Annotated in this window: 48 protein-coding genes; 22 read left to right on the top strand and 26 right to left on the bottom strand. The window is 63.3% G+C overall.

Annotated elements, in window-relative coordinates; all coding sequences use genetic code 11:
* The 8 genes from NKH98_RS20285 to NKH98_RS20250 form a co-directional block, all read right to left on the bottom strand.
* Positions 1 to 130, bottom strand: a 130-nt coding sequence (locus NKH98_RS20285; RefSeq protein ID WP_352900990.1) for a helix-turn-helix domain-containing protein, incomplete at its 3' end; no start/stop codon positions are given.
* A gap of 117 nt (positions 131 to 247) precedes the next feature.
* On the bottom strand, positions 248 to 2,737 hold the full coding sequence (locus NKH98_RS20280; protein ID WP_352900972.1) for a hypothetical protein: 2,490 nt from the start codon (positions 2,735 to 2,737) through the stop codon (positions 248 to 250).
* A 272-nt stretch (positions 2,738 to 3,009) separates the two neighbouring features.
* Positions 3,010 to 3,330 (bottom strand): Bbp19 family protein, encoded by a 321-nt coding sequence (locus NKH98_RS20275; protein ID WP_352509923.1) that lies wholly within the window; start codon positions 3,328 to 3,330, stop codon positions 3,010 to 3,012.
* Positions 3,327 to 5,078: a portal protein gene (locus NKH98_RS20270; RefSeq protein ID WP_352900970.1), complete on the bottom strand. Its 1,752-nt coding sequence runs from the start codon at positions 5,076 to 5,078 to the stop codon at positions 3,327 to 3,329. The genes NKH98_RS20275 and NKH98_RS20270 overlap by 4 nt, the downstream gene beginning before the upstream one ends.
* A gap of 180 nt (positions 5,079 to 5,258) precedes the next feature.
* Positions 5,259 to 6,422 (bottom strand): acyltransferase family protein, encoded by a 1,164-nt coding sequence (locus NKH98_RS20265; RefSeq protein WP_352900967.1) that lies wholly within the window; start codon positions 6,420 to 6,422, stop codon positions 5,259 to 5,261.
* Positions 6,423 to 6,888: 466 nt separating this feature from the next.
* Positions 6,889 to 7,482 (bottom strand): hypothetical protein, encoded by a 594-nt coding sequence (locus NKH98_RS20260; protein ID WP_352900964.1) that lies wholly within the window; start codon positions 7,480 to 7,482, stop codon positions 6,889 to 6,891.
* Between the two features lie 462 nt (positions 7,483 to 7,944).
* A complete protein-coding gene (locus NKH98_RS20255) occupies positions 7,945 to 8,148 on the bottom strand; it encodes a hypothetical protein (RefSeq protein ID WP_023675723.1) in 204 nt (67 codons plus the stop codon).
* Between the two features lie 70 nt (positions 8,149 to 8,218).
* Entirely contained in the window at positions 8,219 to 8,974 is a 756-nt protein-coding gene (locus NKH98_RS20250; protein ID WP_352900961.1) for a phage terminase large subunit family protein, read from the bottom strand.
* A gap of 166 nt (positions 8,975 to 9,140) precedes the next feature.
* Between NKH98_RS20250 and NKH98_RS20245 the strand changes: the two genes are divergently transcribed.
* A complete protein-coding gene (locus NKH98_RS20245) occupies positions 9,141 to 9,995 on the top strand; it encodes a hypothetical protein (RefSeq protein ID WP_352900958.1) in 855 nt (284 codons plus the stop codon).
* A gap of 51 nt (positions 9,996 to 10,046) precedes the next feature.
* Here the strand turns inward: NKH98_RS20245 and NKH98_RS20240 are convergent, their stop codons facing one another.
* The 3 genes from NKH98_RS20240 to NKH98_RS20230 all read right to left on the bottom strand — a co-directional run bounded on the left by NKH98_RS20240 (position 10,047) and on the right by NKH98_RS20230 (position 11,487).
* Complete coding sequence (locus tag NKH98_RS20240; RefSeq protein ID WP_352900955.1) at positions 10,047 to 10,598, bottom strand: terminase large subunit domain-containing protein; 552 nt, start codon at positions 10,596 to 10,598, stop codon at positions 10,047 to 10,049.
* Between the two features lie 79 nt (positions 10,599 to 10,677).
* Positions 10,678 to 11,076, bottom strand: a complete 399-nt coding sequence (locus tag NKH98_RS20235) for a hypothetical protein (RefSeq protein ID WP_352900952.1) — start codon at positions 11,074 to 11,076, stop codon at positions 10,678 to 10,680.
* A 3-nt stretch (positions 11,077 to 11,079) separates the two neighbouring features.
* Positions 11,080 to 11,487 carry a hypothetical protein gene (locus tag NKH98_RS20230; RefSeq protein WP_352900949.1) on the bottom strand — a complete coding sequence of 136 codons (408 nt, stop codon included), beginning with the start codon at positions 11,485 to 11,487 and terminating at the stop codon, positions 11,080 to 11,082.
* A gap of 684 nt (positions 11,488 to 12,171) precedes the next feature.
* On the opposite strand from NKH98_RS20230, the gene NKH98_RS20225 reads away from it, so the two are divergent.
* The gene (locus NKH98_RS20225) at positions 12,172 to 12,477 is read left to right on the top strand and encodes a hypothetical protein (protein WP_023675713.1); all 306 of its coding nucleotides are present in this window, start codon (positions 12,172 to 12,174) and stop codon (positions 12,475 to 12,477) included.
* 39 nt (positions 12,478 to 12,516) lie between these two features.
* Here the strand turns inward: NKH98_RS20225 and NKH98_RS20220 are convergent, their stop codons facing one another.
* A complete protein-coding gene (locus tag NKH98_RS20220) occupies positions 12,517 to 12,948 on the bottom strand; it encodes a DoxX family protein (protein ID WP_352900946.1) in 432 nt (143 codons plus the stop codon).
* Positions 12,949 to 13,217: 269 nt separating this feature from the next.
* Positions 13,218 to 13,970, bottom strand: coding sequence for a tryptophan 2,3-dioxygenase family protein (locus NKH98_RS20215; RefSeq protein ID WP_254819627.1), 753 nt, complete (start codon positions 13,968 to 13,970; stop codon positions 13,218 to 13,220).
* 156 nt (positions 13,971 to 14,126) lie between these two features.
* Here NKH98_RS20215 and NKH98_RS20210 point away from each other — a divergent pair, with 156 nt between their 5' ends.
* Positions 14,127 to 14,603, top strand: coding sequence for an Lrp/AsnC family transcriptional regulator (locus NKH98_RS20210; RefSeq protein WP_352900942.1), 477 nt, complete (start codon positions 14,127 to 14,129; stop codon positions 14,601 to 14,603).
* Between the two features lie 5 nt (positions 14,604 to 14,608).
* On the opposite strand, the gene NKH98_RS20205 is transcribed toward NKH98_RS20210, so the two are convergent.
* Positions 14,609 to 15,082, bottom strand: coding sequence for an Lrp/AsnC family transcriptional regulator (locus NKH98_RS20205; RefSeq protein ID WP_352900940.1), 474 nt, complete (start codon positions 15,080 to 15,082; stop codon positions 14,609 to 14,611).
* A 111-nt stretch (positions 15,083 to 15,193) separates the two neighbouring features.
* On the opposite strand from NKH98_RS20205, the gene NKH98_RS20200 reads away from it, so the two are divergent.
* On the top strand, positions 15,194 to 15,760 hold the full coding sequence (locus tag NKH98_RS20200) for an RBBP9/YdeN family alpha/beta hydrolase (RefSeq protein ID WP_352900937.1): 567 nt from the start codon (positions 15,194 to 15,196) through the stop codon (positions 15,758 to 15,760).
* Positions 15,761 to 15,820: 60 nt separating this feature from the next.
* On the opposite strand, the gene NKH98_RS20195 is transcribed toward NKH98_RS20200, so the two are convergent.
* Positions 15,821 to 16,780: a prohibitin family protein gene (locus NKH98_RS20195; RefSeq protein WP_352900934.1), complete on the bottom strand. Its 960-nt coding sequence runs from the start codon at positions 16,778 to 16,780 to the stop codon at positions 15,821 to 15,823.
* A gap of 291 nt (positions 16,781 to 17,071) precedes the next feature.
* Between NKH98_RS20195 and NKH98_RS20190 the strand changes: the two genes are divergently transcribed.
* The 5 genes from NKH98_RS20190 (at position 17,072) to NKH98_RS20170 (ending at position 19,000) form a co-directional block, all read left to right on the top strand.
* Positions 17,072 to 17,440, top strand: a complete 369-nt coding sequence (locus NKH98_RS20190; RefSeq protein WP_352900931.1) for a hypothetical protein — start codon at positions 17,072 to 17,074, stop codon at positions 17,438 to 17,440.
* Positions 17,437 to 17,745 carry a hypothetical protein gene (locus tag NKH98_RS20185; protein WP_254819633.1) on the top strand — a complete coding sequence of 103 codons (309 nt, stop codon included), beginning with the start codon at positions 17,437 to 17,439 and terminating at the stop codon, positions 17,743 to 17,745. The genes NKH98_RS20190 and NKH98_RS20185 overlap by 4 nt, the downstream gene beginning before the upstream one ends.
* 11 nt (positions 17,746 to 17,756) lie before the next feature.
* Positions 17,757 to 17,939 carry a DUF3606 domain-containing protein gene (locus NKH98_RS20180; protein WP_023675702.1) on the top strand — a complete coding sequence of 61 codons (183 nt, stop codon included), beginning with the start codon at positions 17,757 to 17,759 and terminating at the stop codon, positions 17,937 to 17,939.
* A 223-nt stretch (positions 17,940 to 18,162) separates the two neighbouring features.
* The gene (locus NKH98_RS20175; RefSeq protein ID WP_245274654.1) at positions 18,163 to 18,345 is read left to right on the top strand and encodes a hypothetical protein; all 183 of its coding nucleotides are present in this window, start codon (positions 18,163 to 18,165) and stop codon (positions 18,343 to 18,345) included.
* Between the two features lie 43 nt (positions 18,346 to 18,388).
* Positions 18,389 to 19,000 (top strand): hypothetical protein, encoded by a 612-nt coding sequence (locus tag NKH98_RS20170; RefSeq protein WP_352475530.1) that lies wholly within the window; start codon positions 18,389 to 18,391, stop codon positions 18,998 to 19,000.
* 15 nt (positions 19,001 to 19,015) lie between these two features.
* Here NKH98_RS20170 and NKH98_RS20165 read toward each other — a convergent pair whose 3' ends face one another.
* Positions 19,016 to 19,921 (bottom strand): S1C family serine protease, encoded by a 906-nt coding sequence (locus NKH98_RS20165; protein WP_254819635.1) that lies wholly within the window; start codon positions 19,919 to 19,921, stop codon positions 19,016 to 19,018.
* Between the two features lie 249 nt (positions 19,922 to 20,170).
* Here NKH98_RS20165 and yghU point away from each other — a divergent pair, with 249 nt between their 5' ends.
* Entirely contained in the window at positions 20,171 to 21,058 is an 888-nt protein-coding gene (gene yghU / locus NKH98_RS20160; protein ID WP_352900927.1) for a glutathione-dependent disulfide-bond oxidoreductase, read from the top strand.
* Positions 21,059 to 21,366: 308 nt separating this feature from the next.
* Here yghU and NKH98_RS20155 read toward each other — a convergent pair whose 3' ends face one another.
* Complete coding sequence (locus tag NKH98_RS20155) at positions 21,367 to 21,618, bottom strand: exopolysaccharide production repressor protein (protein ID WP_352900924.1); 252 nt, start codon at positions 21,616 to 21,618, stop codon at positions 21,367 to 21,369.
* Between the two features lie 153 nt (positions 21,619 to 21,771).
* Complete coding sequence (locus NKH98_RS20150; RefSeq protein ID WP_352900987.1) at positions 21,772 to 22,911, bottom strand: KamA family radical SAM protein; 1,140 nt, start codon at positions 22,909 to 22,911, stop codon at positions 21,772 to 21,774.
* Positions 22,912 to 23,412: 501 nt separating this feature from the next.
* Here NKH98_RS20150 and NKH98_RS20145 point away from each other — a divergent pair.
* Positions 23,413 to 23,844 carry an SAM-dependent methyltransferase gene (locus tag NKH98_RS20145; protein ID WP_352900921.1) on the top strand — a complete coding sequence of 144 codons (432 nt, stop codon included), beginning with the start codon at positions 23,413 to 23,415 and terminating at the stop codon, positions 23,842 to 23,844.
* Between the two features lie 50 nt (positions 23,845 to 23,894).
* Here the strand turns inward: NKH98_RS20145 and NKH98_RS20140 are convergent, their stop codons facing one another.
* Positions 23,895 to 25,517 carry an ABC-F family ATP-binding cassette domain-containing protein gene (locus tag NKH98_RS20140; protein WP_352900918.1) on the bottom strand — a complete coding sequence of 541 codons (1,623 nt, stop codon included), beginning with the start codon at positions 25,515 to 25,517 and terminating at the stop codon, positions 23,895 to 23,897.
* A gap of 313 nt (positions 25,518 to 25,830) precedes the next feature.
* On the opposite strand from NKH98_RS20140, the gene NKH98_RS20135 reads away from it, so the two are divergent.
* Positions 25,831 to 26,382, top strand: a complete 552-nt coding sequence (locus NKH98_RS20135) for a DUF4019 domain-containing protein (RefSeq protein WP_352740069.1) — start codon at positions 25,831 to 25,833, stop codon at positions 26,380 to 26,382.
* Positions 26,383 to 26,798: 416 nt separating this feature from the next.
* On the opposite strand, the gene NKH98_RS20130 is transcribed toward NKH98_RS20135, so the two are convergent.
* Positions 26,799 to 27,704, bottom strand: a complete 906-nt coding sequence (locus tag NKH98_RS20130) for a LysR family transcriptional regulator (protein ID WP_352705293.1) — start codon at positions 27,702 to 27,704, stop codon at positions 26,799 to 26,801.
* A gap of 100 nt (positions 27,705 to 27,804) precedes the next feature.
* On the opposite strand from NKH98_RS20130, the gene NKH98_RS20125 reads away from it, so the two are divergent.
* The 4 genes from NKH98_RS20125 to NKH98_RS20110 all read left to right on the top strand — a co-directional run bounded on the left by NKH98_RS20125 (position 27,805) and on the right by NKH98_RS20110 (position 29,573).
* Entirely contained in the window at positions 27,805 to 28,545 is a 741-nt protein-coding gene (locus NKH98_RS20125; protein WP_352475535.1) for an SDR family oxidoreductase, read from the top strand.
* Positions 28,546 to 28,579: 34 nt separating this feature from the next.
* The gene (locus NKH98_RS20120; RefSeq protein ID WP_254819641.1) at positions 28,580 to 28,780 is read left to right on the top strand and encodes a tautomerase family protein; all 201 of its coding nucleotides are present in this window, start codon (positions 28,580 to 28,582) and stop codon (positions 28,778 to 28,780) included.
* Complete coding sequence (locus tag NKH98_RS20115) at positions 28,728 to 29,012, top strand: hypothetical protein (RefSeq protein WP_352900915.1); 285 nt, start codon at positions 28,728 to 28,730, stop codon at positions 29,010 to 29,012. The genes NKH98_RS20120 and NKH98_RS20115 overlap by 53 nt, the downstream gene beginning before the upstream one ends.
* Before the next feature lie 96 nt (positions 29,013 to 29,108).
* On the top strand, positions 29,109 to 29,573 hold the full coding sequence (locus NKH98_RS20110) for a GFA family protein (protein WP_352900912.1): 465 nt from the start codon (positions 29,109 to 29,111) through the stop codon (positions 29,571 to 29,573).
* Positions 29,574 to 29,610: 37 nt separating this feature from the next.
* Here NKH98_RS20110 and NKH98_RS20105 read toward each other — a convergent pair whose 3' ends face one another.
* The 6 genes from NKH98_RS20105 to NKH98_RS20080 form a co-directional block, all read right to left on the bottom strand.
* Positions 29,611 to 30,381 carry an exodeoxyribonuclease III gene (locus NKH98_RS20105; RefSeq protein ID WP_352900909.1) on the bottom strand — a complete coding sequence of 257 codons (771 nt, stop codon included), beginning with the start codon at positions 30,379 to 30,381 and terminating at the stop codon, positions 29,611 to 29,613.
* A 9-nt stretch (positions 30,382 to 30,390) separates the two neighbouring features.
* Entirely contained in the window at positions 30,391 to 31,035 is a 645-nt protein-coding gene (locus NKH98_RS20100) for an alpha/beta hydrolase family protein (RefSeq protein ID WP_352900906.1), read from the bottom strand.
* A gap of 247 nt (positions 31,036 to 31,282) precedes the next feature.
* The gene (locus NKH98_RS20095) at positions 31,283 to 32,374 is read right to left on the bottom strand and encodes a tetratricopeptide repeat protein (RefSeq protein ID WP_352900903.1); all 1,092 of its coding nucleotides are present in this window, start codon (positions 32,372 to 32,374) and stop codon (positions 31,283 to 31,285) included.
* Positions 32,371 to 33,285, bottom strand: coding sequence for a non-homologous end joining protein Ku (ku, locus tag NKH98_RS20090; protein ID WP_352807142.1), 915 nt, complete (start codon positions 33,283 to 33,285; stop codon positions 32,371 to 32,373). Before ku ends, NKH98_RS20095 begins: the two co-directional genes overlap by 4 nt.
* Before the next feature lie 232 nt (positions 33,286 to 33,517).
* Positions 33,518 to 36,016, bottom strand: coding sequence for a DNA ligase D (gene ligD / locus NKH98_RS20085; RefSeq protein ID WP_352900901.1), 2,499 nt, complete (start codon positions 36,014 to 36,016; stop codon positions 33,518 to 33,520).
* A 154-nt stretch (positions 36,017 to 36,170) separates the two neighbouring features.
* Entirely contained in the window at positions 36,171 to 36,395 is a 225-nt protein-coding gene (locus tag NKH98_RS20080; protein WP_352900898.1) for a hypothetical protein, read from the bottom strand.
* A gap of 395 nt (positions 36,396 to 36,790) precedes the next feature.
* On the opposite strand from NKH98_RS20080, the gene NKH98_RS20075 reads away from it, so the two are divergent.
* The 6 genes from NKH98_RS20075 (at position 36,791) to NKH98_RS20050 (ending at position 42,381) form a co-directional block, all read left to right on the top strand.
* Positions 36,791 to 38,173 (top strand): coiled-coil domain-containing protein, encoded by a 1,383-nt coding sequence (locus NKH98_RS20075; protein WP_352900896.1) that lies wholly within the window; start codon positions 36,791 to 36,793, stop codon positions 38,171 to 38,173.
* Positions 38,170 to 38,706 carry a LytR C-terminal domain-containing protein gene (locus NKH98_RS20070; protein WP_352900893.1) on the top strand — a complete coding sequence of 179 codons (537 nt, stop codon included), beginning with the start codon at positions 38,170 to 38,172 and terminating at the stop codon, positions 38,704 to 38,706. The genes NKH98_RS20075 and NKH98_RS20070 overlap by 4 nt, the downstream gene beginning before the upstream one ends.
* A gap of 163 nt (positions 38,707 to 38,869) precedes the next feature.
* On the top strand, positions 38,870 to 39,190 hold the full coding sequence (locus tag NKH98_RS20065) for an OmpA family protein (protein WP_352900891.1): 321 nt from the start codon (positions 38,870 to 38,872) through the stop codon (positions 39,188 to 39,190).
* Entirely contained in the window at positions 39,147 to 39,941 is a 795-nt protein-coding gene (locus NKH98_RS20060) for a tetratricopeptide repeat protein (protein WP_352900888.1), read from the top strand. The genes NKH98_RS20065 and NKH98_RS20060 overlap by 44 nt, the downstream gene beginning before the upstream one ends.
* Before the next feature lie 252 nt (positions 39,942 to 40,193).
* The gene (locus NKH98_RS20055) at positions 40,194 to 41,201 is read left to right on the top strand and encodes an aldo/keto reductase (RefSeq protein WP_352900885.1); all 1,008 of its coding nucleotides are present in this window, start codon (positions 40,194 to 40,196) and stop codon (positions 41,199 to 41,201) included.
* Positions 41,202 to 41,430: 229 nt separating this feature from the next.
* Positions 41,431 to 42,381: a substrate-binding domain-containing protein gene (locus NKH98_RS20050; RefSeq protein WP_352705295.1), complete on the top strand. Its 951-nt coding sequence runs from the start codon at positions 41,431 to 41,433 to the stop codon at positions 42,379 to 42,381.
* Positions 42,382 to 42,492: the final 111 nt, after the last annotated feature.

Genomic DNA, 42,492 nt, shown 5'->3' with positions numbered 1-42,492 from the left:
CCCCAGCCTCTTCGTACCGGTCGCGGTAACGTCGAAATTGCCGCTCCGACATGCCCAGCAACTCGCCTGCCTCCATCATCGAAAGATCGCCGCCATTCCAGCGCCTCAAAACGTCTCGAAACTTCTGCATTCTCCGGCCCTGTAGCCATGCCGTCCGTCTCATCCCCAGCCTCCCTTTGGCTGGCGGTAAAACCGGACAACTCATGTGCTACCTAATCCGGACAACTCATCTGCTTACGACATTGCATCACTCACCTATTGGAGGATTGAACAGATGTCCGTATTGTTTGTCGATATAAGTCACGTAGTCCAGCACCTGCTGACGCGTTGGCTGGGGGTGCGACGCATAAAATTTATCCCATTCGAATCGGAAAACGATCTTGTGCAAAAGGTTATCTAATCCTTTTGGTATGCCGCGAAGATTTTGAAGAGAGTGCATCTCATCTTCAGCAACAAGGCTTGGATATCTGGTCCAGATCTGTTGCTCTGCAGCGTGATGGACGACAACCTCTCCCTTTAGATTCGGGTTCGCATCAAGAAATGTTTTGCGGTAATTTTTTGAAAGAGCTTTGCCAAACGATGCTCCCGGATGCCTAATCTTAGAGGGGTCTCTGGCGATCGACTTTATTATCGCAAGAAGCTCAGCCTTGTCAGGCTTGACGCCGGTGCTCAAGAGGTAAGCGGCCTCTTTTGCTGCATTTATTGCACGAGACTCAACCTCGGTCGTCTGGCGAACCGCCGCTCCCTCAACGGCGAGTTCTGATGTGGCCCGCGACCCACTGGCCGTAAGCTCCTCTAACGGCTTGGCAAACTTGCCCGTCCCGGCGCGGACAATGGCCAGTCCTTTTGCAACGGCTTGGCCGAGTGACTCGAACGCCAGGCTGCCCTCTGCAGCTAATCCGGAGGCAGAAGTGACCGGCAGTTGACTGAGCGCGTCCAAAGGATCGTCGCGCAGATCCTGAAGAAACAGCCCAATGTCGTGCGGGGCTCGGCCTAGGCCTTCAAAACCTTCGGTGAGGTAGTTGCCGAAGTCCTCCGCGGCGAGTTCCAGTTTCGATTGAGGTTTCCTGCGGTTTGAAGGAGCAGGCGGTTGATTCTGCTTCCCGGCGATCACAGGTGCAACAACGGGCCTAGCCGGTTGGCTTTCGACCGATTGAGGAAGCCCGGCTTGGACGAGCTGTTGGGATAAGGCTGCTCGGACCTCTGGATCGGACGCCCCACCAACGAGGCTGTACAGGATGGTGTGCTTGTCCGCCTGTGGCACGCTCCCGTCTTTGAATGTCGTGGCGATGTTCTTGAGAACAGACCATGGGAAAGGTTGATAGTTCTCGATGCCCAGTTGCTTTTGTGCTGCAACTGAAGCGGCGATTGCTCGGACATAAGTTCCTCGGTCGTAGGTGTCCGGCCCTCCTTCACGATTCCATGACTCGCTGTCGGGAGTGGTGATCTCGCTCCAGGCTGCGTCGACGCTCGGAAAGACCTTGCGAACGTATGCGGCAGGGTCCGTCCGTCTGGCGTCCAGCGTCTGAAGCGCGGCGGCGGCCGTGACGTGATACCGCGCCTGCTCCCCTTGGGAACCTGCAGGACCAGGTTCGGCATCGCGTAGCGCCGCATGGATTGCTTGGTTCGGCATGGTGCGCATGCCGAAGGCCTGACGACCAACATCAATCTTTCTGGCAAAATCCCCGTACTGCTTGCCGCCCTCCTCGACGCCATAGACAGCGATGAAGGCGTCCCGACCAGGCATCTTGCCGGAATAGGCGCCAGTCTGTGCGATGGCGCCCGGCGCGTTCTGCTCGGCGAGACCAATGTTGGTGCGAAACTCAACCTGCTGAGCAATGTTGGCCGCCTGCGCCTGTCGGATCAGCGCTGCCTGTTCCTGTTGCGGAAGGTCGTCCCTGAACGCCTGCGCCAACCTTTCATCCAGGGTCTGCATGCCGACGCGGTCACCCTTCGCTGCCGCCGCATTGGGCACACCAAAGGCGCTGGAGCCGCCAACGACTTCGGTGGTGTCGTCCTTAGTTCGGTTTCCAGCCTGCGCGGCACCCAGCACCTCGGCAGCACGTTTCGGGTCCTGGGCGATCATCGCTTGAACCAGCGCCTTGGCCGTGTTGCCGCGCCAGGCGACTGCCGCCGCTTGCCGGGCAAGCGGGTTGCCGATCTTGGCAATCAGGTCAAAGCCGTTCTGCCGGATCGCGTCGAAGTTCTCGGTGTCCTTCGGGTTGCTTTGCGCGATGGCACTGGTTGAGATGTTGTCGACCTTGGTCCACTCGGCCTGCTCATACTCGTCGCGCCGCTGAAGCTGCCTCGCCGCCATCCGTAGTGAGCCGGCCTCGCGCAATGCCTCCTTCTGCCTGGCGAAATTGGCGCGCTGGCTTTCGGGCATTTTCGGCAGGGCATCGGCGAACAGCGTGTCGAAAAGGCCGGTCTTGATCATCCGGCCGGTGCGCGGATCGACCTGGCCATACATCGTGTCATGCAGGCCGCTGCCGTCGGCCGGCGCATTCGCCACCACCTCGTCTTCCGCCTGCCCGATCTGGCCGTTGAACCGACGGCGCGCGAGGTCGGCGTCGAACGCCTCCTCCTGCTGCTTCTGCTGCTGGTAGCGTTCGGCGACGGCAGAGAGCTCGTCGCCAAAACCCTGCATCGCCCTGCCGACCGGCGATCCTTCGGGATAGGAGAGCACATTGCCGGCATCGAGCCGGCGCTGGGCAAGCTGGAGAGGTATGGTCGCCATCTATTTGTGTCCTGCCATGAGCGCGCCGGGGATCGTGGCGCGGCGCTGCCGCGCGCCGGCCCCGTGCCGCCGCCTTCGTCGGGTCATGAATTTTGGAGAGGTCGCCAATGAGAGTGTCGCCGGCACTGAAGATGCTGGCGGTCTGCGCCGTCGGCTAAATGGCCTCGGCAAAATATTGTCATTCCCTTATGAGTTGGCCGGGCTCGCGGACTCCCGCGAACAATCGGTCGGAGCAGGCCATGACTGTGGCAAGGCCGCCGGTCCTAAGCCCGCTACCCTTCCAACCGCGCCGCCTTCTCCAGCGCCGCCAGCTGCGCTTCGTCCAGCGTCAGGAACCCCATAATGTGCTGCACCACTTCGGCCCGCGCGTTGCTGAGCGCGCTGTGCAGCTCGAAGCCGTTCGGCGTCTTGGTCTTGGCCAGCCATTCACCGTAGGACGGGCGGCGGTAATAGCCGGTCGCAGCCGTCAGGTCGGCCAGCACCATCTCGCCGTCCTGGCCCGAGAATACCCTGAAATAGGCTTTGGCCAGCGCATCCCGCGCCTTGGCCGGGCCGCCGGCCTGGCTGGAATGGGCGAAGCGTTTGCCACTCATGCCCCGCCACCCTGTACGTCGCCACCCTGTACGCCGTTGCCCTGCGGCATCAGCCCGCCGAGCCCATCGAGCAGGCCGCTGTCGCGCGCCTGCACGGCCGCCGGTACGGCATCCCTGGCCAGCTTGCCGGCAGAAACGATCGAAGCCATGCCTGCTTGTGCGGTTTGAGCCTTGGCTCTGGCATCGCGGATGCCCGCCACTTCATCCTGGCGGCGGAAGATGCGTTGTGGGCTGCGGCCGGCGCCCTGCACGATCTTCAGCGCCTCGTCGCCGTCGATATTGTCCATGACGCCGGGGTCGAACTGCGCCATCTGCATGGCGGTGGTGACCACCTGGATGGTGTCGCGCGCTTCGGCCGAGCGGCGCAGCACGTCGAGCGGGCCGGTGAAGGTCGGCCGCAGCGCCTTGCCGGCAAGGCTCGCCGGCGGCAGGAAGCGGCTGTCTTCCTCGTAAAGTCCCTTGTCTTCCAGAATACCCAGCTCGCGGTCGAGATTCGAGGCAAAGCCGGCCTGGATAATCGAGCCGGAGGGGCCGAGCAGAGCACCCTTTTCCTCTTCCCGGATCAAGGCCTCGGTCGCCGTCGTCTGCGGGTTCTGTACCAGCGTCTGGAACAGATTGACGAACATCATGTCGCGGATCTCCTCGGCCCGGCTGTCGGCGTAATTGAAGGCATAGGTCGGGTTCTGGCCGGTGGCGATCGGCGCGATCAGCGGCCGGCCGGCATCGTCGATCAGGCCGGGATAGTTCTCGCCGGGATTGAGCACCGGCACATAATCGAGCCTGGCCTTCGAGGCGGTCGCCGGATCGGTGATCTGCTGAAGTGCGCGCAGGCCGGAGCGCCGCACGGCGTTCTCTTCGCGCACCGTCGTCAATGCCTCGATGGTTGGCGAGATGCCGTAGGGATCGCCCTCATAGCGGCGCCAGTTGAAGCACGATACCGGGAAGGAGCGAAAACCGCTTTCCCTGACGATCGCCTCCTCGTCCTCGATCACATGATAGGACGCGAACGCGGTGTCGAGATACTGGTAGGAGCCGCTCAGGCTGTACATCTTGCGCTCGTCGCGCGGCTGGATGCACTGGATCAGCGAGATTTTTGTCTCGCATTTGGCGGGGTCGTCGACCAGAACTTTGATCCGCGCCGGCAGTCTGTCGTAGCCGAGCAATTGCGCCGCCTGTCTTGCGGTGCGCTCGTAGCGGCGGTGGAAGATATCGACCTGGCCCCAGCGGTTGCGCGAGAGATAGCCTTCGACCACCGGGATCGAGGCATAGCGGATCAGCGTGCTGCCAAAACCCTCCTCGGCGTAGAGATAGGCCGGGCCGTAGCGCACGACATTGCGCAGGCAGGCTTGCGTTGCCGGCACGAAATTCGAATTGGCGGAGTAGCGCAGCGAAAACAGGAAATCGCGCAGCGCTTCCGCCCATTCCTTCTCCTCGTCGGTTTCCTCGTCATTGATTGCCGCGGTCGACAGCCCATGCCATTTCTCCGACTGCGGGATGATCAGGCTTTCCAGCCCCGCGGCCAGCCGGTTGGCGGCCGAGTTGATGGTATTGGCGTAGACACGCGCACCGCGCCGCTCCTGCCGCTCGGACTGCGAGTCCGCGCCGGCCTGCCGGCCGCCGCTCCACATGTCGGGCGCATCGGGATCGCAGAATTCGGACACCGCCTCCCAGACATGCTCATACTGGCTGCGTTCGCTCTCCAGTTCAGCCTGTCGCGACAGAATATCGCGAGCACGGGAATCGCTCATGGTCAGCCTCGCTTGATGGAATTGATTGAAAAAGAAAACGGCGGGACGCCGAAGCTGCCAATCTCCCCACTTGAGGGGGAGATGTCCGGTAGGACAGAGGGGGTCGTCTCGCGTGGATCGGCGACCCCCTCTGTCGCCTTCGGCGACATCTCCCCCTCAAGCGGGGAGATTGGAAGCGCCTTATTCCGCCGGCGTCGTCTCCAGCGCGGCTTTGCGCCCAAAGCGCTGCACCACGAAACGTCCCATCTTTTGGCCGGGCACTTCGATCAGCGTATAGGTGATCCAGGACAGCAGGCACACCGCCGGCAAGACGAGGACAACAACGATCGCGAAGCGCAGTGGCGCCGACAGCTCGTGGCCGAACTGGGTGATGACCAGAGCCGCGACCGGCTGGAGAACCAGCAGATGGATCAAATAGATACTGAAGGAAAGCTCACCCATCAGATGAAAGAACCGGTTGGCCAGCGTCATGGCAATCTTTCTGGCAACGGTGCCCGCCATTCCCGGCAGCATCCGGTAGAGAACCAGCGCAAAGAAGCCCACAACGAGCGCTTCCCGCATCAAAAGCTTACTCAGCCCATAGCCGCCGCCGAACGGCAGCGCGGCCAGCAGCATAGCCAATGTCAGATGCACGAAAGGCCGCTTTTGCCTTTGATGGACGACGCCCGCCAGCAGCATCCCGCACAGGAAAATCTGCATCTTCAGCGGCAGGAACGACGGCATCGGAAAATGCACCGACAATTGTCCCATCAAGAACACGATAGCGCTGCCGATCGCCGCGACCAGGATACCGCTCCATATCCAGTCAAGCCTGCGCACCAGCAGCATAATCGCCGGGAACACTGCATAGAACTGCATCTCCAAGCCAAGGCTCCAGTCGGGCAGCGGCGTGCGATAGGCGAAATTCGGCACCAGGCCGAACAGGAACAGCAGATGGGCGCCGATGTTTTTCAAGCCGCCGTCGAGATAACGCTCGGGCGCCTGCGGCGACCGCAGCAGGAACTCGTCGATGACCATCCTGGACTGGTAAAGATAAGGGCCAAGCGCCAGGGCAGCGAACAGCATGACGTAGAACAGCGGCGCAATCCTGAAATAGCGGCGGGTCCAGAACTTCAGCCAGGTTTCCGGCCTTTGCCAGGGCTCCTTGTCCTGGCGCAGCTGGTAGTGGAACACCATCAGGAAACCGGACAGCATGATGAACAGATCGACGCCGAGATCCGGCTCGCCGAGAATAGGAATATGCCAGCCGGTCAACAGCAGGCAGTGTCCGATGAGCACCCAGATCGCGGCGAGCGCCCGAAGCCCGTCCAGGCACTCGATGCGCGATGACCGGGCTTCTGTCATGCCGGACTCCTCGATAGCCATGTTGCATTGCAGCATGGCTGCTGAGGAAGGAATGTCAACCGTGCCGAAGGAACACGAATTGCGCTCGGCTGTTACGGAAAACGCGGAAGCTGCGATCTCCCCCCTCGTGCGGGAGATGGCCGGCAGGCCAGAGGGGGGCGCGAAGGAACGCCAAGCTCTGTTTCGTTCCCACCGGAATGAGCCGATGGCGGCAATTGCAAATTGATCACCGAGGCCGCGGGATAGCGCCCCCTCTGCCCTGCCGGGCATCTCCCCCACGAGTGGGGAGATTGGCAGCATCACCGCTTCTTCGCCAACCTTGCGTGCCGGCGCCACCACCACCACGCCAGCACCCGGTTGCGGAACACTCTTCTCATGGCGCCCATGTCAAACCCCCAGCAGCACGCGGCGCTGGCCGGTGAGGTCGCCGGGCGACAAATCGGTCTTCACGGTTCCTGCAGTGCCATCATTGGCCGCAAGCTGAGCCCGTAACGCGGCTTCGCGCGCCTGTACGTCCTTGTCGGCAATGGTCGGTGTCGTTGGCAACGGCTTCAGCGCCGGCGGCTTTTGAAAAAGGCACATGGTTTTCTCCGAAATCAGAGCTTCTTGTCCAGTCGTAGAGCAGAAAGTCCTCGCCGTTCCGGCCATAGCCCGGCAGGCGGCAGCGTTGCGTCGCGCCCAGCCGGGCAAGCCAGCGCAGCGCCAAACCGTTGGCGGCCAAGGCGCGGGCCTCGACCCGCCAGGCGCCGCGCGCGGCAACCTCCGGCCCGAGTACCCCGTGAAAGAACTCCGTAATAGCAGGCACGCAGCGCCTCATGCGGCGCGTGCCCCAACTCCAGGCGATCCACAATCCGCTCCGCTGCTCGGCAGCACCGAAGCCGGCCTCCGGATTGCCGTCGAGCTCGGCGACATAAGCAAACCCCTGCAGTGCCGTCAGCGCCAGCAAGGCCGGCGACCATGCGTCGAACTGGCAGTCGATCTCGGCCCGGTCTTCGGGCCGAAGGTTGGCGGCGATATAGGAGAGATCGCGCAAGGTGGCGGGGATGATGCGGACGGTCATGTTGGGCCACTTTCCAGCAAGCTGCGAAGCGGAGAGCCATAGGAAAACGAGGCCGCCAAGCTAGATTGACTCTCTTTGCCGTCTGGATTTCCTTGGCCCATGATTTATGGGTTTACCTATGAGGACAAGCGCATGACTTGTAGTAACTGCGCGCCGATCGAGGAGACCCGTACTATCTTTAGCACCGGTCGTCTCGCGGCGGCGATCACGATGGCCAAAGAGGCCATACGCGACGGTATTCTGCAGGAAGTACCGCGGGGTCCTATGTCGAGTGTCATCCCGTTCTCGGATCTCAACCCGGATGGACCATGGGACGATCTGCTTCGTTACCGCTTTCGGTGCACGACCTGCGCACAGGTTTTCTTGCTCTCGGCTGAGACCTATCACGGCAGTGGCGGCGAATGGGCTAAGGAGGCCGGCTAAGCTTTTCGGCGCTTCGTCACTATGCGTCCGCCGCGAACCTCAGTCCTGGCGTATCTTCGCGGACATCCGGCTGTCGATCTCGGTCAGCTTGGCGAGAATGCCTTCCTGCGCCTGCACCATCGCCTGTTGAACGCGGATCAGCTTGAAGGTGAGCCAGATCGTTACCCAAAGGCTTGCTGCGAGATAAATCAGCATCGGCATCCAGGAGATGAATATCCCGAGCAGCGAGTTTTCCGATTCCATATTGCCCCCTGATATGATGTTGCCGCTACATCGTAGTTTTGCTGCCGGGCGTGCATAAACGCAAGCATCGTCACCGAAACGCCCCCAGCGGATCGGCCTGCCCGGCCTTCTGCTTCGCCGCCTTGAATACCGCCGGATCGACCACCGCTTCCCTCAGCATCATCACGCCATAACGGGTCGCGGCCATCAGATCGTCGCGCAGCTTCACCACCTGGCCATCCCTGCGGTGGTAGAGCCGGAACTCCTCGAACCAGGGCAGAAGCGTCGAGAACACCTTGAAGCGGCCGCTCTGCATGCGGTCCAGCATGTCCATCAGTCCGGCCTCGACCGAGACCGACCCGTCGGCGAACTGCGCATGGCTGGCGAGCATGTTCAGCCCATGTGCCGAATATTGCCTGGCAAGTGCGGTGCCGGCAGCTTCCAGCGTCTCGCGGCGGCCGTCGCGCGGCCAGGCCCAGGGCAGCCATTCGCCCCACGGTTTCAGCGTCAGCGCCTGCATGGCGGGAGTCTGCTGCGAGGCACGGCAGGCCTTCGTGACATAGACGACATCGGCTTCCGTGTCCCAGGCGAGCTCGACCGCGGCCGACGGATGGTCCCAGCCGAAATCGAGAGCGCCGAGCCGCGGCCAATAGCGCGGCAGCCGGAACGGTTCGCAGGCGATCAGTTCCTCGGCCACCGGAAAGATGCGGCCGGAGCCGAGCACCGGAATGCCCTTGGCACGCGCCTCGCGCTCATGCGCCGGATAGGCGGCAATGATCTCGGCGCGCTGCTGCGGCGTGTAGTGCTCGGCGTCGTCGATGGTCATGAAGGTGACGTGACGGGTCATATTAGAGTTCCGTAATTAACTTGCTGCGGCGAGCGACTTCCGCTGGTATTTCCCTTTGCGGCTTTATGCGCTAGGTCTTGCCCGGCATCGGCGATACCGATGCGTGCTGGGCCGGAGCATTACGCGCGGCCTGTACTCTACGCGGGTGGGAAAGCCACTCTTTGCCATGACAGATCTATTCGAGGCGATGCGCCTGTCCGCCGAGGACAGCGAGACCGCTCATCTTTTCTTCAGCGAAAGCGGCAAGATCCTGCTGCCGCTCGGCAAATCGACAAATGCCATGACCGGTCCGGAGATGCTGCAGCAGCTGATGTCGCCCTCCGATGACGACAACGGCGCGCTTGCCAACGACTTTCTCGCTGAGCTCGGCAAGACGGTTCCGCTGGAAAGCCTGCGTCTCCTGCTCATATCGGCCAATGCCCGGACGCGAGCGACAGGTGCGTTTCTTGCCACGTTTCAAAACCAGAACATCAGTTCGATGGTGGGCGAACTGGCCGCGTTGCTGGCAGATGATAACCCGCGCACGCGCTTCGATGCCGTAGAGTCTATCTTGCGATGCAGCACGCGTGGCGATGGCTACTATCTGGCGCAAGCATTGCTTGCTCTTGCGGATGAGCATGAGGGTGTGCGCATGGGAGCCATCCAGTTCGTGCGCTTTGCAAAGGACTGGCAGTTGAAGTTCGCCCGCCAGCGCGCCGCATCGCTCAGGCCGGGAACGCCGTTTTCGTCGATAGCGGAAATTTCCGGGCAGTGGCGGGACGATACGTCAGGCACGATCCGTGCGATGCTGGACCATGCCGAGCCGGTGGTGCGGCGCTACGGTCTGGGGCTTGCCGGCCGGGCGAGATTGGTCGTCGTTGACGCCTATGTCGAATGGGCGCAGGCGTCTGCCGATCCAGAAATCAGCAAGCTGGCGACGGATTGCTTCGAGCACAACCAGATATCGCAGCATGCGGTCTGGCATTCATCGTTGCCGGCAGCCGCCCGAACTAGCCCTGACCGAAAGGGGGCGCGACGGTGACACATCCCGATGGCGATAGGCGAAGAACGAAGTCCTCGGACGGACCGACCACTAGCCCTTCACCATCTTCTCCATCTCACCGGCGGACAGAAACCGCAGCACCACATCGCTCATGCCGAGCAGCGGCGTGAAGGTGACGATGGTGATGCCGCCGGTGGCGTTGGTGCGGGTCAGCCCTCCGGAATACATGTCGAGCGGCGGCTCCTCGTCGAACCAGACGCCGTGCAGCGTTTCGCCCTGCCACTTCTCGCGGCCCTTCTCGTAACTCTTGAACGACAGCACGGATTCGCCGGCCTGCACGTCGCCACCGCCGCCCCAGGCCACCACGACGCTGTCGAGCGCGCCCGGCGCCCGCCCCGCCATCGTGCTGAGGATCGCGTCGGCCGGGATCATGCCGGTGCCCCACGCCGCCTGCTGCTGCGGCGGGCCGATCAGGATACGCTGCGGGTTGTCGCGCGTGCTTTCGCCGGTGACGCCGGCCGCCCACATCCGAACCGGACAATCGAAAACCTTGCCTTGCCACCAGTCGGGATAGCGGCCGGTGAGATGCATCGCCCACTCGGCGCCGCCGGCCCTGGTCTTGCCGAGCTGATTGCCGGCCATGAACAGACGCTCGCGATTGGTCGCGCCGGCGGCGTGGAATTCGGCCTGTCGGGGATAGGGCCGATAGGCGGCAAGCTGGTTAGTGCGGCGCCTCCGGTCGAGCTCCGCCAGCAGGCTGAGGTATTCCTTCCTTGCCGCCCGGCTGTGCGAGGCCTTTTGCGGGGCCTGGTCTTTCGAGGAACGGCCTGAGGATGGCCTCGAGGCCGCGGATGCGCTGCCTGATTTCGTCATCGCTCAATGCATCCAGATTGTTGATGTTGACACTAAGATCCTTGGGCAGCACCGACAGCACGAGCTTCAGATACTGGTCGGGCTTTTCGGCGCGCACCTCGGCGATGACGCCGGCGCCATGGGCGCGGAAATCGGCGCGGATCGCTTCGAGAAAGCCGTCGGCCAGCGTCTTCTTCGCCCGCCTGGTCTGCTTGCCGGGTGCTTGATCGTGCGGCTGCGGATCGCCGGCGGAAGGAGCTTTGGCCATGCCCTACTCCGCCGTCCCGGCGGAGATCGCCGGCTTCTTGTTGCCTGGCCGCACGATGCGCTTGCGCGGCTTCGCTTTCTTGCCGGCGCGCGCCGACTTCGGCTTCGGCGGCTGGTTTGCCGATCTCGCATCGGTCGTCGTGCCGGGCCCCACCGTACTGGCGTCGGGCAACGCATTCAGCCTTGCCCTTAGGATTGCCGCCGCCTTGCCGTCGAGTGCTCCCAACGGGAAGCCGAAACCGCCGGCCGCGTCGCCGGGGCCGCCGCGCACCATGCCGATCCGCACGCCAGCGACGACCTGCTCGAAGCGGCCATGGCGTGCATAGGGTGCGGCGCCGGCGAACTCGCCAATAGCGCTGACGACCTCTCGGCCGTCATCGTCGATGATGATGGTGGCGTAACGGTTGGACATGGGGATGTTCTCTGGAGATGGGCGCTCAGTGGCGCGTTGGAAAAATTTGCGATTGGTGAGACTTGCAGTTCCGACGATCGCCAGAGCCGCGTTCCTTCGCGCCCGCCGACCTAACAGCCGGCAGTTCACGTAGCGTTTGGTCCAAAAATGAAGCCTAAAACAAAAAACCCGCCTCGGCGGGCGGGTCGTTGGAGCCAATTAGCACCATACCGAGATTAGTAGCATAGCTGCCGGCACGAAGCAAGAACAAAATGTGGCACGGTGGAAAAAAAGCGATTTCCTTTGCCCGCCGCGAGGTTGTGCTCAAAAGACGGTCGCCAAGGTGGTGTTCATTCGCGCCCCCTCTGTCCTGCCGGACATCTCCCCGTCTAGTGGGGAGATCGGCAGTTCCAGCGCCTCGCTGCGTCCGCCCACTTCACAGCCGGCAGATCACGTAACGTTTGGTCGAAAGGAAGCCTGAAACAAAAAACCCGCCTCGGCGGGCGGGTCGTTGGAGCCAATTAGCACCATACCCACATTAGTAGCATAGCTGCCGGCACAACGCAAGAACAAAATTCACCTGAGACGCGAAAAAACGCAGAGTAGCCGATTGGCGAAGCACACTGGAATGTCCGGCGAGACGCCACCGTCCGGATCAGAACAGGCATTCGCGCGTTTGACCCTTAGCCAATGGGAGCAAAAATCATGAACGTCGCCAATCTGCAACTCGAAGGCCTGCTTATGGCCATCGCATCGATCAATCAGGTCCTGGTCCGCAAGGGCGTGCTCTCCGTCGAGGAGATAGATATCGCATTGCGCAAGGCCGAAGCCAGCGAGACCAACGAGGAAAGGTCCGAGGGCATGTCGGCGTCGAGCCGCGACGCCGTCAACTTCCCGATCCGACTGCTGGAGTTGGCCAATCAGTGTCAGCCGGAGACGGACATGCCGTCCTTCTCGAAACTGGCGCGCATGGTTGGTCAGATCAAGGAACCTTACAACGACCAGATGTGAAGCGGCGATCGAGGATGACCGCCGCAGCAAGCTTTGGCATCATCCCCTGCCAAGCCTCAGCGACAGGACGCGGCCCGGCCCGTGCACGGCGGCAAACAGCAGCCCGGCCAGGAAGGTGAAGTGATCGACGAAGAAGCCGAACTCCGCCTGGTTGCCGGCCCAGTGCGACGGCCCGTGGAAGGCGAAGCCCAGGAACAGCACATAGGCGCCGGCGACGAGTGCTGCCCATGAGAAGAAGGCGCCAGTCAGGAAGCATAGAACGAGGACGACCTCAAGCAGGGCTGCGCACCAGGCCAGGAAGAGCGGGAATGGAAACCCGGCCGCCGCGATATAGCCGGCGGTGGCGCCGATATCGACGAATTTGAAGATCACGGCCATCAGGAAGACGGCTGCGAAGATCAGGCGGGCGATGAGGATTGCCGCGGTCTGCCACGGCGACTGGACGGTTGATTGAGCGGTTTCCAAGGTCACGACGTCCTCCCAAGAGTTACGATGGTTGTGCCCCAAGGACGCACCACCAGCCGCAAGCCCGACATCATCCCCCGAAAAACCTGCAGGAGACAAGTGCGCGGGGAGAAGGCCTCGCAAGACCAGGTTCCTCGCCCCATTCATGGGGGAGAGGTGGCGCGGCGAAGCCGCGACGGAGAGGGGGACCGCGCCAGCAAAGAAAAGGCCCCTCTCCGGCCGCTTCGCGGCCCTCTCTCCGCCGCTTCGCGCGGGCGAAGAACCCGAGCCTGGAACTACCCTAAATTCACCTTCGGCTGGCTGATCGGCTCCCGTACGGTTCCATACTGGCTGCCCCAGCGGTCGGTCATCGCCCAGCGTATGTCCCACAGTTCCGGGAAGAAGCGATGGCGGGCGCCGGCCTCCAGCAATTCGACCGGCCTGCCCTTCAGCGATTTCGCGCCGAGGCCGATCGTGCGGTGGATGAGATAGAGGTGGTTGGCGCGGAATTTCTGGAACAGCTCGTCGAACTCGACCAGCGCTTCGGCAACGACATAGCTGTCGCCGTGATCGTAGCCGGTATCGTAGACATCCTCGACCGAGAGGCCGCGGCCGTCGAGGTATGACGTCTTGAAGGCCCGCCACAGATCCGGCGGCAGACGCAACAGCTGCTTGAAACCCGGCGATTCCTGACCGCTGCCATTGCCGAGCTGCAGCCGGATCTGCTGGTACTCCTTGGGCGACATGGTTTCGAGCAGGTCGAGCTGCGCCGTCATCAGCCGCATCAGCCGGTGCACGCGTCCCATCAGCGTGACGATGCGATGCGTGTCCTGCTTTTCCAGGAAATCGACGACGTCGACCAGCGTGTAGGCGATGAGCTTCATCCACAGCTCCTCGACCTGGTGCACGATCTGGAACTGCAACTCGTCGGCATTCACCATCTCGGCCAGCGGCTTCTGGCAGGCCAGCAGCCTGTCGCATTTGAGGTAGACGCCATAGTCGCGCATCTCGGGCGTTTCGATGCGGGCATAATAGTCCTGCTTGTCCATGGCCATGCTCCTTGCCGCGGCCGTTGGGCCGCAGGCGTTTGTTGGATCCCGGTCCCCGAGTCTAATCGCTTTCTTGCCGAACATTGTCCCTTTCTGTTATTCGATTGGCGAGAAATGAAGGACGAACGCTGCTTCTGAAGCAGACAGAAAGAACGAATGATGCTGGATGCGGTCGACCGGAAGATCGTCGCGGCGCTCGAACGCGATGCCCGCACCTCCTTTGCCGCGCTCGCCGACGAGGTCGGCTTGAGCAAGACGCCGTGCTGGAAGCGGGTCAAGGCGCTGGAGGATGCCGGCGTCATCCGCGGCTACTCGACCCGGATCGACCCAGCCAAGCTTGGCTTCGGCATCGAAGCCTTCATCCAGGTGTCGATCGATTTCGAACTGTCGGACGCCTTCGAGGCGGCGGTCAAACAGCATCCGCTGATCCGCCGCTGCCACGCCACGACTGGCGAGGCAGACTATCTCCTGCAGATCGTCACCGTCGACATGATGGCGCTCGACAGGATGCTGCGCGAGGAGCTTAGCCGGCTGCCCGGCGTGCGGCGCACGATCACCTCGATGGCGATGCGCGAGATCAAGGGCGGCATCTCGTTCGCCAATTCCGTCGGGCATACACAGACCAAGCGATAGACCGGTCAGGCCCTGGTCATCAATTCGCGGCCCAGCCGCTTCGGTTGCTCGGCGCGCAGAACCACATTTGTCGTCACCGTGCCGTACCGGCCGATGCTGTCGACGATGCTTTCAAGGTCGGGCGGTGACGGGACCACGACCTTGACCAGAAAACAATCCTCACCGGTCACCCGCAGCACCTCGACCACCTCCGGCAATTGGGCGAACTTCTTCAGGCAGGCCTGGATATGCTCATGCGTGGTGCGCAGGCGGATAACCGCCATGGTGCCGAGCCCGAGCGCTGCCGAATTGATCATCGCCTTGTAACCGAGGATGACCCCGCGCTCCTCCAGCCGCTTCACCCGTTCCGAGGTGGCGGGCTGGGACAGTCCGACGCGGCGGCCAAGCTCGGAGATGCCGATGCGGCCATCCTCCTGCATGATCTCAATGATCGCCAGATCGGTGGGATCGAGCCTTGGCCGGTAATCGCCGTTCCGCATGATCGCCTTTAATCCATCGGATTTCGTCGCTGCTTTCCGATGATCTCTCATTCCGCCGCCGGGGAGAAGACCTAGAATTGCACGCGCTGCATCAGGAAAGAAGGGCTTCGCATGACCGAATTCATCATTGTGCCGGGCATCGGCGGATCGGGCAAAGCCCATTGGCAGACGCATTGGCAGCAGGCAAGCCCGGCGATGCGGCGGTTCAGTCCGGCGAGTTGGGATGCGCCGGATTTCGACGACTGGGTGGCAGCACTGGAAACCGCTGTATGCCAGGCATGGACACCGCCGGTGCTCGTCGCCCATAGCCTCGGCTGTCTGCTGGTCGTACACTGGCAGCGGATCTCCCCCCGCTCTATCGGCGGCGCGTTGCTGGTCGCGGTTCCGGACCCTGCGTCGTCGGCCTTCCCTTCCTCCGCCCGGCCCTTCGCCGACGCGCCGCAACAACGGCTTCGCTTTCCGTCGCTGATTGTCGCCAGCACCAACGATCCCTACGGCTCGCTGGACTATGTCAGGGCGAAATCCGAGCGCTGGGGCAGCGATCTCCATATCGCCGGGCCGCTTGGCCACATCAATGGCGACAGCGGGCTCGGCGACTGGCCGGTGGGAATGGAGCTGCTGACGGCTTTTCTCGGGCGAACGCAAGCAACCGCCCGAGCCGCCGTGCTTCAGCCGTGACCGCAATGGGACGGCTACCGCGCCGCCGTCCTGATCTGGTTTGCGCCGCGGCGCCGCGCCTCAGTTCGATGCTGCGGCAGGTGTGCTGAGCTCCAGGAACGGCACTGTCGAACCCGGGATCATCGACTTCGGCAATTCGCCGTTCCATCTCTCCGCCTTGGTCAGTTCGACCAGCAGCGGATTGTTGGCGATCGCGGCGGCGCGAGCCTTGATGGCGCCCGCGGTCGCATCGCCTTCGACCCTGGTCTTGTAGGCGCTGGCCTCGGCTTCGGCCTTGACGCTGTCGGCGCGGCCCTTGGCCTGGGTGACGGCGATATCGGCCTTGATCTTTTCCTGCTGCAGGTTCTGTTCCTGCTTCTGCACCTCGACCTGCGCCGTCATCCTGGCTTCGACCGCCTGCTCGTAGGCGTCGGAGAAGTCGATGTTCTCGACCTGCACGCTGTCTATCATCACCGGGCCGTCGGTTACCGCCGCGATGGCGTCGGCGACGTCCTTGTTGAACTTCGCCCGGTTCTGGATAACCGACACCGCGTCGTACTGGCCGAACACGGTCTTGATCTCCTGCGGTGCTTTCCTGGCAATGACACGGTCGGCCAGTGCCTCGATCGATCCGTAATTGGTGTAGACGTTGCTGACTTCGGCGGCCGGCACGTGGAAGTTGACGGTGACTCGCATGTCGGCCGGCTGCTGGTCGCGCGAATAGGCCTGCATGGCCGGCAGACCGCTGCAATCGTTCTGGTTCTCGCAGCCCCATTTGAGCACCTGCTGGCGCAGGCTGATCTTCTCGACGCGCTGCAACCACGGCAGCTTGAAATGCAGTCCGGGATCGACGACCGAACTCAGCGCCCCGTTGGTCAAGAGCACGCCGCGGTCCCCCTGATCGATCGTGTACCAGGATCCAAACAGCGCAACGATGCCGAGCGCCACGATGAGGAGTGCGACCAGGCCGGAACCGATCGACCCCGACGCCGTCCCCGGCTTGCCCTGCGGACGGCCTGAATTGCCTTGCGTTTCGGTCATTACCCCACCCCAACCCGATTGCCCGTGCTGCTTTTGCCCACAATAGTGGCGGCATTGCAATCCTCTCGACATGGAAGGATCTTCGCGCCGGTCGGCCGGACCGACGGAGTGGTCAGGCTGGCTAGCGGATTTCCCCGGCAGCGGGCTGGGACGCGTTGCCTGGCGTCTCCTTCTGCCGTTCGGCATCACTTTTGCGCTTCGGGCAATCCTCGAAGTCGTGGTCGCGCCCACCGCAGTAGGAGCAGCATTTTGCCGGCGCGTCGGAGCGAAGCATCGTTGGCATGCACAAGGATGCACGAAAATCCGACGGATTGCGACGGCTTGCGCACCGGCAACGTCGATTTCGCCACGGAACCGCTGCCGCCGCATGAAAGTTATCTGCTCATTGCAACGGGAGCACAGGACATGGCCGACGACCCGAACCGCTACGAGACCGGAGCGAGGAAATATCCGGCAAAGATGAGCCCCGACGCGGCCGACCAATTTTCGCAGGATGCGGCCGGCAACAAGCCGCCCCCCGGCGGCATGGGATTGACCAGGCCGGCTGACGATTTCGACGACAAGACCCGGCATTCGGAGGGCCGGAACCCGCCGCGCGCAGCGATCCGGCCAGACGACAAGGCCACCGCCAAGAAGCCCGGCGAGGACGCGAAACGATGAACGTCGCCAATCTCCAGCTCGAAGGATTGATGATGGCGATCGCGGCCGTAAACAATGCGCTGGTCCACAAGGGCCTGCTGTCGGTCGACGAGGTCGACATGGCGTTGCGCCAGGCCGAGGCGGCGATGACCAGCGACGAACGTCTCTATGAAGACATGTCGCCATCCAACCGCGACGCCGTCTGTTTTCCGCTCAGGCTGCTGCAGGCGGCCAACAATGCCCAGGGGGAAACCGGCGTACCGTCCTTTGCCGAACTGGCAAGGATGGTCGGCCGGACCAAGCAGCCCTATAACGACCAGATGTGATGGAGGACACCATGGCCGACGACAAATCCAAGACCAAGCAGGATCGCAAACTGGTTTCCGGCGAAGAGCCATACGAGGTCGCTGCCTTTGCCCGCAAATACGGCATACCGCAAAGCGAGGCCGCGACCATCATCAAGCGTTACGGCCCCTCGAGGAGGAAGCTCGACGCGCATATGGCGAGCCGCAACGCCTGATCCAACTCTGGCGGCGGCCGCCGTTCACGCCGGAAGCGTCCCTGCCCTGCCGCCTTGTCGAGAGTATTGGCACCGTCAGCCGTGACCTGTCGGGTTCGCCCCTGTGGGGATTCAACGCCTGGTTTTGACAGCCGCGGAATACTCTCGCGGCGCAACAACTCATTTACCTCGACGCTGTACCAGTCCGGTGAGCAAAGCCGGGGGTCGGATGCAGGAACAATTATTGCGCTACGAATGTGTCATGGAGCCGAACGGCCGTTGGATGGTGTGGGACATCGTTCACGATCTGCCGGCGCAATTTTCGGAAATCGCGCTGATCGGCCTGAGCCGTCGTGAAGCGGTTTCGCTCTGCCGGCTGCTCAACGAGACGAGCCGTTCCGAGACGCGGCAGAGCCGGGCCTCCTGAGAAGCGCGTGCGTCTCAGGCCTGCCAGGCCAAGAGGATTTTACATGCGATCGACAATATTCGGTCTGGTCCTGCTGCTGCCGGCCGCCGCACTGGCAGAACCGATCGAGACGCAGAAGATCATCACGGCGGCGACCGGCGACTGGAACGGCGACGGCGCCGCCGATCTGGCGATGATCGTCGAGACCGAACCCGGCCATCCCATGGACCTGCATTTGTTCCTCAGGGACCGCGACGGCAATTTTCTCAGACCTGCCGGGGTCGTGCATGAACAGATTTACGGCGAATGGAAGGATTACGAGCGGCCGGGCCCCGCCACATCCGACACCGAGCCCGAACTCACCGCGCTCCCCAACGGCTCGATCAAGCTCTATGTTCCGGCGATGGAGATCGGCAGCGAGCGGACCAACAAAACGCTGACGCTCGCCTGGCGCAACGGCACGTTCGTCGTCGCCGGTTTTGCCTACGAATATTGGGATTACATGGACGACAATGTTGCCGGCGACTGCGACTACAATGTGCTGACCGGCAAGGGCAAAAGCAGCAAGAAGCTGGCGGACGGCAGCACCAGGCAAGCGACCGTATCGGTCGAAGGCAAGGTCATCCCATTTGCGGAATGGACTCCGGGCACTGGCTTCAGCGCTTGCGGAGAGTGAGAGGTTTCGGTTGCCTCACTGCAGCGGCGGCTTCCACAGCAGACTGTTGCGATCGGCGGACTTGACGCGCAGCCAGGTTTCGCGGCCGTCGCGCAGCACCCGGAGCGGTATCTCGGCGCCCGCCGGGCCGCTGTTCCAAAGCTTGCGATAAAAATCGGCAAGCCCATCGACCGCCGTGTCGCGGACATCCGAGATGACATCGCCTTGGCGAAGGCCCGCCTGGGCGGCTGGACCGCCTTCGGCGACGCTCATCACCACGACCTTGCCGTCGCTCTCGGCCGAGAAGGCGCCGAGCCACGGCCGCGGCGGCTTGGCGACCTGCCCGCGCGTCAGCAGATCGTCGAGGATGGGTGGCAGAAGATCGATCGGCACCACCATGTTGATGTCGGCGACCTCGCCGTTGCGGCTCATCTGCAGGCGCAGCGAACCGATGCCGAGCAGCCTTCCATCCGCGCCGATGAGGCCGGCGCCGCCCCATGAGGGGTGAGCCGGCGCCGTGAAGATCGCCTCGTCGAGCAGATATTCCCAATAGCCGGCGAATTCCTGCTTGGTGACGATTCGCGCCCGCACGGAGCGGCCGACGCCGTCGGAGAGCACGACGGGATCGCCGATCTTCGCCCTGGACGCGTCGCCGAGCGCAATGGCGGGCAGTCCAAGCGGCGCCAGCGCCTGCACCAGGCCGAAGCCCGACTCCTGGTCGTAGGCGAGCGCATGGGCGGGAACCACGCGCCCGTCCTGGTCGGCCAGCCAGACCTCCTCGGCCTCGGTGATGAGATAGCCGATGGTGAGTACCAGCCCGTCGCCGCGGATGACCACGCCACTGCCCTCGCGGCGGGTGCCAAGTGTATTTGCCGTGAAGGCGTCCTCCGGCACGGTGGCGCGGACGGCCACGATGGATCGCAAAAGGGGTTCGATATTCATGCTTTGGTTCCCGGCAATGTTCGCAGGCTTATATGGGCTATAGGTATGGCGCAGGTGATCAGGCGCAAGAGGTGGCGCCGGCTTTGGCGTGGACCGGCGCCGCGCCGTTCGCGCCGGGGTTTTGCAACAGCACCGGCAGCCCTATCTGTACCTACGGCTATCCCAAGCTGCCCTATGCAAAGTTCCTCCGCCATTACCCACGTTGATATCCGATATCCTCCCAACCCAACCCTTCCAAAGGCCTGCCAAATGAACGACTACGCAACGGACCAATACACGCCGCCAAAAGTCTGGACCTGGAACAAGGCAAATGGCGGCGCTTTCGCCAGCATCAATCGGCCGATCGCCGGCCCGACGCATGACAAGAAACTGCCGGTCGGCAAGCATCCGCTGCAGCTTTATTCGCTGGCGACACCGAACGGCGTCAAGGTGACGATCATGCTGGAGGAACTTCTGGCGCTCGGCCACAGCGGCGCCGAATACGACGCCTGGCTTATCAGCATCAACGACGGCGACCAGTTCGGCAGCGGCTTCGTCGAGGTCAACCCGAACTCGAAGATCCCGGCCATGATGGATCGCAGTGGGAAAAAGCCGGTCCGCATCTTCGAATCCGGCTCGATCCTGCTCTACCTCGCCGAAAAATTCGGCGAATTCCTGCCGACGGAGCAGCCGGCCCGCGCCGAGGCCCTGTCATGGCTATTCTGGCAGGTGGGCTCGGCGCCCTATCTCGGTGGCGGCTTCGGCCATTTCTATGTCTATGCGCCAACGAAGATCGAATATGCCATCGACCGCTTCGCCATGGAAACCAAGCGGCAGATGGACGTGCTCGACCGACGCCTCGCCGAAAGCGAGTATTTAGGCGGCAGCGACTATACGATTGCCGACATTGCGGTGTGGCCCTGGTACGGCGGGCTGGCCAAGGGCCGCATGTATGACGATTCCGGCCAGTTCCTGCAGGTGGAGCAGTACAAGAACGTGCAGCGTTGGGCCGACGCCATCGACGCGCGGCCGGCGGTCAAGCGCGGCCGCATGGTCAACCGCACCTTCGGCGAGCCTTCGATGCAGCTGCACGAGCGCCATGATGCCAGCGATTTCGAGACCAAGACGCAAGACAAGCTCGTGGCGGCCAAAAGCTAAGCCGACGACGCGCCGATCTCTCGCCTTGTAGGGGAGATCGGCAGCTTCGGCCGACTGCTCAGGCCCGTCTCTACCGCCGCCATCCACAGCCGGCATCAACAAAAGGGAAAAAGGGAGCTTGCCAGCCGGTTGTAAAATGTGGCGTTGGGCACGGTCGTACAAGCAGCAGGCAGGTTTTCCCGCTAGCTCAAAAACGACGATATGAGTTGGGCGATATATATTAGTTGACTAAACTAGCGGAACGTCCAATGCACATTCCCAGAACCGAACATGTCCTGTCTAGACCATCATATCTATATGGGACATTACTACATAAGCTGAACGCGACCTCGACGGTTCGGCGGCACAGCCCTCAGACGCCGCGGCTTTACCTCCGCGCTTTTCGCCCCTGATCCGTAGATCAACCGGACGACGAGCAGGAAATATCCAATCTGCATGACGATCAAGGTCAAGATTGTCCAGGCCAGCGTCTTCCAGATTGAACCTGTCGCAAGGTAAGTCGAGATCGCCACGATGGACGATATGGTGGTCAGCCCCACCAAGAACCGTGGAAAGTTCATGACTTTTGCGCCGCCCCGTAACTCGCAACAGCCGGGACGAACTCCCCTAACCCATTACCCCGGACCAACGTTTTCACTATTTTGGCAATTGCGCAACCACCAAATAGAACAGCAGTTAACGCATGCTTCCGTGATCAAGGGCTGCGTGTCAGGTCACCAAGGTGGGCTGGCTTGGACGGCGGCTGCGCGTCCCTCCTCCCCGACCAGCTCTCCATACCCCCTCACAACCCCATCAAGCCCACGTATTCGCCACGTCTCCCCTTCGTACGCCTCGAGATAGGACTGGCCGAGCGGGACTTTCCCTCCGCCGTCCGGCAGGTCCAGCACGTAGACGGGATTGCAGATGCCGGACAGGCGCGCACGCAAGGCGCTGACCAGCGCCTGGCCCTCGGCGATCGTGGTGCGCCGGTGCGCCATTCCGCGCACGAGATCGCCGTGGTGCAGGTAATAGGGTTTGACGCCAAGGCGACACATCAGCTCGCGGCACAGCTCTTCCAACACCTCGACCGTATCGTTCACGCCTTTCAGCAGAACGCTCTGGTTGAGCAGCACGAAGCCGCCCTGCCTTAAAGTACGGCAGGCCCGCTCGGTCGCCTCCGTGATTTCGCGTGGATGGTTGAAATGGGTGACGACAGTGACCATCAGCCGGCCCTGCAAGGCTTGAACCAACCGGCCGGTGACGCGCGACGGCAGCGCGACGGGTACGCGAGTGTGGATGCGCAACAGCCGCACGTGCTGGATCGCCTCGACTCGGGCGCGGATTTCCGCCAGCGCCCTGTCCGGCAGCGATAGCGGGTCGCCGCCGGTCAGGATCACCTCGCGGATTTGCGGATGGGCCGCGATATAGGCGAAGGCTTCGTCGAGAGCTTCGCGCGTATAGCCGCGGCCGATCGAGGTCAGCTGCTCCTTGCGAAAGCAGAACCGGCAATAGACTGCGCATTGATAGGTCGGGAACAGCAAAACCCGGTCGGCATGGCGATGCGTCAATCTCGGCACCGGACTGAAGGCGTGGTCGGCGATCGGGTCGTCGAGCTCGCCCTCCTGCTCTGCCAGTTCGTCGGGCGACGGGATGACCTGAAGCCGTATCGGATCGGCGGGGTCGTTCCAGTCGATCAGGTCGAGATAGGCCTTGGGGATGCGAACCTTGTGGCGCGTGGCCGCAGCTTCGGCCGCCGCCCGCTCGGCTGGCGACAGCGGCAGCGAATCCAGATCGCCTACATGCCGCACGCCCTCGCGAACATCGTCCCGCCATGCGGCATCCGCCTCGCGAGCGCGCCGGTCATCGGCTGTCATGCCGGCCCCATCGACCGCCATGCTGGCGTCGGGGATGTCGGGATGTGAGGTCATTGCAGGCTCCTTGAATTTCGGCCGGGGTACAGCAATGGAGCCAGGACTTGAAGGCAATAAGCGGTGTTGGCCGGGTTGGAGGGCGCGGCAGGAAGCCACAACCGGCCACTGATCGGCACAATCGTCCAACATCGCTGAGGCACAACATTAGCTTGCGCTCATATTAGCTTGAGCGTATACACATAAACGGCCGGTGATCTACCCCCCAACCGGTTAGGCTCGGCGCCAGTCCCTCCCTACCCCTCAGGTCAACGACGCCGGGCCGCTCGGGGTCCGCCTGGTCGCCCGCGGGAGACCGGACCTCTTCGTGTCGATCATGCCCCCTGCTCAAGCAGCACCCAACTGAACATACCAGCTGAACACATCGGCGATGCCCGCGTCTCTCGGCCTTCCCGTCGGCGGCCGCGGTCGCTAATCTCGGATTGCGAAAAAGCTGGAGAAGAGCGTATGGCGATCGACTTGTCGCCAAGGCTTTTGGCGATCGTCAATGCGCTGCCCTTGCGGCAGGGCATGCGAGTGCTGGAGATCGGCTGCGGACCGGGTGCTGCAGCGCGCGAGATCGCGCGCCGGATCGGCGGCGGGCACGTGCTGGCGATCGACCGCTCGGCCAAGGCCATCGCGCAGGCCGGGGCCGCTTCGCGCGCCGAGATTGCGGCAGGCCGGCTGAGCCTTCGCCAGGTCGCCATCGAGGATTTCGAGTTGGAGGCCGACGAGAAGCACTTCGACATTGCCGTTGCGGTGCGCGTCAGCGCGCTGGACGGGCGTCATCCCGAAGCAGGAAAAATTGCCCTGCGACGGCTCGGCGCCGCGTTGACCGCGCAAGGCCGGCTGTTCATCGATGGCGGCGATCCGCTGCGCGAAATTGCGATACACGGCTGAACAGCTCGTGCTTAGCCTCCGGAATCGAGCGGCAGAGCTGGGTGCGCGCCTCAGCTCCGCAACCCCGGCGCCTCCTGCCCGGTGCGCTCGACATATTCGGTATAGCCGCCGCCATAGGTGTGGATGCCCTCGGGCGTCAGTTCCAGCACCCGGTTCGACAGCGCCGCCAGGAAATGGCGGTCATGCGAGACGAACAGCATGGTTCCCTCGTACTGCGACAGTGCCGTGATCAGCATTTCCTTGGTGGCGATGTCGAGGTGGTTGGTCGGCTCGTCCAGCACCAGCAAATTGGGCGGATCGAACAGCATCAGTGCCATCACCAGCCGCGCCTTCTCGCCGCCCGACAGCACGCGGCACTTCTTCTCGATCTCGTCGCCGGAAAAGCCGAAGCAGCCGGCCAGCGCCCTGAGCGGCGCCTGGCCGGCCTGCGGAAATGCGTCTTCCAGCGTCTGGAACACGGTGCGCTCGCCCTCCAGCACTTCCATGGCGTGCTGGGCGAAATAGCCCATCTTGACGCTAGGCCCGCGCGCCACCGTGCCATTGTCCGGCTCGGAAGCGCCGGCGACCAGCTTCAACAGCGTCGACTTGCCGGCGCCGTTGATGCCCATCACGCACCAGCGCTCGCGGCGGCGCACCTGAAAATCCAATCCCGCGTAGATCGAGCGGCTGCCATAGCCCTTGTGCACGTTCTTCAGCGTCACCACGTCCTCGCCGCAGCGCGGCGCCGGCTGAAAGTCGAACGATACCTTCTGGCGGCGCTTGGGCGGCTCGACCCGGTCGATCTTGTCCAGCTTCTTCACCCGGCTCTGCACCTGCGCGGCATGCGAGGCACGCGCCTTGAAGCGCTCGATGAAGGCGATCTCCTTGGCCAGCATCGCCTGCTGGCGCTCGAACTGCGCCTGCTGCTGCCGGTAGGCGATCGCCCGCTGCTGCTGGTAGAATTCGTAGTTGCCGGAGTAAGCGGTCAGCGAGCCGCCATCGATCTCGACCACCTTGTTGACGATGCGGTTCATGAACTCGCGGTCGTGCGAGGTCATCAGCAGCGCGCCGTCGTAGTTCTTCAGGAACTGCTCCAGCCAGATCAGGCTTTCGAGGTCGAGATGGTTGCTCGGCTCGTCGAGCAGCATGGCGTCGGGCCGCATCAAAAGGATCCTGGCCAGTGCCACGCGCATTTTCCAGCCGCCGGACAGCTTGCCGACGTCGCCGTCCATCATCTCCTGGCTGAAGCCAAGGCCGTCCAGCACCTCGCGAGCACGCCCATCCAGCGCGTAACCGTCGAGCTCCTCGAAGCGGTGCTGTGCCTCGCCGTAACGGGCGATGATCTCGTCCATTTCACCGGCGCGATCGGGGTCGCCCATGGCGTGCTCGAGCTCGCGCATCTCGGCCGCCACTTCGCTGACCGGCCCGGCGCCGTCCATCACTTCGGCAACGGCGCTGCGGCCGGACATATCGCCGACATCCTGGCTGAAATAGCCGATGGTGACGCCGCGATCGACCGAGACCTGGCCCTCGTCAGGCTGCTCCTCGCCGTTGATCATGCGAAACAGCGTTGTCTTGCCGGCGCCGTTAGGCCCGACCAGCCCGACCTTCTCGCCCTTCTGCAACGCGGCGGAGGCTTCGATGAAGACGATCTGCCGGCCGTTCTGCTTGCTGATGCTTTCGAGACGAATCATGGTTTTCCAGGAAAGGCCAAAGGAGAGTTCCCGCGCCAATACGCGATAGGCCGCGCCGGCGGAAGCCCGCAAGTGGTGAGGCGCCCCGCGCCAAATTGTCTGAACCCGCCAGTTTCTTCCCCGGCTGGATCAGACCCGGTGGGACGGGACCGGCGATGACGCGCACGGCAAGAGGTTGGACTTCGAGATATGCGCAAATCCGCTTGCGGCAGCGCTAGTATGGCCCGCTATTGGGATGTGGGTTCAGTTTGAAATTCTGGCTATCGGCCGTGACCGGATTGCATTCGTGACAAGCTCCTGCGAAGAAATTCCCATGACACATGCAGCCGTAGCTTTCCTTGCGATCGTGACTTCGGTGTTGGTTGCGATCCTACCCGCACAATCGCAAGAGTGGACGCCCTCAGAGGACGCGGTTCGAGATGCAACGGAAACGGTTGGTCGCTATTTCCTTTCGCTCGATAGCCAAGAGTATGGGCGGGCATACGAAATGATAACTGATACCGCCAAAGCTTTGATCCCATCGAACGCCTTCGTGGAGCAAAGTAAACATTTTCATTCTCAGGCCGGCACTGTGCGTGAGCGCCGGCTACTCAAATTCACGTGGTTGAAGGACCCAGCGAACGCTGCCTTTCCTGGCGTTTATGCCGCAGTAGACATAGCGGCGAAGTTTGAAAACATCGATCGTTACTGCGGGTATATTGTCCTCTATCAGCGGCCGTCAGGTGGAAATTTTCGAGTCATGCGGGTCGAAAGCAACTTCATCGACAACGCTACCGCGAAAAGCATTGAAAAGACCCAATCGAAACTCGAATTGGATCGAGCATGGGCCGAGTTGTCGGCTAACTGTCCGAATTTTCCATCGTGAAGGGTCTGTTTTTGTACCTTCCGCGGCTTTTCGGCTTCCCTCGCTTCGATCAACGCAACGATGTCGGTGAGCTCCTATAGTTTGCCGGCCCTGGACGCGAACGCAGCGAGAGCGCAGCTTTTGTCCTCACCCAACCCCGCCCGTTACGGCATAAGCGCCGGCGGTGCGCCCGTCCTCAAGTCGCACGATGGCGGTAACGATCGAACCGTAGGCGGCGCGCCAGACGCTGTGGATCCTCTCTTGCTCTTTGGCCGGTACGACTTCCGGTGAAGCGCGCGTCGCTCCGCTGCATGGGGGACAGGCTCGCCGCCGACATGGACTGATGCGCTGGTCCCGGTCCCGATCTTGTCACTAAACCCAAGCGCGATGTTTATCTCGTCCGATCGCCTTCGCAAAGTAGCCGGCGGTCCGGACGATCACACCCGGCCCGATGTCCCGCCCTCGCCAAAAATCCCGGTCACCCAGTCGATGAACACGCGTACCCGTGGCGCGAGCTGGCGGTTCTGTGGGTAGAGCGCCGACAGCGGTGTCGGCGACGGCGGGTAATCCGGCAGCACTTCGACAAGCGTGCCGCGTGCGAAATCCCCGGCGAAGCGGTAATGCGGCGCCTGCACCAGGCCGAAGCCGAGACGCGCCAGCTCCGCCATCGTGTCGGAGCCGTTGACCGTCACCCGGTTCGGCAGCGTGACATAGCGCAACGCGCCGCCAACGGTGAATTCGAGCGGCATGACTTCGCCGGTGCGCGACGAGCGGAAGCCGACCATCAGATGGCCTTCCAGATCGTCGGGGGTTGCCGGCATGCCGTGCTTTTCGAGATAGGCGGGGCTGGCACAGGTGACTTCGCGCAATGTTGCCACCCGCCGCACGATCATACCGCTGTCGGCCTGTTCGCCGGAACGCAGCACGCAGTCGATGCCCTCGCGCACCAGATCGACCAGCCGGTCGCCGTCGCCGATATGCAGGTCGATCCCGGGGTAGCGGTCGAGGAATTCGGTGAGCCGCGGCAGGATGAAATGGCGGGCCATGAAGCCGTGCACGTCGATCCTCAAAAGGCCTTGCGGCTGCGCCGATTGAAAGCCGGCCTCGGCATCTTCGACATCGGCAAGGATGGCGAGGCAGCGCTGGTAATAGGCCTGGCCGTCCAATGTCGGCCTGACATGGCGCGTGGTGCGTTCCAGCAGCCTCACCCCCAGCCGCGCCTCGAGATCCTTGATCGCCTCGGTGGCGCTCGATCGCGACATCGACAGATCGGCGGCGGCCGCGGTGAAGCTGCCGCGCTCGATCACACGGGCAAGCAGGCGCATCCGGTCGAGACTGTCCATCGCCATTGTTCGCCATATCCGAATGGTGTTGGCAAGTCCCGAGCGATTATCCCGCAGGATTTATCGCCTATTTTCAGCGGACAAGAATTGGAGAGCTGACATGACTGCGCGGAATGCAAAGGTGGCGCTGGTAACCGGCGCCTCGAAGGGTATCGGCGCCGAAATTGCCAGAAGGCTGGCACGCGACGGCTTTTCGGTCGTCGTCAACTATGCCAGGGGCGCCGAAGCAGCCGAAGGCGTGGTGCGCGGGATCGAAGCGGCGGGCGGCACGGCGATCGCCGTTCAGGCCGATGTCGGCGATCCCAAAGGCGTGGCGCATCTGTTCGACGCAGCCGAGCAGGCGTTTGGCGGCCTCGACGTGCTGGTCAACAACGCCGGCATCATGAAGCTCGCGCCGATCGCGCAGATGGACGACACCGGTTTTGAGCAGCAGGTCGCGGTGAACCTCGGTGGCGTCTTCCGCGGCATGCGCGAGGCCGCAAGAAGGCTGCGCGACGGCGGCCGCATCGTCAGCTTCTCGTCCAGCGTGGTCGGGCTCTACCAGCCGACCTACGGCGTTTACGCTGCCACCAAGGCCGGCGTCGAGGCGATGACGCATGTGCTGGCCAAGGAACTCGGGCCGCGCGGCATCACAGTCAATGTCGTGGCGCCGGGGCCGGTGGCCACCGAGCTGTTCCTCGGCGGCAAATCTGAGGCACTGGTCGAAACGATCACCAGGATGATCCCGCTGGGGCGGCTCGGCCAGCCCGCCGACATCGCCGGCGTGGTGTCGTTCCTGGCCGGACCGGACAGCGGCTGGGTCAACGGCCAGGTGCTGCGCGCCAATGGCGGCACGGTCTGACTTTATCTCCAACAACCAACAGGGAATCGACATCATGCCGTTTGCAAACTTCAAGGTGCCTGAGCGCGCGCTGTCCGCCGAACAGAAGGAGGACCTCGTCCACAAGACCACAGCCCTGTTCGTCGAGATGTTCGGCGAAGGCGTGCGCCCCTACACGATGGTGCTGATCGAGGAGGTCGCCGATGGCGGCTACGGCCGCGCCGACGTGGTGTTCACGATTCCTGGGGCAGGATAAAATCCTGAACCCCAAGCACGGTCTTCACCCGCTCGAGCGCCAGCTCGTCATGAAGATTTCGATGGAAGAGACGTTGCAACAGGTGCCAAGGCCGCGCAGCGACGAGACGCGCAACGGCATGTCGGCAACGAAATGCCAGTTCACCCGCTGGTTCGGCGCGAACAGCTTCGTCAATCATGTGATCGCTTCAACTGCCGCGGCCGCGAGCGAACGCGGGTTCGGGGACGGCTAAGCTGCCGATGCCCTTCTTTGAGGGACCGTCAAGGGAGAGATTGCAGCATGGCGGTCGCGCGCTAGATCGCTGGCAGAGGCTAACGCGAGGCCAGCCATGGACGATTGGAAGCTACCTTGGGACGGCGGTTGCCTATGCGGCGGGATACGCTTTCGCGTAAGTGCGCCGCCTTTGCTGACGATGGCGTGTCACTGCACCGGCTGCCAGAAACTGAGCGCCAGCGCGTATTCCTTGACCATCGCCGTGCCGAGCGACGGTTTCGCCGTCACCCAAGGCGAGCCGGTGGTCGGCGGCCTGCACGGCCCGCACCGGCAACTCTACTGCCCGCATTGCAAGAACTGGATGTTCACGCGTCCGCATGGCCTGGACTTTTTCGTCAACATTCGCGCGACCATGCTGAACGAGCACCATTGGTATGTGCCCTTCGTCGAAGTCTTCACGTCGGAAAGGCTGCCCTGGGCTTCGACCGCCGCTACCCACAGTTTCGCTACGCAACCCGACCTTGAGGGATACGGCCCTTTGATCGAGGCTTTCGCCCGCGAAGCGGCGCGGCCAACCTGACTGGTTGGCGCCCGGAGGCGGCGCCAGTTTTCGTGCTTCACCGCAACTCCACCCAGACAGGCGCGTGGTCGCTGGCGCCGGTCTCGCCACGCACGTCGCGGTCGATGCCCGCCGCGACCAGCCGGCGCGACAGTTTCTTCGAGAGCAAGATATGGTCGAGCCGCAGGCCGGCATCGCGCGGCCAGCGATTGCGGCGATAGTCCCAGAATGTGTAGAGCGTCTCCGTCGGGTACTTCTTGCGCAGCGCGTCAAGCCAGCCTTGGTCGAGCAGGCGCTGGAACGATGCGCGGCTTTCCGGCTGCACCAGCGCGTTGTCGTCATAGGAGCGGGTCGGGTAGATGTCGCGCGCCTCGGGCACGATGTTGTAGTCGCCGGCCAGCACCACGGGCAGGCCGGTATCGAGCAACTGCGCCGCATGCGCCTCCAGCCTTTCGTGCCAGGCCAGCTTGTACTGGAATTTCGGGCCGGGCTGCGGGTTGCCGTTCGGCGCGTAGAGCGAGGCGACGACGATACCGTTGACCGCCGCTTCGATGTAGCGCGCCTGCTGATCGCTATCGTCGCCGGGCAGCGCCTCGCGGGTCAGAACGGGTTCTGAGCCACGCGAAAGGATGGCGACGCCGTTCCAGGTCGGCTGCCCGACCCAAACCGCGCCGTAGCCGGCGGCCGCCAGCGCGGTGCGCGGAAACTGCGTCTGTCTCGCCTTGAGCTCCTGCAGGCAGGCGATGTCGGGTTTGGCGGCGGCCAGCCATGCGAGCAGGTTCGGCAGCCGGCTGTTGATGTTGTTGACGTTGAAGGTGGCGATCTTCATCGGCCTGCTTCAGCGCACGATGCGTTCGGTCCACGCCTTCACCGCATCAGCGAGCGTCGTCAGATGATCGGCGGTGGAGAAGCCGGAGATGTTTTTGCGCGGCTTCAGATCATGGTCGCCATCTTCCAGCCAGAGAATCTCGATCGCCTCGGACAGAGCATAGGTCGCGACCTCGTCTTTGGTCCCGAACTCGTCGCGCGTGCCCTGGAGGATCAATGTCGGCGTCTTGAGATCGGCGAGGTGCTTTGTCCGAAGCTGCGTCGGTTTGTCCGGCGGATGGAAGGGATAGCCGAGGCAAAGCAGGCCCGAGATCTCGCCCTTCGAAAACATCTCGTCGGCGATCATCGAAGCGACGCGTCCGCCCATCGACTTGCCGCCGATGATGAGCGGCCCCTCCACGCCCTTCGCCCGGAGGTCGGCGATCGCCTTGATGTATTCCGGGTTAACCGTCTCGGCGCGCGGCGGCGGCTTGCGATGGCCGTAGCGGCGGGCGGCCATGTAGTGGAATTCAAAGCGCGCGACGCGGAAACCGGCCGCGGCGAGCGCTTTTGCCGTGGCTGTCAGCGAGGGCGAGTCCATAGGAGCGCCTGCGCCATGCGCGAGCAGGATGGTGATGGCGGCGGTGTCTGGGCCGTCGAAGAGGAAGGTGGTCATGGCAGCGGGTAAATCGGTGCAGGAAGAGAGCCGACTGCGACGCTGCCAATCTCCCCCCTCGTGGGGGAGATGCCCGGCAGGGCAGAGGGGGGCGTGAAGAAATGCCAGCCTCCGGTCGACCTTCTAGGCGGAACCACGCTCTGCAATTGATCGACCTGTCGGCGGGACAGCGCCCCCCTCTGTCCTGCCGGACATCTCCCCCACAAGGGGGGAGATTGGCTGTCATCTCGGCCTTCGCTAATCATCGTCACCCCGACATCCGCGCCAGCTGCAAATCGACGAACTGTATCCCCTTGGCCGCCATACGCGCCCATTCGGAATTGGCGTCGAGTTCGAGGTAGCGCACCCAGCGACGCCGCGCCTCGGCGAAATTGCCGGCATCGAACTCCAGCCTCGCAAGGTTGAACACCGCGTCGGCATAATTGGGATCGAGTGCGATCGCCTTCAGCAAATGGCGGCGCGCCGAGGGTACCCGCCCCTCTTCGCTCATCAGCCCGGCAAGATTGAACCAGGCTTCTACGAAGCCGGGGTCGCACTTGATGGCGCGGGCATAGTCGTGCGCCGCCTCGGCCGCGTGGCCGGCCGCGCGCAGGCAGTTGGCGCGGTTGAAGGCGGCGATGGCATCGCTCGGGTCGATGGCCAGGCAGCGCTGGTAGAGTGCCGCCGCCTGCTCGTGGTCTTCAGCCTCTTCCGCCGCCTCGGCATCGGCGAACAGCTCTTCCAGCGTGTCGTCATCCCGCGTTCCCAGATCGAACAGCAGCTGGCCGTCAAGTTCGCTCTGGCCTCCCTCGAGATAGATCGCGTCGGCCCTCCCATGCTGCGAGCCGACGGCGAGCGACTTGGCGGTGAGCGAGGCGACCGGGCCCGAGCGATGCACAGAGCGCGCGATCGCCCCCCACGAGGCGCCGCCGGCAACCAGCCCGGCATATTTGCGGGCGAGGATCAGGTCGCGAAAGGAATACGGTTCGCAATCATGCTCGAAGGCATCGAACAGCGACAAAAGGTCGAAATCCGCGCCGGTCAGCCGCGACTGGTCGATCAGCGACTGCCGCGACAGCGCCGAAGCCTCCGGCGCTTTCATCAGCCCGAGCAGGCGCAGGAAGCCGTTCTCGCTGACCAGCTTGCGCCCGGCCGCGCGCTCGGTGACGACGCGGCGTTCAATCTCGGTATCGCCGGCCCTGGCGAGCAACATGCGGCCCAACACGACATGTGTGGTGCGCCGAGTGACGCCGCGCCGCAACTGGCCGTGCCGGCGCTCGACCTCACGCGCCGCCAGCCTGAGCGGGAAGGCCGCCAGCGCGCCGACGATGCCGAAGACCGTGCCGGCGAGAGCCGTCACGCCTTGCTCTTGCCGACGGCTTTGAGAAGGTTCGCCTTGAGCGGGTTTTCCTTGGCCGCGGCGGCGCCGGCCTTGGCGGATTTCGCCGCGGGCTTGGCCGTTTCATCGGCCTTGCTCTTGGACTTGGCCGGCGGCTTGGCCGATTGCGACAGGCTCGCCTTCAGCGCATCCATGAGGTTGATGACATTGCCGCGCTCAGGCGCCGCCGCGATGATAGGCTTGTGGCCCTTGAGCTTCTCGCGGATCATCGCCATCAGCGCGATCTCGTAGCGGTCCTCGTAATTCTTTGGATCGAAGGTGGTTTCCTTCTGCTTGATCAGCGCTTCGGCCAATTGCAGCATTTCGGGATCGGGGTTTCCGGCCGGGATATTGCCGAAATATTCAGCCGTGCCACGCACTTCGTTCGGATTCCTCAAGGTGCAGACGAACATGCCGTTCTCGCGCGCGCCGATCGTCACGACGCGCTCGCGGCTGGACAGCACAAGGCGGGCGATCGCCAGCTTGCCCGATTTGCGCATCGCTTCGCGCAACACGGCAAAGGTCTCCTCGGCCATTGCGCCATCCGGCGCCAGGTAATAGGGCGCGTCCTGATAGATGACGTCGACCGAATGCTCGTCGACAAAAGCCTCGATATTCATCGTATGGTTGGATTCGATGCGCACCGCATCGAGATCGGAGTCCTCGATGATGATGTACTGCTTGTCCTCGTATTCGTAGCCCTTGACCAGGTCCGAACGCTCGACCAGCCCGAGCTCGGGGTCGACCGGCTTCATGTTGATGCGGTTGTGCGTCTTCTTGTGCAGCTGATTGAAGCTGATGCGCTCGCTGGCGCTCGTCGCCGGATAGAGCCGGACCGGACAGCTGACCAGACTGAGCTTGAGGTAACCTTTCCAACTTGCCCTGGGCGCCATGAAATACTCCTACGCGGCCTTGTGCTGTCGAACTGTTCGCAGCGTTCATTCGTCCGGAGGACGAACGGGACTGCCGAAATCCTACATTGCCCTTACAATACCGGGCCCTTACAATACCGGCAAATCCCTAGCGAAATCTTCCTCCGCTGAGAGCCGCCTGCATGCAAGAGGTCCACGGCGAAGAATAATTCAAATTTTCCGGAGCGTCGATGGAGTCTGGGAGCCCGCAGAACTACCTCGCGGTGGCTATCAACGGCAAATCCCGGGCGAAATCTTCCATGTCGGCCCAAGGGTCGCCGGACGTCGCCAGCAGACCCGGCAGTGACGAATAATTCAGATCCTGCGGGGCGTCGATGGATTCCAGGTCGCTCCAGCTCACCGGTGTCGAGGCCGGCAAATTGGTGCGGGCGCGCAGCGAATAGGGAGCCGCCGAGGTGTGGCCGCGCGCATTGCGGTGAAAATCGATGAAGATGCGCCGCTTGCGGTTCTCCTTGCCCATGGTGGTGGTGAAAGTGTCGGGCGCGGTGGCGGCAAGATGCGTGGAGATGGCGCTGGTCGCCTGGTGCAGTTTCTTCCAGTTCTGCTTTTGTGTCACCGGCACGGTGATGTGGATGCCGTGGCCCCCGGAGGTCTTGGCGAACGGCACCAGCCCTAGCGCTTCGAGCTCGCTGCGAATATGCACCGCCGCCTCCACCACGTCGCGCCAGGCGATCCCCTCGCCCGGGTCGAGATCGAAAACGATCAAATCCGGCTTGTCGAGCCGCGTGCGATGGGTGCCCCAGGTGTGGAACTCGACGACGCCGAACTGCGCCAGCGCCAGATAGCCCTTGGCGTCTTCCACCGAGAGATAGGATTTGGTCTCGCCCTCGGAGTTGGTCGCCTCGAAGGTCGCCACGGAGGACGGCATGCCGGTGAAGGCATGGCGCTGGAAGAAACAGTCCTGCGGCCTGCCGGTCGGGCAGCGCACCAGCGACACCGGCCGGCCGAGAATGTGCGGCAGCATGAAATCGCCGACCAGCGCGTAATAGACGGCAATGTCGAGCTTGGTCGGGCCGGTCTTGCCGAATAGCCGCCGCGTCGGGTTGGTCACCCAGATGGTTGCGAGGTCGGCCTCGGCGATCAGCCGCTTGCGCTTGGCCGAAACCGGCGTCGACAGGCCGACGTCGCGCAGGCCGCGGAACACGGCATGGCGCAGCGCATTGTCGGTGGTCCGGTTGGCGTAGTGGATATGCGCCGAAAGCAGCGGCCGCACCCAGTTCATCTCGCGCATGATTTCGCGCGGAACACCTTCCGGCGCGGACGCCCCGGCGCGCAACGGCTCCAGCCGCGCCAGCAACTCGCCGGCGGTGGCGGCGTCGAAGCCGGTGCCGACCTTGCCGCGATAGTGCAGCTCGCCATCCTCGAATTCGCCGAGACCGAGTGCGGCCAGCCCCTCGGCCGCGTCGGAGACAGTGTAGCCGGCGATAACGAAATCGCCGGTCTGAAGCGCCTTGGTCTTGGTCCAGGTCTTGGTGCGGCCGCTCTGGTAGACCGCCGTAGCACGTTTCGAGACGACGCCCTCCAGCCCCATTTCCGATGCCTGGTCATAAAGCGCCTGGCCGTCGCCCTCGGCGTGATCGCTGTACTGGATGGCGGAGTTGGCGCCAAGACCGGACAGCAGCTGCGAAAGCAGCGTCTTGCGCCGGCGGAGCGGCACTTGCCTCAGGTCCCAGCCGTCGAGATAGAGAAGGTCGAAGGCATAGAAGTGGAGCTTGTTGCCGGCGCCTTCGGCCAGCGCATCCTGCAAAAGGGCAAAGCGGCTGATGCCCTTGGCGTCGAGCGCGACGACCTCGCCGTCGATGATCGCCTCGCGGCAGGGCAGCCTGGCGAAGGCAAGCGGCAGGTCGCCATAGCGCTTCGTCCAGTCGAGGCCGGCGCGGGTGATCAGCCTGACCTTCTCGTCGGAAACATGCGCCATGGTGCGGTAGCCGTCGAACTTGATCTCGTGCAGCCAGGCTTCGCGCGTTTTTTCCGCGGGACCTTCGCCGCCCGGCGGTTTCGAAACCTGCGTCGCCAGTTGCGGCTCGATGCGGGTGGGCGGCGGCGCCTTGACGGCACCCGGCAATGCACCTGGCTTCAGCACCACCGGCTTGGCAGGCTTGGCGGCCGGCTTCGGCGTTGCCGCCAGTTCCTCGATGCGGCGTCCGGATTTGACGCTTTCCGGCCGGGCTTCCAGTATGTCGAGCTTGGCGTCGGCGGCCAGATCACGCTCCTTGAACAGCAGCCAGTTCTTCTTGCCCTCATCCTCGCCGGGCTTCGGCTTCAGCCGCGCCAGCATCCAGCCGCCATTGAGCTTCTCGCCGGCTAGCCGGAACTTGAAGGAGCCGGTGCGCAGGCTCTTCTCGACGTCGTCCATTGGCGCCCAGATGCCGGTGTCCCAGACGATCATCGGCCCGCCGCCATATTCGCCCTCGGGAATGACACCTTCGAAATCGATATATTCGAGCGGATGGTCCTCGGTCTCGACCGCCAGCCTTTTGTCGGCCGGATTGAGCGAGGGGCCGCGCGGCACCGCCCAGCTCTTCAGCACGTCGCCGACCTGGAGGCGAAGGTCGTAGTGGTCGGCGGTGGCGTGGTGCTTGTGAACGACGAAGCGGTTGCCTTCCCCGGCAACCAGCCCGCCGGCGGGTTCCGGCGTCCTCGTGAACTCGCGCTTCGCGCGATAGGCCTTGAGCTTCGAAGGAGCTGGCATGGACTAGACGTAGGTGGCGGGCAAAAGCAACGAGCGCAGCATCAAAATCCCATCGCAGCGGCGCTCCAATGTCACGGCATCGATCCCAGGGTCTCCGCGACGCAGCTTCGCTCCTGCTCCGCCCTGGGATGACGAAGATGGGAGGTCACGCCGCTCAATCGTCGGTGGCCGGTGTCAATTCGAGTTCGGCCGGCGACAGGCCCTGCTGCAGCTGGCAGAGCCGGAATTCGTCGACCCAATAGGCCTCGCCATCGACCAGCACGCGCGCGCTGTAGCTGCCGGCCGAAAAACGCTGCGCGGTGATGTAGACCTTGTGGCGGTCGAGCGCCTTGCGCACCGCGGCGCGCTTGGATTTTTGGCTGGTAGCGGAACTGGCCATGCAATTTGCTCATACACGCAGAGCCGCAAGACAAGACGGCCGGCTCAAGGATGGCTGAGACGGGGTGTCGTGTCAATTTCGGCGAGCGAGCGTCCCACGACCGCCGGCGCATAGTGCCCGACGTCCATATATCGGGACGTGACACTTCCCCGGACTGGATGAAGCATCCCTCGAATGGATGAAGCTAAAAGCTCGAATTTATGCGTAGGCTCGTGGTGCACGTCTTCCAGTTGGCGTCGCGGGATAGCAAGCCCCCGACCGAGGTCGCTTTTTTGACGAACGGAAAACGGACAGACATTGGCCTCAAAGCTGCGGTTCCACCTGCAAGCGGCGCCGAGTTGCTGAAATCCAGGGGCTGGTTTCGTGTCAAATGGCAAAAAATACTCTTGGCTAGTATGTTGATCGTCGGCGCGACAATTACGCTCTCGACTGCGTCCGCAGTTGAGATCGAAAAGTTGCGGCAGCAGGCGACCGCCGATCACACGGAGCTGGTGAGCGAAGCCGCCCAGGCGGCTTCGACGGATGCCGCCCCGCTCGATCGCCAGCTGGCCGAGCTCGCGGCTGAGATCGAAAAGCTGCGGCAGGACGCGACGATCGACCGCGCGACTGTAGCGCAACTGCGGACGCAGGTGAGCGAAGCCGCCCGGGCGCCGCCACCGGATTCGGCTACGCTCGATCGCCAGTTGACCGAACTTTTGGGTCAGATCGAAAAATTGCAGCAGGTGGCGGCGGGCGACAGCACGAACCTCCCCCAGTTAGTCGAAAAGCTGCGGCAGGACGCGACCGCCGACCGCGCGGCAGTGGCGCAGCTGCGGACGCAGGTAAGAGAAGCCGCCCGGGCACCGCCACCGGATGCGGTTACGCTCGACCGCCAGCGGACTGAACTCGCGGCCGAGATCGAAAAGTTGCGGCAGGGAGCGACCGCCGACCGCGCGGAGCTGGCGCAGTTGCGAGCGCAGGTGAGCGAAGCCGCCCGGGCGCCTCCGCCGGATGCGGTTGCGCTCGATCGCCAGCGGGCAGAGCTCGCGGCCGAGATCGAAAAGCTGCGGCAGGCGGCGACCGCCGACCGTGCGGCCGTGGCGCAGCTGCGGATGCAGGTAAGCGAAGCCGCCCGAGCGCCTCCGCCGGATGCGCTCGACCGCCAGCGGACCGAGCTCGCGGCCGAGATCGAAAAGCTGCGGCAGGCGGCGACCGCCGACCGCGCGGAGCTGGCACAGCTGCGGACGCAGGTGAGCGAAGCCGCCCGGGCGCCTCCGCCGGATGCGCTCGATCGCCAGCGGACCGAGCTCGTGGCTGAGATCGAAAAGCTGCGGCAGGACGCGACCGCCGACCGTGCGGCCGTGGCGCAGCTGCGGACGCAGGTAAGAGAAGCCGCCCGGGCACAGCCACCGGATGCGGTTACGCTCGATCGCCAGCGGGCAGAGCTCGTGGCTCAGATCGAGAAACTGCGGCAGGCGGCGACCGCCGACCGCACGGAGCTGGCGCAGTTGCGAGCGCAGGTGAGCGACATCGCTCGGGCACCGTCACCGGACGCGGCCGCACTCGATCGCCAGCGGTCCGAGCTCGTGGCTCAGATCGAAAAGCTGCGGCAGGCGGCGACCGCCGACCGTGCGGCCCTGGCGCAGCTGCGGACGCAGGTGAGAGGAGCCGCCCGGGCACCGTCACCGGATGCGGCCGCACTCGATCGCCAGCGGGCAGAGCTCGTGGCCGAGATCGAAAAGCTGCGGCAGGACGCGACCGCCGATCGCACGGAGCTGCGCAGTTGCGAGCGCAGGTGAGCGACGTCGCCCGGGCGCCGTCGCCGGATGCGGCCGCACTCGATCGCCAGCGGTCCGAGCTCGTGGCTCAGATCGAGAAATTGCGGCGGCAGGCGACGGACAATCATGCCGGCATGGATCGCCTTGAAAAGCAGATGGATCGCCTTGAAAAGCAGTTTGCTGAAGCATTTCAGCCTCAAGAGTCGCCTCAGCCTCAGTCTACCGCAACCATCGGCATATCGCCTGATATCGTTCTGCCCTCAGATACAACTCCACGAGTCATTCTGCGCTTTGCGCGTAACCGCGATTCCGCGCGAACACGAGCGGCGACCCTTGAGCGGAGTCTGCGAGCTCAGGGTCTCGACGTCGTAAAATCTGGCAATTCACCCACAAGCTCTCGGGCAAACGAAGTCATGTACTTTTATAATGAAGATCGACCAAGCGCAGAGCGTATAGCGGCTGGGCTTGTGGAAGCTGCACTCATCCAGCGCGCATTTGCGGACGATGGTTCACTCCCCCGCCCCGGAACTATCGAAGTGGTAATCGGGCGGTAACTAGTAAGGTAGCGCAAAACAGGAGTCTGATATGAACCTCAGTTGCTTTGTTCGCCATCTCGCCTTTATTATCCTGCTGGGAAGCACATCTGCTTTCGCGCAAACAGATCCGCCTTCGCCCGCGACGCCGGAAAGCGCGAAACCACAAAGTGGACCGGCCCCATTGGTCATCCATTTCGGCACCGGCAGCAGCACAATTCTTCCCAAGGACAGAGAAGTCCTCGATCAAGCGTCTCGCGCGTTCAACGAGGGCAAGCCGCAAGTCATGATCGTTACTGGCAGTGCCGATCGTGCCGGACCACCAGCGCAGAACCTCTTGCTTTCTCAGCGCAGGGCGACAGCGGTGCTGAAAGCTTTGCTCGATCGCGGACTTCCGGTCGACCGGTTCCAGGTCCTGGCGAAAGGCGAAACAGAACTCGCGGTTCCGACCGAAGAGGGTATTGCCGAACCTGAAAACCGTCGTGTCGAGATCACCTGGCGCTAACGCCGTGCGCCGCTTCGTGACCGCGGCCAGTCTATTGCTCGCGTTCGCACAGTCGGTGACGCCGGCTAGCGCCGAGGATCCGAGTGCTTTGTTTCGCGAGGCACTGCGACAAGACTTGATGGGCGGGCCGACAGGTGCTCGGCTCGCCTTCGACATGTACCGCCGTGCTGCAGAAGCGGGTCTGCCCGAAGCACAATTCAATGTTGCCATCATGCTTGACAGCGGCCGCGGCGTGTCCCCGGATATGGCGCAAGCCGCCACATGGTACGCGCGTGCGGCCTCTCATGGCATTCGAAGAGCGGCATATAATCTCGGCCAGCTTTACGAGGCAGGGCAAGGCGTTCCGCAAAACGTCGATCTCGCCCGTGCGTGGTTCAAAGCATCCGGTCTCCCGGCTGCTCGCGCGCACCTGACTGCCATTCGCTCTGGTGGCGCAAAGGCCGCGACGCTTTCCGCTCCAATACTCATCGCGCCTACATATGGCGAGTTGATTGGCTCCAGCGCAAATAGTGTCGAGCTAGTGTGGACGGCACGCCAGCAACCAGAGGGAGTGCGCTTCTTCGTGGAGTTGCTCGCACTTGTGCCATCTGGTTCAAGTGAGATCTATTCCGGCTTTGTCGATATTTCGAGCCTGAACGTGGCTCTCTCAAGTCATAAGGGAGCCTTCGCATGGCGCGTGCTCGCCGTGGCACGAAGGGGTGGCCGCTACGCTGCCAGCGATTGGTCTTATATGCGCACCGCTGCCAACTGATGGTGTGATTGGTGGCGATCGCATCAATCAAGGCCACGGGTGGTCCGAAGCTAGTAGCTGCTTCTGGCCTTTCCGGCCCGGACCACCCGCCTGCTTGCGTCCTTCCCAAGAGCGGACACTGTAAGCGCATCGATGCGGCGCACTTTGACCTGGATTCAAATGGCCGGTCAGCTATCGGCTGTGGAAACCCAACCGGCGCGCTATATGGGATATGGCGGCTTGGACTGCGACACCGACCCCGGAGAACCTCAGATGACATTGACGATGCGCAAACTCGGCAGCCAGGGGCTGCAAGTCTCGGCAATCGGTCTCGGCTGCATGGGCATGAGCCAGTCATACGGTCCGGCCGACGAGGCGGAATCGACCGCCACGCTGCACCGCGCCATCGAACTCGGCTGCACCTTCCTCGACACTGCGGAAGTCTACGGGCCGTACGCTAACGAGGAGCTGCTCGGCCGCGCGCTGAAGGGCCGGCGCGATGAAGTGACGATCGCGACGAAGTTCGGTTTCCGCATCGAAAACGGCAAGCAAGTCGGCACCGAGCGCGACAGCCGGCCCGAACATATCCGCGAGGCTTTGGAAGGTTCGCTGAGAAGGCTCGCCACCGACCATGTCGACCTCCTCTATCAGCACCGCGTCGATCCGGCGGTGCCGATCGAGGATGTGGCGGGTGCTGTCGGCGAGCTGATCGCTCAGGGCAAGGTTCGCTTCTTCGGCCTGTCGGAAGCCGGTGCCGCCAACATCCGCCGGGCGCATGCCGTTCATCCGGTGTCGGCAGTGCAGAGCGAATACTCGCTATGGGAGCGCAATCTGGAACCGGAAATCATTCCGCTGCTGAAGGAGCTCGGCATCGGCCTGGTGCCGTTCTCGCCGCTCGGCCGCGGCTTTCTCACCGGCGACGTCAGGCGCGCCGAAGACTATCCAGAGGGCGATTACCGGCGCGGCGACCCGCGCTACCAGGGCGCCAACTATGACGCCAATATGCAGGCGGCGGTCATGGTACTCGATATCGCCGCGGCCAAGCGCGTCAAGCCAGGTCAGATCGCGCTGGCCTGGCTGCTCCACAAAGGGAGCGCCTTCGGCATCGACATGGTGCCGATCCCCGGCACCAAGCGCAGAAAATACCTCGAGGAGAACGTCGCCGCGGCTTCGATCAGGCTCGACGCCGCCGAGATGCAGGTGCTCGACGACGCATTGGCGCCCGGCAAGGTCGCCGGTCCGCGCTACGGCGAGCGCACCATGATGATGATCGATCGGTAGGTCTTGCCTTCTCCCGTTCTTGCGCAAAGCTCCGGCCTTGGCTAGCATCCTTGGGCAGGCACCGAGCGGAGGAGAACGTCGCGGTGGACCGGCTGGAGCGCCGTTGCGTCCCTTCAAACACGAGTTGGGCGCTCGAAGGACACTCCATTTTTGAATCGACGCAAGGAACCTTCCGGAAAACCCATTCCGGTTCCGGGGTCGTGCGCTCATCTGGGAGGAGACTAAATTGATCAACAGACGTGAATTCCTGCTGTCGACCGCGGCGATGGGCGCCCTGGCGCTGGCCGCTCCGCAACTAGCTTTTGCCCAGGACAAGCTGACCATCCTCGGCTCGGTGCCGAGCCTGGGCTTTCCGTTCTTCGTGCACATGCTGAACCAGATCAAGGCGGAAGCCCAGGCGCAGGGCGTCAACCTGATCGAGAGCGACGGCCAGAACTCGGCGCCCAAGCAGACCGCCGACATCGAGGCGGCACTCGTGCAGAAGGTCAACGCCATCGTCATCTCGCCGCTCGACGTCAATGCGCTGGCCCCAGCCATCGAAGAAGCGGTCAAGGCCGGCGTTCCCGTCGTCACCATCGACCGCCGCGTCGACGGCGTCGAGGGCATCCTCGCCCATGTCGGCGCCGACAATGTCAAAGGCGGCGAGGCCGAAGCGCAGGCCATGGTGGCGGCGTTCCCGAACGGCGCCAAGATCTTCCATCTGCAGGGCCAGCCCGGTGCCGGCCCGGCGATCGACCGCAACAAGGGTGTGCACAATGTCCTCGATCCGATGAAGGACAAGTACCAGATCATCTTCGAGCAGACCGCCAACTTCGCCCGCGCCGAGGCGCTGTCCGTCACCGAGGCCGGCCTTGCCGCCAACGGCAAGCCCGACGCGATCATCTGCGCCAATGACGACATGGCGCTTGGCGCGGTTGAAGCCTGCGCGGCGCGCAACTTCACCGACGTCAAGATCTACGGCTTCGACGCGCTTCCCGAAGCGCTGGTCGCCGTGCGCGACGGCAAGCTGGCCGGGACGGTCGAGCAATTCCCCGGCGAACAATCGCGCACTGCGGTGCAGATCGCGGTCGCCTACGCCAGGGACAAGACCGAGCCGAAGGAAAAGCTGGTGCTTTTGACGCCGATCGTCATCGGCAAGGAGAATCTCGACAAGGCGGAGAGGCTGGGCGAGACGAAGTAGGCGCCGAGGGCGCACAGCGCCAAAAGCAGCGTTCTGTCGCGCCCCCCTCTGCCCTGCCGGGCATCTCCTCCTCAAGGGGGGAGATTGGCAGTTTCAACGCGTTGCCTTCTC

It is taken from the genome of Mesorhizobium sp. M0833 (assembly GCF_040319905.1).
In the GTDB taxonomy this organism is placed as follows: domain Bacteria; phylum Pseudomonadota; class Alphaproteobacteria; order Rhizobiales; family Rhizobiaceae; genus Mesorhizobium.
This window is presented reverse-complemented; position numbering and strand designations above follow the sequence as displayed.

Coding starts and splice junctions, on each gene's coding strand:
- NKH98_RS20280 (WP_352900972.1), bottom strand. CDS start 2,737: ATGGCGACCATACCTCTCCAGCTTGCCCAGCGCCGGCTCGATGCCGGC.
- NKH98_RS20275 (WP_352509923.1), bottom strand. CDS start 3,330: ATGAGTGGCAAACGCTTCGCCCATTCCAGCCAGGCCGGCGGCCCGGCC.
- NKH98_RS20270 (WP_352900970.1), bottom strand. CDS start 5,078: ATGAGCGATTCCCGTGCTCGCGATATTCTGTCGCGACAGGCTGAACTG.
- NKH98_RS20265 (WP_352900967.1), bottom strand. CDS start 6,422: ATGACAGAAGCCCGGTCATCGCGCATCGAGTGCCTGGACGGGCTTCGG.
- NKH98_RS20260 (WP_352900964.1), bottom strand. CDS start 7,482: ATGACCGTCCGCATCATCCCCGCCACCTTGCGCGATCTCTCCTATATC.
- NKH98_RS20255 (WP_023675723.1), bottom strand. CDS start 8,148: ATGGAATCGGAAAACTCGCTGCTCGGGATATTCATCTCCTGGATGCCG.
- NKH98_RS20250 (WP_352900961.1), bottom strand. CDS start 8,974: ATGACCCGTCACGTCACCTTCATGACCATCGACGACGCCGAGCACTAC.
- NKH98_RS20245 (WP_352900958.1), top strand. CDS start 9,141: ATGACAGATCTATTCGAGGCGATGCGCCTGTCCGCCGAGGACAGCGAG.
- NKH98_RS20240 (WP_352900955.1), bottom strand. CDS start 10,598: ATGGCCGGCAATCAGCTCGGCAAGACCAGGGCCGGCGGCGCCGAGTGG.
- NKH98_RS20235 (WP_352900952.1), bottom strand. CDS start 11,076: ATGGCCAAAGCTCCTTCCGCCGGCGATCCGCAGCCGCACGATCAAGCA.
- NKH98_RS20230 (WP_352900949.1), bottom strand. CDS start 11,487: ATGTCCAACCGTTACGCCACCATCATCATCGACGATGACGGCCGAGAG.
- NKH98_RS20225 (WP_023675713.1), top strand. CDS start 12,172: ATGAACGTCGCCAATCTGCAACTCGAAGGCCTGCTTATGGCCATCGCA.
- NKH98_RS20215 (WP_254819627.1), bottom strand. CDS start 13,970: ATGGACAAGCAGGACTATTATGCCCGCATCGAAACGCCCGAGATGCGC.
- NKH98_RS20210 (WP_352900942.1), top strand. CDS start 14,127: ATGATGCTGGATGCGGTCGACCGGAAGATCGTCGCGGCGCTCGAACGC.
- NKH98_RS20205 (WP_352900940.1), bottom strand. CDS start 15,082: ATGCGGAACGGCGATTACCGGCCAAGGCTCGATCCCACCGATCTGGCG.
- NKH98_RS20200 (WP_352900937.1), top strand. CDS start 15,194: ATGACCGAATTCATCATTGTGCCGGGCATCGGCGGATCGGGCAAAGCC.
- NKH98_RS20195 (WP_352900934.1), bottom strand. CDS start 16,780: ATGACCGAAACGCAAGGCAATTCAGGCCGTCCGCAGGGCAAGCCGGGG.
- NKH98_RS20190 (WP_352900931.1), top strand. CDS start 17,072: ATGCACGAAAATCCGACGGATTGCGACGGCTTGCGCACCGGCAACGTC.
- NKH98_RS20185 (WP_254819633.1), top strand. CDS start 17,437: ATGAACGTCGCCAATCTCCAGCTCGAAGGATTGATGATGGCGATCGCG.
- NKH98_RS20180 (WP_023675702.1), top strand. CDS start 17,757: ATGGCCGACGACAAATCCAAGACCAAGCAGGATCGCAAACTGGTTTCC.
- NKH98_RS20170 (WP_352475530.1), top strand. CDS start 18,389: ATGCGATCGACAATATTCGGTCTGGTCCTGCTGCTGCCGGCCGCCGCA.
- NKH98_RS20165 (WP_254819635.1), bottom strand. CDS start 19,921: ATGAATATCGAACCCCTTTTGCGATCCATCGTGGCCGTCCGCGCCACC.
- yghU (WP_352900927.1), top strand. CDS start 20,171: ATGAACGACTACGCAACGGACCAATACACGCCGCCAAAAGTCTGGACC.
- NKH98_RS20155 (WP_352900924.1), bottom strand. CDS start 21,618: ATGAACTTTCCACGGTTCTTGGTGGGGCTGACCACCATATCGTCCATC.
- NKH98_RS20150 (WP_352900987.1), bottom strand. CDS start 22,911: ATGACAGCCGATGACCGGCGCGCTCGCGAGGCGGATGCCGCATGGCGG.
- NKH98_RS20145 (WP_352900921.1), top strand. CDS start 23,413: ATGGCGATCGACTTGTCGCCAAGGCTTTTGGCGATCGTCAATGCGCTG.
- NKH98_RS20140 (WP_352900918.1), bottom strand. CDS start 25,517: ATGATTCGTCTCGAAAGCATCAGCAAGCAGAACGGCCGGCAGATCGTC.
- NKH98_RS20135 (WP_352740069.1), top strand. CDS start 25,831: ATGACACATGCAGCCGTAGCTTTCCTTGCGATCGTGACTTCGGTGTTG.
- NKH98_RS20130 (WP_352705293.1), bottom strand. CDS start 27,704: ATGGACAGTCTCGACCGGATGCGCCTGCTTGCCCGTGTGATCGAGCGC.
- NKH98_RS20125 (WP_352475535.1), top strand. CDS start 27,805: ATGACTGCGCGGAATGCAAAGGTGGCGCTGGTAACCGGCGCCTCGAAG.
- NKH98_RS20120 (WP_254819641.1), top strand. CDS start 28,580: ATGCCGTTTGCAAACTTCAAGGTGCCTGAGCGCGCGCTGTCCGCCGAA.
- NKH98_RS20115 (WP_352900915.1), top strand. CDS start 28,728: ATGGCGGCTACGGCCGCGCCGACGTGGTGTTCACGATTCCTGGGGCAG.
- NKH98_RS20110 (WP_352900912.1), top strand. CDS start 29,109: ATGGACGATTGGAAGCTACCTTGGGACGGCGGTTGCCTATGCGGCGGG.
- NKH98_RS20105 (WP_352900909.1), bottom strand. CDS start 30,381: ATGAAGATCGCCACCTTCAACGTCAACAACATCAACAGCCGGCTGCCG.
- NKH98_RS20100 (WP_352900906.1), bottom strand. CDS start 31,035: ATGACCACCTTCCTCTTCGACGGCCCAGACACCGCCGCCATCACCATC.
- ku (WP_352807142.1), bottom strand. CDS start 33,285: ATGGCGCCCAGGGCAAGTTGGAAAGGTTACCTCAAGCTCAGTCTGGTC.
- ligD (WP_352900901.1), bottom strand. CDS start 36,016: ATGCCAGCTCCTTCGAAGCTCAAGGCCTATCGCGCGAAGCGCGAGTTC.
- NKH98_RS20080 (WP_352900898.1), bottom strand. CDS start 36,395: ATGGCCAGTTCCGCTACCAGCCAAAAATCCAAGCGCGCCGCGGTGCGC.
- NKH98_RS20075 (WP_352900896.1), top strand. CDS start 36,791: ATGTTGATCGTCGGCGCGACAATTACGCTCTCGACTGCGTCCGCAGTT.
- NKH98_RS20055 (WP_352900885.1), top strand. CDS start 40,194: ATGACATTGACGATGCGCAAACTCGGCAGCCAGGGGCTGCAAGTCTCG.